The 57,671-nt window shown below is 46.3% G+C and carries 50 protein-coding genes (1 of these 50 running past the window's edge); 24 read left to right on the top strand and 26 right to left on the bottom strand.

The genetic code is table 11. The features are described 5' to 3' along the window. Positions 1-45, top strand: partial view of an AEC family transporter gene (locus L5L94_RS06400; protein ID WP_263162018.1) — the final stretch only. Its footprint begins 918 nt before the window's first position; 45 of the gene's 963 nt are visible here — the last part of the coding sequence; its start codon lies off the left edge, out of view; the stop codon is at positions 43-45. A 128-nt stretch (positions 46-173) separates the two neighbouring features. Further along, positions 174-1,832 (top strand): DNA repair protein RecN, encoded by a 1,659-nt coding sequence (gene recN, locus L5L94_RS06395; RefSeq protein WP_263162017.1) that lies wholly within the window; start codon positions 174-176, stop codon positions 1,830-1,832. A gap of 152 nt (positions 1,833-1,984) precedes the next feature. On the opposite strand, the gene L5L94_RS06390 is transcribed toward recN, so the two are convergent. From L5L94_RS06390 to glyA, 9 genes are all read right to left on the bottom strand, one after another. Then, positions 1,985-2,479, bottom strand: coding sequence for a phosphatidylglycerophosphatase A (locus tag L5L94_RS06390; RefSeq protein WP_263146996.1), 495 nt, complete (start codon positions 2,477-2,479; stop codon positions 1,985-1,987). A 15-nt stretch (positions 2,480-2,494) separates the two neighbouring features. Next, complete coding sequence (thiL, locus tag L5L94_RS06385) at positions 2,495-3,451, bottom strand: thiamine-phosphate kinase (RefSeq protein WP_037392620.1); 957 nt, start codon at positions 3,449-3,451, stop codon at positions 2,495-2,497. A gap of 78 nt (positions 3,452-3,529) precedes the next feature. After that, complete coding sequence (nusB, locus tag L5L94_RS06380; RefSeq protein WP_006082638.1) at positions 3,530-3,934, bottom strand: transcription antitermination factor NusB; 405 nt, start codon at positions 3,932-3,934, stop codon at positions 3,530-3,532. Positions 3,935-3,945: 11 nt separating this feature from the next. Continuing rightward, on the bottom strand, positions 3,946-4,425 hold the full coding sequence (gene ribE / locus L5L94_RS06375) for a 6,7-dimethyl-8-ribityllumazine synthase (protein ID WP_006082639.1): 480 nt from the start codon (positions 4,423-4,425) through the stop codon (positions 3,946-3,948). A gap of 130 nt (positions 4,426-4,555) precedes the next feature. Next, positions 4,556-5,659, bottom strand: coding sequence for a bifunctional 3,4-dihydroxy-2-butanone-4-phosphate synthase/GTP cyclohydrolase II (ribBA, locus tag L5L94_RS06370; protein WP_263162016.1), 1,104 nt, complete (start codon positions 5,657-5,659; stop codon positions 4,556-4,558). 95 nt (positions 5,660-5,754) lie between these two features. Continuing rightward, complete coding sequence (locus L5L94_RS06365) at positions 5,755-6,411, bottom strand: riboflavin synthase (RefSeq protein ID WP_219251244.1); 657 nt, start codon at positions 6,409-6,411, stop codon at positions 5,755-5,757. A gap of 50 nt (positions 6,412-6,461) precedes the next feature. Beyond that, positions 6,462-7,640 (bottom strand): bifunctional diaminohydroxyphosphoribosylaminopyrimidine deaminase/5-amino-6-(5-phosphoribosylamino)uracil reductase RibD, encoded by a 1,179-nt coding sequence (gene ribD, locus L5L94_RS06360; RefSeq protein ID WP_263162012.1) that lies wholly within the window; start codon positions 7,638-7,640, stop codon positions 6,462-6,464. Positions 7,641-7,746: 106 nt separating this feature from the next. Next, positions 7,747-8,196, bottom strand: coding sequence for a transcriptional regulator NrdR (gene nrdR / locus L5L94_RS06355; protein WP_006082643.1), 450 nt, complete (start codon positions 8,194-8,196; stop codon positions 7,747-7,749). A 288-nt stretch (positions 8,197-8,484) separates the two neighbouring features. Beyond that, a complete protein-coding gene (glyA, locus tag L5L94_RS06350) occupies positions 8,485-9,738 on the bottom strand; it encodes a serine hydroxymethyltransferase (protein WP_263162008.1) in 1,254 nt (417 codons plus the stop codon). Positions 9,739-9,927: 189 nt separating this feature from the next. Here glyA and ettA point away from each other — a divergent pair, with 189 nt between their 5' ends. Then, the gene (gene ettA / locus L5L94_RS06345) at positions 9,928-11,595 is read left to right on the top strand and encodes an energy-dependent translational throttle protein EttA (protein ID WP_028761391.1); all 1,668 of its coding nucleotides are present in this window, start codon (positions 9,928-9,930) and stop codon (positions 11,593-11,595) included. Positions 11,596-11,775: 180 nt separating this feature from the next. Here ettA and L5L94_RS06340 read toward each other — a convergent pair whose 3' ends face one another. Further along, on the bottom strand, positions 11,776-12,717 hold the full coding sequence (locus L5L94_RS06340) for a LysR family transcriptional regulator (RefSeq protein WP_131523578.1): 942 nt from the start codon (positions 12,715-12,717) through the stop codon (positions 11,776-11,778). Positions 12,718-12,998: 281 nt separating this feature from the next. Between L5L94_RS06340 and L5L94_RS06335 the strand changes: the two genes are divergently transcribed. The 7 genes from L5L94_RS06335 to L5L94_RS06305 all read left to right on the top strand — a co-directional run bounded on the left by L5L94_RS06335 (position 12,999) and on the right by L5L94_RS06305 (position 22,286). Beyond that, a complete protein-coding gene (locus L5L94_RS06335) occupies positions 12,999-13,922 on the top strand; it encodes an MBL fold metallo-hydrolase (protein WP_131523577.1) in 924 nt (307 codons plus the stop codon). 186 nt (positions 13,923-14,108) lie between these two features. Continuing rightward, positions 14,109-14,798, top strand: coding sequence for a DsbA family protein (locus L5L94_RS06330; RefSeq protein WP_263162004.1), 690 nt, complete (start codon positions 14,109-14,111; stop codon positions 14,796-14,798). A gap of 2 nt (positions 14,799-14,800) precedes the next feature. Then, positions 14,801-15,271: a nuclear transport factor 2 family protein gene (locus tag L5L94_RS06325; RefSeq protein WP_263162002.1), complete on the top strand. Its 471-nt coding sequence runs from the start codon at positions 14,801-14,803 to the stop codon at positions 15,269-15,271. A gap of 308 nt (positions 15,272-15,579) precedes the next feature. Continuing rightward, positions 15,580-16,782 carry a metallophosphoesterase gene (locus L5L94_RS06320; protein WP_263161999.1) on the top strand — a complete coding sequence of 401 codons (1,203 nt, stop codon included), beginning with the start codon at positions 15,580-15,582 and terminating at the stop codon, positions 16,780-16,782. 279 nt (positions 16,783-17,061) lie between these two features. Then, the gene (locus tag L5L94_RS06315; RefSeq protein WP_263161997.1) at positions 17,062-17,826 is read left to right on the top strand and encodes a substrate-binding periplasmic protein; all 765 of its coding nucleotides are present in this window, start codon (positions 17,062-17,064) and stop codon (positions 17,824-17,826) included. Positions 17,827-18,036: 210 nt separating this feature from the next. Continuing rightward, on the top strand, positions 18,037-19,146 hold the full coding sequence (locus L5L94_RS06310) for an efflux RND transporter periplasmic adaptor subunit (RefSeq protein WP_028761398.1): 1,110 nt from the start codon (positions 18,037-18,039) through the stop codon (positions 19,144-19,146). Next, positions 19,146-22,286: a multidrug efflux RND transporter permease subunit gene (locus L5L94_RS06305; RefSeq protein ID WP_263161993.1), complete on the top strand. Its 3,141-nt coding sequence runs from the start codon at positions 19,146-19,148 to the stop codon at positions 22,284-22,286. Before L5L94_RS06310 ends, L5L94_RS06305 begins: the two co-directional genes overlap by 1 nt. Before the next feature lie 79 nt (positions 22,287-22,365). Here the strand turns inward: L5L94_RS06305 and L5L94_RS06300 are convergent, their stop codons facing one another. Beyond that, positions 22,366-23,529, bottom strand: a complete 1,164-nt coding sequence (locus tag L5L94_RS06300; protein WP_263161990.1) for a multidrug effflux MFS transporter — start codon at positions 23,527-23,529, stop codon at positions 22,366-22,368. A gap of 145 nt (positions 23,530-23,674) precedes the next feature. Between L5L94_RS06300 and L5L94_RS06295 the strand changes: the two genes are divergently transcribed. After that, the gene (locus L5L94_RS06295) at positions 23,675-24,442 is read left to right on the top strand and encodes an AraC family transcriptional regulator (RefSeq protein WP_219254130.1); all 768 of its coding nucleotides are present in this window, start codon (positions 23,675-23,677) and stop codon (positions 24,440-24,442) included. A gap of 75 nt (positions 24,443-24,517) precedes the next feature. Here the strand turns inward: L5L94_RS06295 and L5L94_RS06290 are convergent, their stop codons facing one another. Continuing rightward, positions 24,518-25,429, bottom strand: coding sequence for a DMT family transporter (locus L5L94_RS06290; RefSeq protein ID WP_263161987.1), 912 nt, complete (start codon positions 25,427-25,429; stop codon positions 24,518-24,520). A gap of 193 nt (positions 25,430-25,622) precedes the next feature. On the opposite strand from L5L94_RS06290, the gene L5L94_RS06285 reads away from it, so the two are divergent. After that, entirely contained in the window at positions 25,623-26,483 is an 861-nt protein-coding gene (locus tag L5L94_RS06285) for an AraC family transcriptional regulator (RefSeq protein ID WP_263161984.1), read from the top strand. Positions 26,484-26,598: 115 nt separating this feature from the next. Further along, positions 26,599-27,072 carry an NYN domain-containing protein gene (locus L5L94_RS06280; protein ID WP_006082658.1) on the top strand — a complete coding sequence of 158 codons (474 nt, stop codon included), beginning with the start codon at positions 26,599-26,601 and terminating at the stop codon, positions 27,070-27,072. A 93-nt stretch (positions 27,073-27,165) separates the two neighbouring features. Here L5L94_RS06280 and L5L94_RS06275 read toward each other — a convergent pair whose 3' ends face one another. The 6 genes from L5L94_RS06275 to L5L94_RS06250 form a co-directional block, all read right to left on the bottom strand. Further along, positions 27,166-27,642, bottom strand: coding sequence for a group I truncated hemoglobin (locus L5L94_RS06275; protein ID WP_263161981.1), 477 nt, complete (start codon positions 27,640-27,642; stop codon positions 27,166-27,168). After that, the gene (locus L5L94_RS06270; RefSeq protein WP_263161978.1) at positions 27,639-28,520 is read right to left on the bottom strand and encodes a DUF3034 family protein; all 882 of its coding nucleotides are present in this window, start codon (positions 28,518-28,520) and stop codon (positions 27,639-27,641) included. Before L5L94_RS06270 ends, L5L94_RS06275 begins: the two co-directional genes overlap by 4 nt. Positions 28,521-28,596: 76 nt before the next feature. Further along, positions 28,597-30,903, bottom strand: a complete 2,307-nt coding sequence (locus L5L94_RS06265; RefSeq protein WP_263161976.1) for a GGDEF domain-containing phosphodiesterase — start codon at positions 30,901-30,903, stop codon at positions 28,597-28,599. After that, positions 30,893-31,570 (bottom strand): methylamine utilization protein, encoded by a 678-nt coding sequence (locus L5L94_RS06260; protein WP_263161974.1) that lies wholly within the window; start codon positions 31,568-31,570, stop codon positions 30,893-30,895. Before L5L94_RS06260 ends, L5L94_RS06265 begins: the two co-directional genes overlap by 11 nt. 443 nt (positions 31,571-32,013) lie before the next feature. Beyond that, a complete protein-coding gene (locus L5L94_RS06255; RefSeq protein WP_263161971.1) occupies positions 32,014-35,172 on the bottom strand; it encodes an efflux RND transporter permease subunit in 3,159 nt (1,052 codons plus the stop codon). A gap of 13 nt (positions 35,173-35,185) precedes the next feature. Beyond that, the gene (locus L5L94_RS06250) at positions 35,186-36,424 is read right to left on the bottom strand and encodes an efflux RND transporter periplasmic adaptor subunit (protein ID WP_263161968.1); all 1,239 of its coding nucleotides are present in this window, start codon (positions 36,422-36,424) and stop codon (positions 35,186-35,188) included. Positions 36,425-36,842: 418 nt separating this feature from the next. On the opposite strand from L5L94_RS06250, the gene L5L94_RS06245 reads away from it, so the two are divergent. Beyond that, positions 36,843-37,460, top strand: coding sequence for a TetR/AcrR family transcriptional regulator (locus L5L94_RS06245; RefSeq protein ID WP_263161965.1), 618 nt, complete (start codon positions 36,843-36,845; stop codon positions 37,458-37,460). Positions 37,461-37,559: 99 nt separating this feature from the next. Here the strand turns inward: L5L94_RS06245 and L5L94_RS06240 are convergent, their stop codons facing one another. After that, positions 37,560-38,447 (bottom strand): LysR family transcriptional regulator, encoded by an 888-nt coding sequence (locus L5L94_RS06240; protein ID WP_263161962.1) that lies wholly within the window; start codon positions 38,445-38,447, stop codon positions 37,560-37,562. A gap of 90 nt (positions 38,448-38,537) precedes the next feature. On the opposite strand from L5L94_RS06240, the gene L5L94_RS06235 reads away from it, so the two are divergent. After that, a complete protein-coding gene (locus L5L94_RS06235) occupies positions 38,538-38,972 on the top strand; it encodes a PACE efflux transporter (RefSeq protein WP_263161960.1) in 435 nt (144 codons plus the stop codon). Between the two features lie 327 nt (positions 38,973-39,299). Further along, on the top strand, positions 39,300-40,124 hold the full coding sequence (locus L5L94_RS06230; protein ID WP_263161958.1) for a substrate-binding periplasmic protein: 825 nt from the start codon (positions 39,300-39,302) through the stop codon (positions 40,122-40,124). Positions 40,125-40,152: 28 nt separating this feature from the next. Here the strand turns inward: L5L94_RS06230 and L5L94_RS06225 are convergent, their stop codons facing one another. Beyond that, positions 40,153-41,043 carry a LysR family transcriptional regulator gene (locus L5L94_RS06225; protein ID WP_028761417.1) on the bottom strand — a complete coding sequence of 297 codons (891 nt, stop codon included), beginning with the start codon at positions 41,041-41,043 and terminating at the stop codon, positions 40,153-40,155. Between the two features lie 140 nt (positions 41,044-41,183). On the opposite strand from L5L94_RS06225, the gene L5L94_RS06220 reads away from it, so the two are divergent. Further along, on the top strand, positions 41,184-42,440 hold the full coding sequence (locus tag L5L94_RS06220) for an adenylosuccinate synthase (protein ID WP_028761418.1): 1,257 nt from the start codon (positions 41,184-41,186) through the stop codon (positions 42,438-42,440). 152 nt (positions 42,441-42,592) lie between these two features. Here the strand turns inward: L5L94_RS06220 and L5L94_RS06215 are convergent, their stop codons facing one another. Further along, entirely contained in the window at positions 42,593-43,573 is a 981-nt protein-coding gene (locus L5L94_RS06215) for a chemotaxis protein (RefSeq protein ID WP_028761419.1), read from the bottom strand. Between the two features lie 352 nt (positions 43,574-43,925). Here L5L94_RS06215 and L5L94_RS06210 point away from each other — a divergent pair, with 352 nt between their 5' ends. Next, positions 43,926-44,351 (top strand): thioesterase family protein, encoded by a 426-nt coding sequence (locus L5L94_RS06210; protein ID WP_263161955.1) that lies wholly within the window; start codon positions 43,926-43,928, stop codon positions 44,349-44,351. Between the two features lie 196 nt (positions 44,352-44,547). On the opposite strand, the gene L5L94_RS06205 is transcribed toward L5L94_RS06210, so the two are convergent. Together L5L94_RS06205 and L5L94_RS06200 are read right to left on the bottom strand one after the other, a co-directional pair. Beyond that, positions 44,548-46,041: a putative bifunctional diguanylate cyclase/phosphodiesterase gene (locus tag L5L94_RS06205; protein WP_263162279.1), complete on the bottom strand. Its 1,494-nt coding sequence runs from the start codon at positions 46,039-46,041 to the stop codon at positions 44,548-44,550. A 90-nt stretch (positions 46,042-46,131) separates the two neighbouring features. Next, the gene (locus L5L94_RS06200; protein ID WP_028761421.1) at positions 46,132-46,974 is read right to left on the bottom strand and encodes an HDOD domain-containing protein; all 843 of its coding nucleotides are present in this window, start codon (positions 46,972-46,974) and stop codon (positions 46,132-46,134) included. Positions 46,975-47,302: 328 nt separating this feature from the next. On the opposite strand from L5L94_RS06200, the gene yegQ reads away from it, so the two are divergent. The 3 genes from yegQ (at position 47,303) to L5L94_RS06185 (ending at position 51,337) form a co-directional block, all read left to right on the top strand. Further along, on the top strand, positions 47,303-48,670 hold the full coding sequence (gene yegQ / locus L5L94_RS06195; RefSeq protein ID WP_105251727.1) for a tRNA 5-hydroxyuridine modification protein YegQ: 1,368 nt from the start codon (positions 47,303-47,305) through the stop codon (positions 48,668-48,670). Positions 48,671-48,674: 4 nt separating this feature from the next. Continuing rightward, on the top strand, positions 48,675-48,926 hold the full coding sequence (locus tag L5L94_RS06190) for a YfhL family 4Fe-4S dicluster ferredoxin (protein WP_006082676.1): 252 nt from the start codon (positions 48,675-48,677) through the stop codon (positions 48,924-48,926). Positions 48,927-49,447: 521 nt separating this feature from the next. Beyond that, positions 49,448-51,337: a S8 family peptidase gene (locus L5L94_RS06185; protein WP_263146936.1), complete on the top strand. Its 1,890-nt coding sequence runs from the start codon at positions 49,448-49,450 to the stop codon at positions 51,335-51,337. A 98-nt stretch (positions 51,338-51,435) separates the two neighbouring features. Here the strand turns inward: L5L94_RS06185 and L5L94_RS06180 are convergent, their stop codons facing one another. After that, on the bottom strand, positions 51,436-51,969 hold the full coding sequence (locus L5L94_RS06180; RefSeq protein ID WP_113939323.1) for an SCP2 domain-containing protein: 534 nt from the start codon (positions 51,967-51,969) through the stop codon (positions 51,436-51,438). Positions 51,970-52,107: 138 nt separating this feature from the next. Between L5L94_RS06180 and L5L94_RS06175 the strand changes: the two genes are divergently transcribed. Continuing rightward, complete coding sequence (locus tag L5L94_RS06175) at positions 52,108-53,118, top strand: peptidase U32 family protein (RefSeq protein ID WP_113939322.1); 1,011 nt, start codon at positions 52,108-52,110, stop codon at positions 53,116-53,118. Between the two features lie 37 nt (positions 53,119-53,155). Beyond that, positions 53,156-54,043: a U32 family peptidase gene (locus L5L94_RS06170; RefSeq protein WP_263161952.1), complete on the top strand. Its 888-nt coding sequence runs from the start codon at positions 53,156-53,158 to the stop codon at positions 54,041-54,043. A gap of 36 nt (positions 54,044-54,079) precedes the next feature. On the opposite strand, the gene L5L94_RS06165 is transcribed toward L5L94_RS06170, so the two are convergent. Then, a complete protein-coding gene (locus tag L5L94_RS06165) occupies positions 54,080-54,793 on the bottom strand; it encodes a hypothetical protein (protein WP_028761881.1) in 714 nt (237 codons plus the stop codon). 706 nt (positions 54,794-55,499) lie between these two features. Here L5L94_RS06165 and L5L94_RS06160 point away from each other — a divergent pair. Continuing rightward, entirely contained in the window at positions 55,500-56,858 is a 1,359-nt protein-coding gene (locus tag L5L94_RS06160) for a YjiH family protein (RefSeq protein ID WP_173497515.1), read from the top strand. Positions 56,859-57,418: 560 nt separating this feature from the next. On the opposite strand, the gene L5L94_RS06155 is transcribed toward L5L94_RS06160, so the two are convergent. Next, positions 57,419-57,671, bottom strand: a 253-nt coding sequence (locus tag L5L94_RS06155; protein WP_263161948.1) for a transposase, incomplete at its 5' end; no start/stop codon positions are given.

The following is a 57,671-nucleotide window of genomic DNA, read 5'->3' as shown; positions in this document are numbered from 1 at the left end:
TTCAGTTTACCTATCTTAGAAAGCTTAGTAAGAACCTATGGATAATCAGTTAATTAAAAATATTTACTGTCGATAATGTCGATTTTTCACCCAAGCCACTTTACTGTATATAAAATCAGTATATACTGTTTATCAATACAGTGGTTTGGTATGTTTTTCGACAGGAATTCACTATGCTTTGCCAACTCAGCATTAATAACTTCGCTATCGTCCGTTTTTTAGAACTGGATTTTCGCCCCGGTATGACCAGCATCACAGGTGAAACCGGTGCGGGTAAATCGATTGCCATCGATGCGCTAGGCCTATGCCTAGGCAATCGCGCCGATGCCAGCAGTGTTCGTCCCGGAGCCAATAAAACCGAGGTCAGCGCCCGCTTTTCCTTGGATGATATTCCACTGGCGAAACGTTGGTTAGAAGATAACGATCTTGAACTCGATGATGAGTGCATTCTACGTCGGACTATTGGTAGCGATGGCCGTTCACGCGCCTACATCAATGGGAATCCAGTGCCGCTGACGCAGCTAAAATTACTGGGTCAGTTGCTTATCGGTATTCACGGTCAACATGCGCACCATGCAATGTTAAAAAGTGAACATCAACTCACCCTGCTCGACAGTTATGCCAACCACAGATTGCTTATAGATACGGTTGCCGCTAGCTTTCAACGCTGCAAGCAAATTGAGGCCGATCTAAAACAACTCGAAGCCTCCCAGCATGAACGTATTGCCCGTAAGCAATTAGTGCAATATCAAGTAGAAGAACTCGATGAGTTTGATCTTAAAGTTGATGAGTTCGATGAGATTGAGCAAGAGCACAAACGTCTGGCTAATGGCACTGAGTTGATTGATACCTGTCAGGCGAGCTTAGATATACTCACAGAGGGCGAAGAGAACAATATAGAGTCGCTACTCAACCGAGTCGTTTCCCTCGCCGAAGATCTGCAAAGCTACGATCCCGCATTAAGCAATATCAACACTATGCTCAATGATGCCTTAATCCAAGTGCAAGAAAGTGCAGGCGAATTACAGCACTATTTGAGTAAACTTGAACTCGATCCAACCCACTTTGCCTATTTAGAAGAACGGCTATCAAAAGCCATGCAACTGGCGCGTAAGCATCATGTTAGCCCGAATAAACTGGCCGAGCATCATTTAGCATTAAAGGCTGAGCTAAGCACCTTAGACAGTGATGAAAGTAAACTTGAAGAAATTCAGATTCAAGTCGAGGCAAGTAGAGCCGCTTATCTTAGCAATGCGCAAAAGCTCAGCCAAAGCCGTGCCCGCTATGCTAAAGAACTCGACAAACTGGTGACTCAGTCAATCCACGAACTGAATATGCCTAAGGGTAAATTTACGATCGAAGTCAATTTCCACCCCGAGCAAATGTCAGCCAATGGCAGTGACAATATCGAATTTATGGTAACCACTAACCCTGGCCAACCTTTGCAACCGATTTCGAAAGTCGCGTCTGGCGGTGAGCTCTCACGGATAGGGCTAGGGATCCAAGTGATTACCGCGAAGAAAGTTGCCACACCGACATTAATTTTCGATGAGGTGGATGTCGGGATTTCCGGCCCCACCGCAGCAGTGGTGGGCCGCATGTTACGCAGCTTAGGGGAATCGACCCAAGTACTGTGCGTGACTCACTTGCCGCAAGTTGCGGGCAATGGTCATCAACACATGTTTGTCGATAAATTTAATAAGGCAGGCAGTACTGAGACCACAATGAAATCGCTCGATCGTGAGCAGCGTATCCAAGAGCTTGCAAGACTGTTAGGTGGCGATACTATCACCAGCAATACCCTCGCGAACGCAAGGGAACTGCTGCAATAGTAGTATGAATCAGATAACGAATGAGATCGCTAACCGCTTGAATCTACACACTCTATATCACAAGCTAAGGGGCTATATCAAAGCTAAGAATTAGTTGTTGGTCATGCTAACTAACATGTCAGGTTAACTATCATGTTAGGTTAGCGATAATGTTAGCTAACACACCAGACTAGCCCTTGCAGACAAATAAACGAAAACACGCCCGCTAAGACATCGTCAATCATAATGCCAAAGCCACCATGAACTTTGGCATCGAGCCATCGAATAGGCCAAGGCTTGATGATGTCGAAAAAGCGAAATAGACCAAAGCCGACTAACAACCAACCCCAACCTGCTGGTGCCGCTATCATAGTGATCAGTAGCCCAACCACTTCATCCCACACAATCGCACCGTGATCGTGAACACCCATATCTTGAGCGGCTTTACCGCAGATATAAAATCCCGCAAATGCGCTCAATAAGGTTAAGCCGATATACCAAGTGAGCGGTAATGGCGCCATCAATAAATAGAGGGGAACTGCGGCCAAAGTACCGAAGGTGCCAGGCGCTTTAGCGGCGAGCCCGCTACCGAAACCGAGTGCCAAAAAGTGGACAGGATTTTTTAATGACAGGCGCGTTAGCACCTGATCCTTTGACAACCATTTCATTAACATGCTCTTCGCTTAAAAGTGCTCGAAACCGTGATACGGCGGCGTAAACGGCTCACCATTAAGTTGCAACTTGAGCTTACTACCTGCACAAATTTGTCCAACGCGAACAAACTTTGCTCCTGCATGGCTCAACGCTGTCTCAAGCGCACCTTTTTGCGCTTCAGGAACGGTGAACAGCAGTTCATAATCTTCGCCCCCCGTAAGCGCATAACCTAAGGCATGCTCCTCGCTGACGGTATCTTGCATCGCGCGTGAAAGCGGGATGCAATTAACATCCACCACAGCACCAACTGCCGAAGCCTTAAGCACATGACCGATATCCGAGATAAACCCGTCGGAAAGATCGATTGCACTGGAGGCAAGCGAACGCAAAGCTTGACCCGCTAAGACTCTTGGTGTTGGACGATAATGGCGATTAATCAGGAATTCTTTATGCTCGGCTCTGGCCTGTTGCGCGCCGCGAATGATATCCAGACCTAAGGCCGAATCTCCGAGCGTGCCCGTGACATAAATCCAATCACCCGCTTTAGCACCATGACGCGTGAGTGCCTTACCCTGTGGGACTTGGCCGTGCACTGTGATGTTAATAGCCCGTGGACCACGAGTCGTATCGCCGCCAATTAAGGCGATGCCATAGTAATCGGCCGCTTCAAATAAACCTTCACTAAAACCACTTAGCCAAGTCTCATCGACTTCGGGTAGTGTTAAGGCAAGCGTCATCCACGCGGGTTCAGCGCCCATGGCAGCCAGATCAGATAAATTTACCGCTAAAGCTTTGTAACCTAAGGCAGCGGGAGGCATATCGGGGAAGAAATGGACATTTTCAACTAAGGTATCACAGGAGATAGCGATCGACTTGTTTTCTGCAGGTTGCACTAAAGCGCAATCGTCACCGATGCCAAGCTTCACATCACGGCGAGTGGGGCCGCGGTTGCTAAAATAACATTCAATTAATTGGAATTCTTTCACTGTACAGTTTGGCACGACTTACATCGGCCACCTTTGTTAGCAATGAAAAACGGTATCCTAAGATACCGTTTGTCTTTATTACTTGCGTGCAACCAGTTTGTCGAGCAGTCCGTTCACAAACTTATGACTCTCGTCCGCACCGAAAGCTTTTGCCAACTCAATCGCTTCGTTAATCGCGACCTTGTATGGCACATCTTTACGGAAAGTCAGCTCATAGGTCGCTAAACGAACTATGGCTTTCTCTACTGGAGACACTTCATCAATCGGGCGTTCCAGATGCGGGATGATCAGCTCATCCAATTGGGTTTTCTTCGTTGCAACGCCTGAAAATAGCTCACGAAAATAAGCTACATCAACACCGTCGAGACTTTGTTCAGTTAAAAACTCATGCTCGACATCGGCAATATTATTCCCGCTTAGTTGCCATGAATAGATGGCTTGAACGGCTAAACGGCGGGCCTTGCGGCGCTCAGAAGGCTTCATTATTTTTCCTACTATAACAACTGTTGTTCAAGTTCTTGCAGAACATTGACCATTTCAAGCAGGCTTAAAGCAGCTTCGCCGCCTTTGTTACCCGCTTTGGTACCTGAACGTTCAATCGCTTGTTCAATGGTATCAGTGGTCAAAACACCGAAAGCAACAGGCAGATCAAATTCTAAAGCAACTTGAGCTAGACCTTTATTACATTCGCCTGCAACAAAATCAAAATGAGGAGTACCACCACGGATCACCGCACCTAATGCGATAATACCGTCGAATTTACCACTGGCAGCTACGCGACGCGCAGCTAGCGGCAACTCAACCGCACCTGGTACACGGACAACAGTGATATTGTCGTCGCTGACTTGGCCAAAACGTTTCAGCGTGTCAAGTGCACCTTCAAGCAAGCTCTCAACTAAAAAGCTGTTGAAACGCGAAATTACAATCGCAACTTTGGCATTTTTCGCTTCGATATTACCTTGAACTACGTTCATTATCTTACCTAATTTAGCTAAAGCACCCAGCTCGGGGCGAAAAGTGGCGACATGATATCACAGCCAATTGCCCAGAGCCCTATGCAAATTATCAGAAATTGTTAATTTTACTTCAGTGTAACTTTGGGTTTCAGTCCGCCACATACTCAGTCACTTCAAGGCCAAAGCCTGAAAGTGAGTGGTAGCGTTTAGGCGAACTGAGCAGACGCATCTTAGTCACACCAAGGCTGGCGAGAATTTGCGAGCCAACACCCACACGGCGCGACGTCCCCTGCCATTTTGCAGAAGCAGGCGCTTGGCCTTGATCTTCAGCTTCAAAGGCTTTCACCCTAGAAAGGATTTCACAGGGATGTTCTTGATTCCCGAGTAAAACCAATACACCACCTTCTGCAGAAATACGCTCCATCGCCTTTTCGAGTGGCCAGCTGCGTTGCTGATCGCGCTCTGAGTGGAGTAAATCGTTGAAGGTATTTTGCAAATGCACGCGCACCAAACAATCTTCTTTCACCTCACCTTTGACTAAGGCAAAGTGCAGTTGATTGTCGATAGTGTCTCTGAAGGTCACCATGTCGAACTCGCCGAAACGGGTCGGTAGTTTGCATTTAGCTTCACGCACAACCGTGGTTTCTTTGGTGTTGCGATACTCGATTAAAGCCGCAATAGTGCCGATTTTGATGCCATGCAACTCGGAGAAGATCTCTAAATCTGGGCGACGTGCCATAGTGCCGTCTTCGTTCAAAATCTCAACGATAACGCCCGATGGCTCAAGTCCCGCAAGACGGGCTAAATCACAGCCAGCTTCAGTGTGGCCTGCGCGGGTTAATACGCCGCCGTCCTGTGCCATTAGCGGGAAGATGTGCCCTGGTTGCACTAAATCAGACGCTTTAGCCTCCTTAGCCACAGCCGCTTTCACCGTTACAGCGCGATCGTGGGCCGAAATACCGGTAGTCACACCTTCTGCCGCTTCAATAGAAACCGTAAAGTTAGTCGAGAACTGGGCGTTATTATTCGTCACCATTAAGGGGAGATTTAACTGCTGGCAACGGGCTTTAGTCATGGTCTGGCAAATAAGCCCACGGCCATATTTCGCCATAAAGTTAATCGCTTCTGGCGTGACCATTTCGGCCGCCATGATCAAATCACCTTCGTTTTCTCTGTCTTCGTCATCCATCAAAATAACCATTTTGCCTTGACGAATATCTTCGATGATCTCTTCTATACTGTGCAGCGCCATTGTAGGACCTTATGATTTTGCTGTTATTATGAAATTCTATACCTAAATAACCTAAGCTGCCGATAAGCTTAAGTTAAATAATCTGCTCCTGTGCACTAACGCACAAAGCCGGCACGGGCTAACATTTCCATGGTGACGCCACCGCTCTTGCTGTCTTTGCCATCATAATTCATCAAGCGTTCAAGATAACGGGCGATTAAATCCACTTCGATATTCACCTTATCGCCCGCTTGCAGGTCGATTAACGTGGTTTCCCCCGCGGTATGCGGCACTATGGTCAAGCGGAATCGACTGCCGTCCACTTCGTTAACCGTCAAACTCACGCCATCAATGGTGATGGAACCTTTATGGGCAATATAACGCCCAAGCTCTGCGGGTGCGGCTAACCAAAACTCGATGGCTTGACCACGCACTAAGCGTTGCTCAACCGTTGCAATACCGTCCACATGGCCACTGACCATGTGGCCGCCTAAGCGTGTGGTTGGGGTGACGGCCTTTTCAAGATTCACCTTAGTGCCCACTTTGTAGTGAGCAAAGCCGGTTAGACTCACGGTTTCGGCAGAGACATCAGCCACATAACCGTCGGCTAATTGCTGCACAACCGTTAAGCACACACCGTTAGTGGCAATGCTGTCGCCTAGACGTACATCGTTTAAATCCAGTTTGCCGCTCGCCACGGTAAGACGAATATCATCGCCTTTACGCTCCAGTTTGCGCAGGGTGCCAACGGCTTCAATAATCCCAGTAAACATGGTTAACTCACTTAATTAAATAAAGAAGTAATAAGGCATAAGACTCAAGGTTAAACGGTTATCTTGCTCCAATTCGATTTAGATAAAGAGGTATCAAGCATAACGCTCAAAGTTAAACGGGTATCTGGCCCTAATTTGCGCTCATCTACCAAAATTAGTGCAGGAATGTGTGCCATGGTTTGATAATCGGGCAATTGCAGCAGATTACGCCCATACCCACCGAGGATTTTCATCGCTTGGTACAGCACTAACTCATCGGCAAGCCCCTCTGCTAAAAATGCGCCCGCTAAGGTTGCACCCGCTTCCACCAACACGTGATTACAGCTTTGGCCTAAATAGCTTAATAGTTCAGGCAATGAGACGCGACCTGCAATTGCAGGTAACACGAGGCAACTCACATGGGAGGGCAATTGTGTTTGAAACTCTGCAGGATAAGCCACGGTCGAGACCAAGAGTATCGGCGATACGATAGCTAAGCAGGCGGCGGATAACGGCAAACGGGCGCGGCTGTCGAGTATCACCCTTAATGGCTGCAACAGTTGCGCTTCGGTTAGACTGTCTTTTAAGCCACCAAGCTCTTGATAACGCACATTGAGCGAAGGATCGTCTGCCAATATGGTTTCGATCCCCGTGACTAGCGCGCAGGAACGTAAACGTAATCGCTGCACGTCGCGACGAGATTCTGGACCGGTTATCCATTTAGACACACCGTTAGACAGCGCGGTTTTACCATCGAGACTCGCGGCTAATTTGACTGTGACTCTGGGTAAACCCGATTCCATGCGCTTCATAAAGCCTAAATTCAAGGCATAGGCTTCATCGCGATGTAATCCCACATCCACTTCAATACCGGCGTCACGCAGCATTTGAATACCGCGACCACCTACTTGCGGATTAGGATCTTCCACCGCCACGACTACGCGTTTAACGCCAATATTGATCAGCGCCAAGGCGCAGGGCGGCGTGCGGCCATAATGGCTGCAGGGCTCTAAAGTGACATAGGCCGTTGCGCCGCGGGCGCGTTCGCCAGCCATACGTAGCGCATGCACTTCGGCGTGGGGTTCACCCGCTTTTTGATGATAACCTTCACCAATGATTTGGTTATCTTTAACGATAACGCAGCCCACACTGGGATTGGGTCTCGTGGTGTAAAAGCCTTTGCGCGCCAATTGAATCGCGCGGCTCATCATTTGGGTATCGAGTACGGACCAACTTATGTTCAAGCTCATGTTCAACCCTGTTGTTAAAGGTTTCGGCTTTCACCAGTCTTATAAAATCTGTTTTTCATGCTGTTAGCAACTGCACGTCTGCCTTGTCGGCGACAAAACTCAATGACTACTTTTGCAGTTTGGCGATGGCTTCGCCAAATTCAGACACGTCTTCGAAGGCACGGTACACAGAAGCGAAACGAATGTAGGCGACTTTATCTAGGCTCATCAATTGCTCCATCATTAAGTTACCGACCATTTCTGACGGCACTTCCCGCTCTCCCGTGGCGCGCAGAGTCGACTTGATTTTGCTGAGTGCTTGCTCGATTTCATCCATAGATACGGGGCGTTTTTCAACGGCGCGCAACATGCCACCTTGGAGTTTTTCTTCATCGAAGGGTTGGCGTGAACCATCGCGCTTAATCACCCTAGGCATGACTAATTCGGCGCCTTCGAAGGTGGTAAATCTTTCATGACATTCGGTGCATTCTCGGCGACGGCGCACTTGGTGGCCTTCTGCCACTAATCGGGAATCGATGACTTTAGTATCTGTCGCGCTGCAAAATGGACAATGCATTGAGCCTCCTGCCAGTGAATGGTGGTAAAGCGTTAATGGCTTTACCTGTTAAATCTCAGTCAAACGCAATGGATTTAAGCCTAAGATGTTACCAATAAAAATGGCCGCAAGATGCGGCCATGGGATTTTATCCTATTTATGGGCTGAGGTTAACTACCTGAGCTTAACAACCTAATGTTAACTACTTGATGTTAAGTGCCTGATGCTAAGTACCTGATGTGATAAGTATCAAGTCAGTCGGCGATCAATCTCGGCCCTTCATCTACTAAGCGTAGATGCATAGGCAAATTAGCCGTAAACAGGGAAACGTGCGCAAAGTGCCAATACTTGGCCTTTCACACGTTCAATCACAGCAGGATTGTTCGCATCATCAAGGATGTCACAAATCCAGCCCGTCAGCTCTTTCGATTCCGCTTCTTTAAAGCCGCGACGCGTAATGGCTGGCGTACCGATACGCACACCTGAGGTCACAAAGGGTGAACGTGGGTCATTTGGCACTGAGTTTTTGTTCACAGTAATGTTAGCGCTACCTAAAGCGGCATCGGCTTCTTTACCCGTTAAGTCACGACCAATCAGGTCAACTAGCATTAAGTGGTTGCTGGTTCCGCCAGAGACGATTTTGTAACCGCGCTCAAGGAACACTTCAACCATAGCTTTAGCGTTATTAACCACTTGCTGTTGGTACACTTTAAATTCTGGCTCTAGGGCTTCTTTGAACGCAACCGCTTTACCTGCGATAACGTGCATCAATGGGCCACCTTGACCGCCTGGGAATACCGCAGAGTTCAACTTTTTGTACAAGTCTTCATCGTCAGCAGCAGATAGGATCACGCCACCACGGGGACCCGCTAAGGTTTTGTGGGTCGTAGATGTCACAACGTGCGCGTGTGGTACTGGGTTTGGATAAACGCCCGCAGCAATAAGACCGGCAACGTGCGCCATGTCGACAAATAAATAAGCACCGATTTTGTCTGCGATTTCACGCATTTTTGCCCAATCAACGATACCTGAATAGGCAGAGAAACCGCCGATCATCATCTTAGGCTTATGTTCTAAGGCAATACGCTCCATCTCGTCATAGTCAATTTTGCCAGACTCGTCGATACCATAAGGAATGATGTTGTACAGTTTGCCAGAGAAGTTAACCGGTGAACCGTGGGTCAAGTGACCACCGTGGGCTAAGTTCATGCCCAGTACGGTATCGCCAGGTTTTAACAATGCCATGTAAACCGCGCTGTTTGCCTGTGAACCTGAATGAGGTTGTACGTTAGCGTAAGTTGCGCCAAACAGTTCTTTCGCACGTTCAATCGCTAAGGTTTCAACTACGTCCACATACTCACAACCACCATAGTAACGCTTGCCTGGATAGCCTTCAGCGTACTTATTGGTTAACTGTGAACCTTGCGCTTCCATCACGCGTGGACTGGTGTAGTTTTCAGAAGCAATCAGCTCAATATGCTCTTCTTGACGCAGAGTTTCATTCTGAATTGCCTTAAACAGTTCCGGATCATAATCTGCGATATTCATATCTTTTTTCAGCATTGCTTACTCCAGCTGCCAATTCTTATAGGTAGGGTTGCGCGGTATTCTACTCGGAACGCGGTCACAATCCCAGTATTTGAAACATGAAATTCCTGCAGATAGTGCTTGAACTTGGCTCATTGTCGAGTTGAGTTCGGCGCGCAATCGAGTAGAATTAGCCGCATCATTAGTCACTTAAGATAGAGAAAAATGGCTCAGTTTGTTTACAGCATGCTGCGGGTGGGTAAAATTGTTCCGCCTAAGAAGCAGATCCTTAAAGATATTTCTTTAAGCTTTTTCCCCGGCGCCAAAATTGGCGTACTCGGCCTCAACGGTTCAGGTAAGTCGACACTACTGCGCATTATGGCGGGTATCGACACCGAAATTGAAGGTGAAGCGCGCCCAATGCCGGGATTGAAAATCGGTTACCTGCCGCAGGAACCTAAACTCGATCCGAATCAAACCGTGCGTGAAGCGATTGAAGAAGCGGTAGCAGAGGCAAAAAATGCCCTGACTCGCCTCGATGCCGTTTATGCCGCATACGCCGAGCCGGATGCCGATTTCGACGCCCTTGCGAAAGAGCAAGGCGAACTCGAAGCCATTATCCAAGCCCAAGATGCCCATAATTTAGAGTACGTCCTTGAGCGCGCCGCCAACGCCCTGCGTCTGCCAGATTGGGATGAAAAAATCGAAGTGTTATCCGGTGGTGAACGTCGCCGCGTAGCGATTTGTCGTTTGCTGCTTGAAAAGCCAGAAATGCTGTTACTGGACGAACCCACCAACCACTTGGATGCTGAATCTGTGGCGTGGCTTGAGCACTTCCTGCAGGAATATGCTGGTACTGTGGTCGCGATTACCCACGACAGATACTTCCTCGACAATGCCGCTGGCTGGATTTTAGAACTCGACCGCGGTGAAGGTATTCCGTGGGAAGGTAACTATTCTTCATGGCTTGAGCAGAAAGATGCCCGTCTGAAGCAAGAATCAGCCACCGAAAGCGCTCGCCAAAAGACCATTGCCAAAGAATTGGAATGGGTACGTCAAGGCGCCAAAGGCCGTCAGTCTAAGGGCAAAGCCCGTATGGCGCGCTTTGAAGAGCTGAACACTAACGATTACCAAAAACGTAACGAAACCAACGAGCTGTTCATTCCGCCCGGACCACGTTTAGGTGACAAGGTTATTGAAGTGAATAACCTGACCAAATCTTACGGTGACCGCGTATTGATCGACAACCTGTCGTTCTCTGTGCCTAAGGGCGCTATCGTCGGTATTATCGGTGCCAACGGCGCGGGTAAATCAACCCTGTTCCGCATGTTATCCGGCGCAGAAAAGCCAGACAGCGGCAGCATTGAGCTGGGTGATACAGTGCAACTGGCATCGGTTGAGCAGTTCCGCGATTCGATGAATGATAAGAACACCATTTGGGAAGAAATCTCCGGTGGTCAAGACATCATGCGTATCAACAACATGGAAATCCCGAGCCGCGCCTATGTAGGCCGCTTCAACTTCCGTGGTGGCGATCAGCAAAAAGTTATCGGCACTCTGTCGGGTGGTGAACGTAACCGAGTGCATTTAGCCAAACTGCTGCAAGCAGGCGGTAACGTATTATTACTCGACGAACCCACCAACGATTTAGACGTTGAAACCCTGCGCGCACTGGAAGAAGCGATTCTAGAATTCCCAGGTTGCGCTATGGTGATTTCGCATGACCGTTGGTTCCTCGACCGTATCGCGACCCACATTCTGGATTACCGCGACGAAGGTCAAGTGAACTTCTACGAAGGTAACTACACCGAATATTCGGCATGGTTGAAGAACACCTATGGCGCCGATGTGGTTGAGCCACACCGCTTGAAATACAAGCGCATGATAAAGTAAATCTAGAATCTAGAATCTAGAATCTAGAATCTAGAATCTAGAATCTAGAATCTAGAATCTAGAATCTAGACAAGTGTAAATCTGAGGAGTTTAGCTCGAAAGGGTTAAGCTCCTTTTTTATGGCATCCAGTTACGCTATGAGTGCCGTAGACTTTGGCGCTATTTCAAACTGGCACTATTTCAATTCAAGCTGGCAAAGTAGGCCACCAGCATGTCCATCATCACTCTAAGTGCAGGTTGCATGTGTTTGCGGGATTGATACACGCCATACACACCGAGGGACTGAGGTTTAAACTCAGTTAATAAAGGCACTAGCTGACCCGAGTCTAAATAGGGTTTCGCCGCCCATAGCGGTTGCATCGCAATCCCCTCGCCTTCCAGCGTAGCATTGAGCACCACCATGGAATCATTGGCGCTAAAATTCCCATTCACAGGCACATTAAACGCCTGGCCTTGGTTTAACGTAGGATCGGAGTTCAGCGCCTGAGCCTGTTTCGCCCCTACATCGGTTTTATAAAACCGCCACATCACATCACCAAAATAGGAATAGGTTAAACAGTTATGCTGAGTTAAATCCTCGGGATGCAGCACGGCGGCGCGCGCGGCAAGATAACTCGGTGCGGCGCATACCACAGACTCACACTCCCCTAAGCGCCTAGCGATAAGATTGGGATCGAGTTCATTGGTGATGCGAATAGCCAGATCAATTCGCTCGGCGACCAAGTCGACGGTTTGGCTACTCACGTGGAAATTCACGCTCGCCTGCGGATAACTGGCTAAATATTGCTGTACCACGGGCGCTAAAATCTGATGCGCCAAAAACTGGGAGCAACTAATACGTAGCAATCCCCGCGGAATCGCCACAGCGGCGTGGCTTACCGCAGGCACTTCGTTAGCCAGTTCGAGCAGCCGATGGCAATAGTCCAGCACTTGCTCACCCGCGGGCGTTAAGCTGAGGCTACGTGTCGAACGATGCAGCAACCTAGCACCAGACCATTCTTCCATTTCGCTCAAGTAACGGGTCACCATAGAACGCGACATATCTAAGGCATTGGCGGCGCTGATCATGCTGCCGCGCTCAACAATAGTCACAAACACCTTAGCCGCTTCAAGTCTATCCATGATTTATCTCCACTCACATTCAATCACTCACTTTCAATCATTCGAAGGCTCAATGACATACTCGCGTACCCACATAACTAATAACTAATAACTAATAACTGAGAGTGCAATAGTACAGGCAGCCATTCGTCCGATTAATGCAACAAATATGGGCAGATACTCGCATTTATCTATTGATTATTGCAACCTATACTTAACTCACTTTTTGCAGCAGCTGCAAATCAATGAATGCTAAATCGAACCTTTTACTCTTTCACCCTGTGACTATAAGTGAGCCCCAAATGAACACATCGACCTATGCAATACGTAACACAGTTAACGCCACATTGAAGGCCTCGTCTAAAATCAGCCTAGCCGCCACCTTGTTGCTGGCAGGGCTTAGCGCGGTCAATGCTGCGCCATTGCAAGTGAGCCATTTTAATCCGGGCGAAAACAGCATCTTTGCCGTGTCATCGAGCTTTATCAGCGGCGAACACGAAATGATGCTAGTCGATGCGCAATTTCAAAATAACGATGCCCAAACATTGGTCGACACCATTAAGGCCAGCGGTAAAAAGCTGACTCAGGTGTATATCAGCCATAGCGATCCTGATTTCTATTTCGGTTTAGCCGTGATTAAAAAGAATTTCCCCGATGCACAAATCATCGCGACTCAAACCACAGTCGATGCGATTAAAGCCTCAATGGAAGGCAAACTCGCCTACTGGGGACCGATTTTAAAAGATAATGCGCCAAGCGAATTAGTGTTACCTAAGGCGATTCACAGTGACACTTTTACTATCGACGGTGAGCAAGTGATTATCAAAGGTTTTAATGATAAACACCCTAAACACACTTTCCTGTGGGTGCCATCGGCAAAAACCATAACAGGTGGCGTGGAAGTATTTGATAACACGCATGTTTGGATGGCTGACACTCAAACTGCCTCTGAGCGTCAGGAATGGTTAACCCATTTAGATGCAATGGAAAAACTGCTGCCAACCACAGTGATCCCAGGGCACTATTTAGGCAAAGCGCGATTTAATACCCACGCCATCGGTTTTACCCGTGAATATGTAAAAGCCTTTGAAATCGCGGCAAAAGCCTCGAAAGATTCAGCCGAATTAATCCAAAAGATGCTGGCGCTATACCCACAAATGCCAGCCGATGCAGGGCTTGAGATCAGTGCCAAAGTTTACATGGGCGAAATGACCTGGCCTATGTAAGCCCAGCCATATCTATCTAGGCGATTAGATACAAGCAGTTAAGTGCAAATAGTTAAAGACAGGCACGTGAGCGATTGTGTGCCATTTTTTAGCTAAATAACGGTACCAACCTAACTATTTTAATCGATGTTCTCAAAGGGCTTAAGTCGCTAATGTCGCGACGAACTTTAGCCAAAAGGTTTAACTATGACTCAGCCAACAACTCATCCAACTAGCACAACCAGCAGCACAGCAACGGCCAAAGAGCGCACTCTGCACGCCATTATCGACCCTTTATGTGGTTGGTGTTATGCCGCAGCGCCTTTACTCGATGCCGCTGCAAAAGCAGGCTTTACCATTAAGCTCCACGGCGGCGGTATGCTCACGGGCCCAAGACGTAAACAAATCGATGCTAACTGGCGCGACTATGTTATGCCCCACGATCTGCGTATTGCCGAGCTAACTGGACAACCTTTTGGGGAAAACTATTTTGATGGTCTGCTGCGCGATACCACAATCGTACTCGACTCGGCGCCTCCTATTAAAGCCATGCTCGCAGTCGATGCTATGGGTGGCGACAGTTTGGCCTATCTACACTCAGTACAACTGGCCCATTACCGTGATGGTCACAGCGCCAGTGATGAAGGTAATCTCGCAAGGTTAGCCGCTGAACTTGGGCTCGACCCTATAGGCTTTGCGCAGCATTATGCCCAAGGTGAAGACAAGCTATATGAGCATATTGTTGAATCCAGAGCATTACTGAATCTGATGGGTGCCCAAGGCTTCCCTTCAATGGCTATAGAGGATGACAGCAACATCACCGCCATTAATATCAACCGCTTTTATGGCCAACCCGCCCAGTGGTTAAGCCATCTTGAAGCACTGTTTGAGTCGTAATCATGCCAACGCTTAATGGTGTTCCAACAAGCTCTTTAGTGAGTGAGCCTGCTCAGTTAAATCTTATCGAAACAGCAAGGCAAACTGATGCGAATCTTGCACTTGTCAAAAGTACTTACGAGGGACATAGCTCAGCCGAAAATGCTAAAAATCTTGAGCATGCACTGGCAAATGACGCACGCTGGACAGAGGCGGTAGGTTTTCCCTATGCGGGCACTTACATAGGTTTTAGCGCGATAGCCGCCAATGTGTTCGCCCGCCTCGAAAAAGAATGGGATAACTATCGCGTCGATATAGAAGACTATGTAGCCCAAGGCGATAAGGTTTTTGCCTTCGGCACTTATTCAGGAACCTATGTCAAAACAGGCAAACATTTTAGCACCCGAGTCGCCCATTTATGGAAGATACACAGCGGCAAAATCGTCAGTTTCGAGCAGTTTGTTGATAGTTATACCGTCGTCAATGCCATGTAACTGCCAATACCATGTAAAGACAGTCATGCACTATAGACATGCAATGATGGAATAACTGAATAATGAGGCGGGCAAGTTTAATTTAGCCCGCCTCACGACTTGCCGATGATAAGCCTTATCCGTATGATTTAGTATTTTCAATAGGTTGAGCACTTGACATTAAGTACTTAAGATTAAGCACTTGCGATTAAGCGTTTGGATTAAGCGCTTGAAATTGAATTCATCAAGCTGCACGTTCGAAGACTCATCAACTTAAGTGTCTAAAATGACAAAATAAATAACTAAAACAAGAACAAGGATGCGGTCTAATGCAAATCAATTCGATGCCAGTCGGGGCTCACCCAATCATGCTATCTATGACGCGACTTAGCCGAGCCAGCCAATGGATACTCAAGCAACAGAGAAAATTCACGCCCCTGTTATGGCTTGTCACCGCACTCCCCTTTACCTCACTTGCGTTAACCTCACTGACGGCCAATGCAAGTGAAACTGATACAGAGTTAAAAATTCAAGAAAGCAGCATCACCGATGGCCCTTATGTGTTTTTAGATGATGCTCAAAAAGACACAGCCTATTGGATTTGCCAAAGCGAGCTAAAACAAACACCGATTGCGAAGGCGCAGTTAACTCGCCCTGCCAGTTGCGGTGAATTACCCCAACCGCACCTTCATACACAAGCTGTCACGGTTGAGCCAGATACCTTCACCCATGTCAGCAAAATTGTCGCCCTTAGCGATGTACACGGCCAGTTTGATGTAATGATTAACTTGCTAAAAGCCCATCAGATTATCAACAAAGATAACCACTGGGCCTTTGGTGACGGTCATATGGTGATGACGGGCGACATGTTTGACCGTGGTCATCAAGTCAATGAAGTATTGTGGTTTTTATATTCCTTAGACCAAGAAGCCCAAGCTGCGGGCGGACGCTTACATCTACTCATGGGCAATCACGAGCAAATGGTGTTTCGCGGCGACTTACGCTACGTCAACGAACGCTATCAAGTCTCGGCAGATTTACTCAAACGCAGCTACGATGCTCTCTACAACAAAGACACCGAAATAGGCCAATGGCTTCGCAGCAAACATACCTTAGTCAAAATCAATAATATCTTGTTTATGCACGGCGGTATCAGCCCTGAATGGGTCGAGCGTAAATTACATATCAGCGATGCTAACCAACTATTTCGGCAGCATTTAGATGATAAAAAAGCCGATTTGAAGCAAGACGATTTACTCAACTTTTTGTTTTTTACCAATGGTCCAACTTGGTATCGTGGCTACTTTAAAGATGAACTGAAAGAGTCGGATATCGATAGCATACTGAGCTATTTCAAGGTCGATCATATCGTCGTAGGGCACACATCGCAGGAACAAGTTCTTGGGCTTTATCATAATAAAATCATTGCGATAGATAGCAGCATTAAGAATGGTAAATCCGGTGAGCTGTTACTTATCGACGCTGGAAAACTCCGCCGAGGTTTGTATCAGGGTGAGCAGGTTTCGCTATAACCTGCCTCACTACTATCTTTTGCCCCAATACGTGAATGAGCTAGCGCCTTAATCCATGAATGTGCTGGGGCAATAAGGCATGAATGAGCAAGGGTAAAACGGGCGCCCGCCATGGCTCTAAATCGGCATAACGCTCAATCGTATGGCGCTCAATATGCACTCATCTTTATATCCATAAGTTCGCCTGTTCTAATTAACTCTGACTATACTCAAGCCAAGTGCGACTCACCTAAGTGCTGGAGTAGAAATGGGGAAGAAATTACTCACATTATCTAGCTTTTGCTTGTTTCTATTCAGCTTCTATCCCCCTCTGCATTTGCGGGCAGGGAACTCCAATTAGTCGCCACTAACTATCCTCCTTTTTATGCCGATGCTTTACCTGAACAGGGCGGCGTTGCGCAAGTCGTCAAAGAAGCTTTTAAACGCAAAGGTTACACTGCCAGCCTCAAGTTTTATCCCTTCGCCCGCGCGGCTTTACTCGTTAAAACTGGCCAAGCTGATGGCATCATTGGGCTCTGGTATCGTAAAGAGCGCGAGCAATGGGCCCAATATTCTGCGCCTATCCAACCCGTACAAATTGTGTTTTATAAACGTAAAGATTCACCGCTGAGTTTCAGTCAACTTTCAGATCTTAAACCTTTCACTATCGGTATAGGTCGCGGTTACGCTAATCCGCCAGAAATCTTCGCCGCGGGGCTCACCACAGAGGAAGGAAATTCGGATGAGATGAATCTCAAAAAGCTATTTTTAAAGCGTATTGACTTAGTCTTGATTGGCCATAACTTAGCGAGGTATTTAATTAAAAAAGGACCAAGTGAATATGAGGGTGCCTTTGAGCAAATCGGCCAACCCATAGCGACTGAGGTATTTCATTTAGGGATCTCTTTGGCTGTGGCAGATCATCCGCAGTTAGTGACGGATTTTAATCAAGGTTTAGAGAGTATGCGCCGCGATGGACGATTAGCGGCAATTTTAAGCCAATATCCTCAGGTTGAAACGACTCAAGCGCCGATTGAAAAGACGCGAACTGAAGTCCATCCCTAAAGTCCGTCCAGCTTTTAAAAAGCAATAGCAGCACAAAAAAACAGCACAATTCTCGTTGAATTGTGCTCAATGCTCAAAAAACACAATTTCTTTCATTTTCGTTCGCTTACCTTTACAAACTTTTACCCAACTGGCGTACGTTATTCACTAGAATAGCGCCATTAGAGCGATTACCTTTTTAAACTGCCTTTGCGCGAGATAATAATTACAATGAAAAAAACCATTATTGCCATTGCCCTGCTTGCGATTATCGCCACAGCGGTGAGTTTTAGTGATGTCCTTCAAGCGGCTAAACCCGAGAACGCGCCACATCTTATGCGTACCGTTCCTGTGGTCACGGGTGAAGTGATTGAATATCCATTAGCGCAATCTATCTCTCTTATCGGCAAACTCGCGGCTGAACGTGCAGTGATCATTGCACCGCAAGTCACAGGTAAGATTAAACAAGTCGCAGTGACCTCAAACCAAGCGGTGAAAAAAGGCCAATTACTGATCGAACTCGATGATATGAAAGCCCAAGCCGCCGTCGCCGAGGCCAATGCTTTCCTCAATGATGAAAAACGTAAACTCAAAGAATTTGAAAAACTGATCAGCCGTAACGCTATTACCCAAACCGAGATTGACGCACAAAAAGCCAGTGTTGATATCGCCCAAGCACGCTTATCTTCCGCCCAAGCAGATTTACATTACCACTCGCTGATAGCGCCTTTTGCGGGTAATACTGGCCTGATTAATTTCAGCGAAGGCAAGATGGTCAGCATGGGCACTGAGTTGATGTCGCTAGATGATTTGTCCAGCATGCGCCTCGACTTACAAGTGCCTGAGCATTTCCTATCGCAACTGAGTATTGGCATGCAAGTATCAGCCACCAGTCGCGCTTGGCCGAATGAAATCTTTACTGGCAAAATGGTAGCTATCGATCCCCGCGTCAATGAGGAAACCTTAAACCTCAAAGTACGAGTGCTATTTGATAATCCGAAGAAACGCTTAAAACCGGGCATGATGATGTCGTCAACCATCACCTTCCCTGCGATTTCAGCACCTATGGTGCCAGTACAAGCTCTTGAATATTCAGGAACTAAACGTTACGTATACGTAGTTAGCGCCGACCACATTGCCCACCGCACAGAAGTGACACTCGGGGCACGTATCGATAACCAAGTCTTAATCGAAAGTGGTTTAAACATAGGTGACAAAGTCGTGGTACAGGGCTTAGTCAATATGCGCGATGGACTGCAAATCAATGAAGTCACGCTCGATGATAAAGCCTCAGCCCGTGCGACAGAGCTTTCAGGTCCTAAAGCAACGGAGACGAAATAATGTGGTTATCCGATGTTTCGGTTAAACGCCCTGTCGTTGCCATCGTTTTAAGCTTACTGCTATGTGTATTTGGCATAGTGTCGTTCACTAAACTGTCGATACGGGAAATGCCCGACGTCGAAAGCCCTGTGGTCACCATCAGCACCAGTTACTCGGGTGCATCGGCGGCGATTATGGAAAGCCAGATCACTAAGACTTTAGAAGATGAGCTAACAGGGATCAGTGGTATTGACGAAATCACCTCGACCACACGTAACGGTAGCTCACGTATCACAGTTAAATTCCTCCTCGGTTGGAACTTAACCGAAGGGGTCAGCGATGTGCGTGATGCAGTGGCCCGCGCCCAACGCAGGCTCCCAGAAGATGCAAAAGATCCCGTCGTCTCAAAAGACAACGGCTCCGGCGAACCCTCTGTCTATGTGAACTTAAGCTCGAGTGTGATGGACCGCACTCAATTAACGGACTACGCCCAGCGAGTACTCGAGGACAAATTCAGCTTAATCAGCGGCGTGAGTTCTATCAGCATTTCCGGCGGCTTGTATAAGGTCATGTACGTCAAGCTCAGACCCGAACAAATGGCAGGACGTAATGTCACCGCCACGGATATTATTAACGCCCTGCGTAAAGAGAACATAGAAACGCCCGGCGGCCAAGTGCGCAACGACACCACAGTGATGTCGGTGCGTACCAAACGCTTGTACTACACGCCGAAAGATTTTGACTATCTTGTGGTGCGTACCGCCAGCGATGGCACGGCTATCTACTTAAAAGATGTGGCGGATGTGGCTGTTGGCGCACAAAACGAAAACTCGACCTTCAAAAGCGACGGCATAGTTAACATCAGTTTAGGCATTATTGCCCAGTCCGATGCCAACCCTCTGCTCGTTGCCAAAGAAGTGCATAAAGAAGTTGATCGCGTACAAGACTTCCTGCCCGAAGGCACTAGCCTAGTGGTCGACTTCGACTCGACCGTATTTATCGACCGCTCGATTAACGAAGTGTATAGCACCCTTTATGTCACAGGCGCCTTGGTCGTACTCGTGCTGTATATCTTCATTGGACAAGCACGAGCAACGTTAATCCCAGCTGTGACTGTTCCTGTATCTTTGATCTCGGCATTTATCGCCGCCAACATGCTAGGTTATTCGATTAATCTACTGACATTGATGGCATTAATTCTCTCCATCGGTCTAGTGGTCGATGATGCGATTGTGGTGGTCGAAAACATTTTCCACCATATCGAAAAAGGTGAAGAGCCCTTACTCGCCGCCTATAAAGGTACTCGCGAAGTGGGATTTGCCGTTATCGCCACTACGGCGGTACTGGTGATGGTATTCCTCCCTATTTCCTTTATGGAGGGCATGGTCGGGCTACTATTTACCGAGTTCTCCGTGATGCTGGCGGTGTCAGTGCTGTTCTCCTCCTTAGTGGCACTCACACTTACGCCTGTACTGAGCAGTAAATTACTCAAAGCCAACGTCAAACCGAATCGCTTTAATCGTTGGGTCGACAGCGGCTTTGCTCGCATGGAAAGCGTTTATCGTGTCGCCGTGACACGAGCGATTAAATTTCGTCTACTCGCACCGCTAGTCATACTCGCTTGTATCGGCGGCAGCGCTTGGTTAATGCAACAAGTACCGTCACAGCTTGCGCCGCAGGAAGACCGCGGCGTGTTGTTCGCCTTTATTAAAGGCGCCGAAGGCACCAGTTATAACCGTATGACAGCCAACATGGACATAGTCGAAGACAGACTCATGCCCTTGCTAGGTAAAGGTGTGCTGCGATCCTTCAGCGTACAAGCTCCCGCCTTTGGTGGCCGTGCTGGCGATCAAACTGGCTTTGTCATCATGCAGCTAGAAGATTGGGAACACCGCGATGTGACTGCGCAACAAGCCCTTGGAATTATTAGCAATGCCTTAAAGGATATCCCAGATGTAATGGTTCGCCCTATGATGCCAGGCTTTAGAGGGCAATCGAGCGAACCCGTGCAATTTGTACTTGGTGGTTCGGACTATGCCGAACTGTTTAAGTGGGCGCAGATATTGAAAGAAGAGGCTAACGCTAGCCCTATGATGGAAGGGGCTGACTTAGACTACGCAGAAACAACACCAGAACTCATTGTTACTGTCGATAAAGAGCGCGCCGCAGAACTGGGGATCAGTGTCGACCAAGTATCGGAAACCTTAGAAGTCATGCTGGGTGGCCGCACCGAAACAACCTTTGTCGATAGAGGCGAAGAATACGATGTGTATTTACGCGGTGATGAAAACAGTTTCAACAATGTCGGTGATCTGAGCCAAATCTACATGCGGTCAGCTAAGGGCGAATTAGTCACTCTCGATACTGTCACCCATATAGAAGAAATTGCCTCGGCACAAAGATTAAGCCACACCAATAAGCAAAAATCGATCACCCTCAAGGCTAACGTCAGTGAAGGTTACACCTTAGGTGAAGGCTTAAAGTTCCTAGACGCTAAAGCCATTGAATTATTACCTAAGGATATTTCGATTGGTTACACGGGCGAATCCAAAGATTTTAAAGAAAACCAAAGCAGTATCTTTATCGTATTTGGTTTGGCTTTACTGGTTGCCTACTTAGTATTAGCCGCACAGTTTGAGAGCTTTATCAACCCGTTAGTGGTGATGTTTACTGTGCCTATGGGCGTATTCGGTGGTTTCTTAGGACTACTGATCACCAGCCAAGGGATCAACATCTACAGCCAGATAGGCATGATCATGTTAATTGGTATGGTGACTAAAAACGGTATCCTTATCGTCGAATTTGCCAACCAATTGCGCGACCGCGGCTTTGAACTCGATAAAGCCATTATCGATGCGTCATCCCGTCGTTTACGGCCAATCCTAATGACAGCCTTCACCACCTTAGTGGGTGCTGTACCGTTAATTTTCTCGACGGGCGCGGGCTCAGAAAGCCGTATCGCTGTAGGTACTGTAGTGTTCTTCGGAATGGCGTTTGCTACCTTTGTGACCTTACTGGTGATCCCCGCCATGTATCGATTAATCTCGGCCACAACGCACTCTCCTGGTTATGTTGAAGCTAAGCTCGAAGCGGCGATTAAAGCGCAAGAGTTAGCGGCCCAAGAGGTGGCCGCAAAGCAGGAACTCGCACCTAAAGCCTAACGCTTCACGCTTACACAAAATGTAGAAATTACATAAAAAAAGCCAAGGTACTTACTATCTTGGCTTTTTTATTTGCGTCTTAAGCGTTTTTTGCTTTATTGGCTAAGCCTAAAAGTAAACCTAAGCCAACGCAAAGCAGTGCACTTAACGTAATCACAATACCTAAATGGTGGATGATTCCCGCGCCGCCTAAACCTAGCCCCAACAGAATATAATAAAATAGTCCGAAGAGTGCGCCAGCAGAGCCCGCATAGGTGCGGTAGTTTGCCAGAGCCGAGCTTAGTATGTTCGGAATTGCGATACCGTAAGCCATTACAATCAATAGCATAGGGGCTAAAAAGTAAACATTATCCAGCCCTATAATGGTCGATTGGATCAGCCAAATGCCCAGTCCACCGACAAGTGCAATAGCACTGGCTAAGCGAACGAGTTGTGCGCTGGTGTGGCCTCGACCCAGCATTATTTTATTAACATAACTACCAAGGAAAGCACCAAAGCCTAACAGTAAGCCACTAGTACCAAACGCGAGTGTCGATAAGCCTTGCGCCTCAAACATAAATGGCGCCAGTGAAAAGTAGCTAAACCACATTAGGTTAAACGCCGCCACCAACAAGCTGCTCTTAATAATCTCGCTGTCGGTAAGCATCTTAATCGCTAACTCGCCTATCGCGATTTTCTGGGTATGTGTGGGTTTGGTTTCGGGTAAAGATTTTACCGACAAAAACAGCAGCACAATTGCAGAGACCATGAGTGCGGCAAACACACCTTGATATCCCCAATACGCACTGAGGATACTGCCCAATAGCAATCCGATGACAGGGCTTATCCCAAGTGACATTCCCATCACAGAAAAGACTTTGGCTAATTCTTCGCCGCTATAACTGTCACGCATCATAGTTTGGGTAATCACAGAACCCACTGCCGCGCCAAAAGCCGACAATATGCGGGCCAGCAACAACAGGCTAAAATCGCTCACCATCAAGGCTAACGCAGAGCCAATGGCATAACATACTAATCCCGCGAGCATAGCTTTACGGCGACCAATAATGTCGGCTAAGCGGCCCCAGCAAAATACGCCGATAGCAAAAGCAATAAAGTACACAGATAAGGTTTGCGATGCGCCAGCAATCGACACTGCAAAGTGTTCTGCAATATTAGGCAACGCTGGGCTATAGATTGTTTCCATAATTTGCGGAAACATCATTAGCAGCACAGCGAGCCCTAAAGGGAGTTTTATATTCATGATTTTTAGTCCATTTCAGCACTCCAACAAATGAGTTGGTTTACCGAAATGTCACTCCATACTTGTAAAAGATGGCGCAGTATAGATAAAATCCAAATGTGACAACTAACAACACTTAGACAAAAAACATCAAAAATAGGACAAGATGGCCTTTATTCAACCCGAACAACTATTTAATCCAGATCTGCTGGATAATCTGGTTATTGGCATTGCCGCCGATATGGGCGAACACGACTCGGGAATGCATCACCACAGGAAGGCGCAACTGCTGTACGCCCCCACAGGCGTGATGAGATTCACCCTAGCCGATACTCAAATGGTGTTACCGCCAACGCGTGCGGCTTGGTTGCCAGCTGGCGTTAAGCACAGCGTCACCATGCGTAATGTGGTTGCCTATCGCTCACTCTACTTTGAACCAGAAACCGTCACTTTATTGCCCGATAAAGTCACTATTTTCCATGTAAATCCGCTACTCAAAGCCTTAATCGACACTATGTCGTTTTGGCCTTGGGACAAACCAAGAAGCACTCAATACAATGCCTTTTTGCTGCTCTGCGAAGAATTGGGCAATGCCACGGAAGAAAATCTGGCTTTACCCCTCCCACAGGATAAACGTTTAACAACCTGGCTAGCGCAACTACAGCAAGATCAAAAACCGCCAGCCAATCTTAAGGATATGGCAGTAGAAATCGGTGCCAGTGAACGCACAATTAGCCGCATTTTTAGCGCGCAGACGGGCATGGCTTATCAAGCCTGGCGCCAGCAATGGCGCTTACTCGCGGCCATAGAACAATTAGCAACGGGAATCTCGGTGGCGCAGGTGGGCTTTAATTTACAATTTTCCAGCGACAGTGCCTTTATCAGCTTTTTTAAGCAATATACTGGCACCACACCGGCACAATATTTCAAATAAGTACTGGCTCGACTGACTTACAATCGTCGAATCGAGCCTTGTCTCATATGCACTTTCATGACGCTAGCTGCGACGTTAAGCTTTCACCGCTGGCGTGGCAGAAGACTTAAACCAAACAAGCGGTTTTTGACGGCGCGTTAACATGTTTCCGAGCGCGACCAGCAAGAGTCCCACGCTTGAATACCAAGTCCACTGATAATCCTCAAACACGCTCGATACACTTAACGCCACCACAGGGGTAATCACCAACAGATACGCAGCGGCATTAGCGCCAATTCGCTCAACCAAGATCAAATAAGCGGTAAAGCCAACCACAGAGGCGATAACGGCTAAGTAGAACAAGCTGCCAAGATAGCTGGTTGTCAGCGGTAAACTAAAGCTTAAATCTTTAAACCAGATGATCAGCAGTAACGCCGCACTGCCATAGCACATGGCATACGCTGTTGAAGTAAAGGGCGACACATTATCGCGCGAGTTGCGCATACTGATCATGTTACCAATCGAGAAAAACCACGTACCTAGCAGCGAAAACAATAAGCCCCACACTAAATTTTGTGACCACTGAGTCGCGAGCAAGTCAGCACCAAAGAGTAAGCTAATGCCCCCCAGACCGACACCGACGCCTAACCAAAAATTACGACTGGTGGGCGTACCGTAAAAAATGCGGCCATGTATCGCATTAAAAATGGGGGCAGTGGCCATAATTACTGCCGTTAAACCGCTCGCAATATAATGGGTTGCGGTATAAAACGCGATAAAGTTCAAACAAAATAGACACACGCCTTGTAGCGCAAACCAAGGATGCTGCCTAAGCTTTACCGCTTGCAGCTTGTTAAAGGCAAAGCCAATGGCGAACATCAAGAGACTCGCAATCGCAAACCGATAGAAAATCGAGACTTCCGTCGCCACCTCACCGTGCTGCCACTTAATGGCAATCCACGAAAAACCCCACACAAAAATCATCAGCAAATACATCACAGCAGCCATAATGAGTCCCCTACATCTTCATAAAATGCTTAATGAGGCAAACTATACAGCGATGGCTTTCGTCCTTATGTCACCATCTTGTTGGCCATAACACGATATTGCGGTTTTAATCGCGAGCGGACGTTGAGCCACGCCCATAAGTGCGATAATTTGGAAAGACAAAATGCTTAGCCAGTGAGATCACTAGGAACCCATGGAGCCCAAATACATCAGTTTTGATAAATCCGCCAAGACCTGTATTCGTAAACAAGCGATTACGGAGGATTTATCTTGGGCCCATTATCAAAATGCGGGCGAACGTCTGTATTACCAAAATGATGCACAACATACGCTGAGCATGTATCTGGATGGCGGCTACGAAACCCACAGAACCGATATCAAGGCCGACTATGGCGCGCCCAGTAAGTTTTGCCTTATGCCCCAAGGCTGCCAAAGCCATTGGCAACTGGGACAACCGCAGCAGTTTATGCATTTGTATTTTAGCGATGAACATCTTAAAAAATTGGCGGTGCGAGTCTTTGATAAAGATCCACGCCAAGTGCGTTTACCTGAGTTGACCTTTGTCGATAATCCGAGATTAGAGGCGCTGTTTCGGCACCAAGTTGCTGGACTCGATTGGCAGACGAGTGATCACCATCTGATGATGGAACAGGTAACCGACACTGTGCTGGTGACTTTGCTGCAAAGTTCAGGCTTTAATTTGTCGGTTGGGCCAATTAAGGGCGGACTCGCACCTAAAGTGGCCAAAGCGATCAAAGAATTTATTCATTGCCATTCCCATCGGCAAATTTACTTGTCTGAGTTGGCCGAGCTCGCCCAACTTAGCGAGTACCATTTTTGTCGCATGTTTAAATGCCAATTTGCGATGACGCCGCAGGAGTATTTGCTACAAGTGCGCATCGAAAAGGTCAAACAAAGCTTGAGTCATTCAACGCAATCCTTGACCGATATCGCCCTCAATAATGGCTTCGCTAATCAAAGCCACATGGGCCGCTACTTTAAAAAGCTCAGCGGCATGTCACCGGGCGAATATCAAAAATACCATAGAAGCTAACATACGCTTTGGGTTCACCATCTCGACGGCTGAACCCAACACTCTAACATCCTTGAAAACCCCATTGCCTCGATATGCTATAGTGCCCTTAATCCCCTAGCCGCTGGAAAACGCCTTGAAAAAAATCGCTTTATTTGTCGATGTACAAAACATCTATTACACCTGCCGCGAAGCCTATGGTCGCCAATTTAATTATCGTAAACTGTGGCAGCACTTAGGTTATGAAGGTGATATAGCATTGGCCGTGGCTTATGCCATCCATAAGGGCGACGATGGGCAATTGAAATTTCAAGATGCACTAAAGCACATAGGTTTTGAGGTGAAGTTAAAACCGTTTATTCAGCGTAGCGATGGCTCAGCCAAAGGCGATTGGGACGTGGGGATCACCATAGATATTATGGAAGCGGCGAGTGAAGTGGATACAGTGATCTTGCTGTCTGGGGATGGCGATTTCGATTTATTACTGCAAAAAATTCATCAAAAGTATGGGGTTGAAACCCAAGTGTATGGCGTCCCTACCCTAACGGCTAAATCCTTAAGGGATGCAGCGAGCCAGTTCCATCCCATAGATGAGGCGTTATTGCTCTAGTCACAAGACAAAAATGCGGCTACTCATCACACTAACAGCATCAAACACCTTCGCCATATTTAAAGGCCACTTTTTGATAATACAAACAACACACTAGTGATAGGTAATATCCGTATACATAGGGGCGAAGCGTTTTAGAAAGGCATTACGGGTCGATAGCGGAATATGTTGCTCTTTCATCGATTCAATCAAATGGCCGACTAAGGCATCGAAATCCGCTTGAGTAATATTCAATCCTCTATGACTGTGCTGCATACTTTCGCCGTGATACACGCAGCCGCCATCGGCAACCAGACAGAAATGTTCAATGGCACGCTCACGAAATAGCGCAATATCTGTCTCTTGAAAGTGATGCACTATGCGTGGATCAGTGGCAATACGTGCCAGCAAACCATCGACTATCGCCGATACGCCTGCGTTACCACCTAAATCTTGGTATAAGGTTTGATGGCTTGCGGTTTGATGACTAGAGTGAGTTTGTGATGCTGAGGTTTCGATCGTTTGCACCGCACAGCCAGTGAAAACAAACGAAGCGGCAAGAGGTAATAGTTTCAACAATAAACGCCTCATAACGCTCCCTCCACCGACAGATACCAACCCCGTTGCTCTTCAAATCCTGCAATACTGCCCAAATTCGCATAGGCCGTCACCACGGAAAGATGCTTATTGATAAACCACGCTAAAAACACATCTTGCCAATCATCCTCACAGGCAAAAGCTAACTCATCGGGTTTCTGGCGATATTCGATACCCAGTGCCACATTATCCGTCAGCAATACCGCGGCAGAGGCTTCGAGCACAAACTGGTAATCATGATTGGCTTGAGTACCAAAACCCAATAAACCCGTTTGATTCGCCTTGGTCACACGCACGGTCCCATTAAGTAACACATTCCGTCCCGCTATCGCATCAAAAAATACTTTGCTGGCAGCAACATACACATCTAAACCCCAATCATCCCGCGCCCCAACCGCCTGAGGAATCGTAAAGTCATCGACTCTTTTATACTGGGCACCTAAGGTAATTTGCGGCATAGCCGTATAAAGCAGCTCTCCGGCAAGCTTGTATTTTACGCCGAAGATATCTTGGCCTAACTCGCCGCCCATAGTATCCAAATCAAAGGTTTGCCGCGCAACGCTCAGCTCGAATCGATTATCAAAACTCAAAGAAGCACCGATCACTTTCAGCGTAAAATCATCGACATAGACACCCGTCGCCATCGCCGTTGCCGACCATTCACCGCTACTGCCATAACCGTTGATCACGGCCCATGGCACTATGCCACCGCCAGCACTGCCTTCAATCATCGTCCCGCCGCCAGTCGCGACCACACGGCTACCTTCAGCAAACGTAGGAACAGTGCCCAATAGTAAAAATAGGCAAGACAAAGCCTTAACATAAGTCCAAGTTAATGAATTCAACTTCAATGCATTTATGGAAATGTTCACTGGATGCTCCGCTCTCATTCTTTCGACGATGAATCGTTAGTCTAGCGTCTTTGCATATTGACTTGAGTAAACGCGCTTATGTATCAGAGGTATTTGGATGGTTAAACGCCTCGAACCACAGATCAAATTCAGCCGCTTTTAAGGGTTTCGAAAACACGTAACCTTGAATGATATCGCAATCAAGATTGCGCAATATCTCAACACCTTCTTGTTCTTCAACGCCTTCGGCTACTACGGTAAAACCTAAGCCATGGATCAATTTAATACTCGTATCGACTATCATCACATCTTGGCTATCCGTGAGCATGTCTTTGATAAAGCTGCGATCAATTTTCACTTCATTAACAGGTAAAATTTTCAAATAGGCTAATGATGAATGACCTGTACCAAAATCATCAATGGCAACAGACACGCCCATGTCACGGAATCGCTGTAATACACTCACCACTGTCAGTGCATCTTTCATCACGGCGCCTTCAGTGACTTCGATACAGAGTGCACCGCTTGGCAGATTATTATCTTTCAGTAAAATGGCGATTTGATTTGGTAAGCGAGTATCGACTAAATCATGGGCCGACAGGTTAATAGCCAGTTTTAGCACTATACCCCGCCGCTGCCATGTCACTAATTGCTGAATTGCCTGCTTCAATACCCACTGGCTAACAATATCAATGTTGCCTGAATTTTCAGCCAGTTGAATAAATTCATCGGGCGGAATAAACCCTAGCGTAGGATGTTGCCAGCGGATCAATGCTTCGGCGCCAGTGCACTGGTTTAGGTGTAAATCCACTTTAGGTTGGAACACTAAATACAATTGGTTTTGCGCTAAACCTATAGGCAAATCACGGATAATCGTCAGCTCACGCTGATACTTTTCATCGGCGCCTTGACGATAACTGACAATACGTTGCTCTTCGAGACAGGCTTGATTGAGGGCAATTTCGGCGCGGCGCACTAACACATCGATATCAGCACCATTACCATCGATTTCAAGTAATCCCGCACGCACGGTAAGAGAGATGTTTGAGCCTTGGATTGGAAATGGCGACTCCAACATATCCAATGATTTCAGCAAATGCTCGGGGCGGATCCCTTGACTGTAAAGGAGTAAAAATGAGTCACCATCTAAACGCGCCAGTAAATCCGGTGTCGGTGCTAATTGCTCTAGGCGACGAGCAAAAAGCAGTAATAAAGTATCGGCGTTGGCAAAACCAATAATATCGTTGATATGGCGGAAATGTTTAATATCTAACAACACCATAGCACCGGATAATTTATCGTTAAGATCCGCCAAATGCTGTTTTGCGGCAAAACGATTGAGTAAACCTGTCAAGCTATCGTGGCGAGATTGGTAGACTAAATCCTTTTCCCGCGCTTCAATATCATCGCGCATTAAGGATAAACTCTTAGCCAACACCCTCAGCTCTGCTGGCGCACCTTGAATATTGGCAGGCTGCTTACCTTGACCGATTTTACGGGCATAATTCACAAGTTGATGCACGGGTTCAGTCAAACTGCCCGACAACCAAATCGCAATCGCAATCGCCAGTGCTAAGGTCAAAGCAAAAATTAGCAGCATATTATTGCGTAGTTGCTGATAACTTTGCTGCCACTTAAGGTTTGATTGATGTAGTAGCGCTAATTGGCTGCCGTTGTGATCATAAAGTTTGATGCCCATAGACAGATGATCTACGGGAATACTTTCACTAGGCATTTTCAGCAAGCTAGGCAATAAGCTCGCCTGCTCAATTACGCTTAACTTTTCATTATCTGATAAGGTTGAAGCGATTTCAGTGCGGCCCGTTGCCTGATTGACAAAACTCACATCGATGCCCGTAATAGCTTTAGCTTGTTGGGCGACCTTCTCATCTAATAGAAACCCCATGCCAACCCAAGCGATTAAGGTCGGTGCCTTCACCGGCTGCAGCACAAACTGATAGCTAGCGTGATCAAAATTAAGGATAGCTAACGCATTATGATTGCTGGTGGTCATATTAAATAAGGATTGAATATCATCCTGAGTGAGTCCGGGCAAACTCGAGGTCAAGAGCTCCCCTTTAGGTGATAACAATACAGCGGCGTCGGCACCAATACGAGAGCCGTGATTAGATAACACTGACTCAATGGTTTCTTGCTCACCAGTAGCAATCGCGCGCTTAAAACCAAAATCGGCACTGAGTACGGACAAACTTTGACTGAGCTGAATACCGCGATTCGATAACACTTCGAGAAACACATTCGCGCCAATATCGAGGCTTTTCTGTTGCTGTAAAAAGTTATCTTTTTCGGTCGCTGTCAACACAGAAAATGCTGTGGCAAATTGCACTAACGTCAGCACAATAAAGAAAACTAAAATCAGCCGAGCGCGAAAACTATTTAGCATGTAATGGCTTACCTTCAGAATCGTAGTGACCAAATCCCGACGGCGGAGCCGACGGTTTAGCTTGACGCTCAATGTCTAAGGGCAGGCTGAGTTGATTAGGACCATTAACTATCAGTAAATCCGTTGGCTCTGATGCCGCCTTCTGCCATGGATGCCAGCGCTTAACTTTATATTGACCGGCGGTAAGTCCCTTAAACTGGATCTCACCTTTTTCGTCCGTCACAGCGACAATAGGGCTATCTGCCACATAGATAAATGCCTGCATATAATCGTGAATATTACAGCCAAGCGCGACCAAACCGGGTTTATCGAACTGAATCGGCGCTTCGGCCTGACCCACATACAATTTAAGTTCGAAAGGTTTAGCTTCTGAAAAAGAATACACATGGTGGCGAGTACGATCTAAGTTGGGAAAATCCACCTTTGCACCTTTAGGCACCGCCAGCACAAAGGGGATAAAGGTTCGATTTTTTTGCGACATTTCATAATGCCCGATAGGTATTGCATTATCGGGCATCACTGCAGGGATCAGCTCCACAACAGTATCGGCAATGGCCTGTTGTTGCAGATCTACTACATTAATATTGAGTTCAGCAGCCATGACTTGAGGCGTGAAATAGATCAAAACGCAAAGTACTAACGCATATAAAACGCGATATAGGATCATCCGTTACCTCGGGCATAGTGATGCAAGGTCAACAAGTACCTTAGCTGAGTTCTGCGTAAAAAAACGATCTAGATTCATCTAGCATTGTACATTACTAATATATTGAATAATCATCAAATTATATAGAAAAGTCGTAAAACAGTAACCATTCTAATCATACTGTGATAATGACGCGCTCAAGTGGCAATAAGTTATAAGCTAACAGAATGGTTTGGTAATAGTTATTCATTGTTTCTTATTGATGATCCAGAAAATACCAACGATATTCCTCATTTCTGGTTTTAGTTTTAATCTGGCGAGCAATACCATCACTAAGCATCAATTGACCTAATGTTAATTAACCCCAGCTAAAGATAGTCAAATCTAATCGCTCTCGCCGTGAATAAACAAAAAAGGCCTACTCAATGTAGACCTTTCATGTGTTTTTCAACTAGAAAACAAGCTTAACCGACTGTTATCTCTTTATGCTCATCGGCTTTTTTACCGCCCCTCTTCGCTAAGGCATAGTAAAACAGTGGCGTTAGGATAAGACCAAATACAGTCACCCCAATCATACCAGCGAATACTGCCACGCCCATGGCTTGGCGCATCTCGGCGCCCGCACCAGTGGAGAACACCATAGGCACTACTCCCATAATAAAGGCGATAGATGTCATCAAGATAGGACGTAAACGTAATCTTGCTGCCTCTAATATCGCCTCCATAGGTGCCATACCATGGTCTTGTTTCTCTTTCGCGAACTCGACAATCAAGATAGCGTTTTTAGTCGCCAGCCCCACCAGCACTATCAGGCCAATTTGGGTGAAGATATTATTATCACCACCATAAATCAGCACACCACTGAGGGCTGAAAGTAAGGTCATTGGGATGATTAAGATAATCGCCAATGGCAAGCTTAAGCTCTCGTACTGGGCGGCTAGCACCATAAACACTAAGATGATCACCAGCGGGAAAACCAAAAGACCCGTATTGCCCGCGAGAATTTGCTGATAAGTCAGCTCGGTCCACTCATAAGTCATACCATTAGGTAACGTTTCAGCCAAAATTTTCTCAATCGCCGCCTGCGCTTGGCCTGTACTCACTCCTAGCGCTGGACCACCGTTAATTTCAGCGGTCGTGAAACCGTTATAGTGCATCACTCTGTCTGGGCCTGAACTTTGGCTGACGTTGATGAACGAACCCAGCGGGATCATGTCACCATTCAGATTCGGCACCTTTAGCTGACTTATCTGTTGCGGACTTTGGCGGAACGCCTCGTCGGCTTGCATATTCACCTGATAGGTTCGACCGAACCGATTGAAGTCGTTGACATAGGTCGAGCCCATATAGGTTTGTAATGTCTGGAAGATTTGATCGAGCGACACTGCCTGCTGTTTCGCTTTAGTCCGATCGATATCCAGTTCAAGTTGCGGCACATTCACTTGATAGCTAGAGAAAACTCCAGCTAACTGAGGATCGGTCCACGCCTTGTACATCACTTGTTGGGTCACCTGATACAAGGCCTCATAACCAAGGTTGGCTCTGTCTTGAATTTGCAGACGGAACCCTCCTATGGTACCGAGGCCTTGCACAGGTGGCGGCGGGAAGATGGCAATAAACGCGTCTTGAATAGCAGCAAATTGCTGATTCAATTGTCCTGCAATGGCATTCGCCGACAGTTCAGGACTGGTACGCGAGTCAAAATCATCGAGCGCAACAAACACCACGCCTGAGTTAGGACTATTGGTAAAACCGTTGATGCTAAGGCCAGGGAAGGCAATCGAGTGCGCTACTCCGGGGTGATTTAGCGCAATCTCAGACATCTTCTTGATCACACTATCCGTACGTTCAAGGGATGCCGCATCGGGCAACTGGGCAAAGGCCACTAAATACTGTTTATCTTGGCCGGGCACATAACCCGTTGGTGTATTGGCAAATTGCACTCCCGTTAACGCCACCATGCCTAAATACACTAGGCCGATAATGCCGCCAAAACGGATCACCTTACGCACTAACCAGCCATAACCATCGGATGCACGGTTAAATAAACGATTAAAAGGCACAAATAACCAAGCACCAAACAACTTATCCATTAGACGGGTTAAGCCGTCCTTAGGTGCATCATGACTCTTGAGTAACAGCGCCGATAATGCCGGACTTAAGGTCAGTGAGTTAATCGCCGAGATAAAGGTCGAGATAGTAATAGTCAAGGCAAACTGTTTATAGAACTGCCCGGTTAAACCGCTCATAAAGGCCGTTGGAATAAACACCGCCGCCAGCACTAAGGTGGTTGCCACAATAGGGCCAGTCACTTCCTTCATCGCCTTTTGCGTTGCCTCTACTGGGCTTAATCCTGCGGCAATATTACGCTCGACGTTTTCGACCACGACGATGGCATCGTCAACCACTATACCGATGGCGAGCACTAGCCCAAATAGCGACAAGGCGTTTAACGAGAAACCGAGCAAATGCATAAAGGCAAAGGTACCGACCAAAGACACAGGCACGGCCACCAGCGGAATAATCGATGCGCGCCAAGTTTGTAGGAATAGCACCACCACTAACACCACCAGCAACACGGCTTCGAGCAGGGTTTTTACCACAGCTTCAATCGAGCCACGCACGAACACTGTTGGGTCGTAAACGATTTCGTATTCGAGTCCTTCAGGGAATCCTTTAGACAGCTCAGCCATTTTGGCGCGCACATCGTCGGAAATCTGAATCGCGTTAGAACCCGATGCTTGGAATACAGGAATAGCGACCGCATCCTTATTATCGAGTAAAGAGCGCAGCGCATAACTCGTTGCACCGAGTTCCACCCGCGCGACATCTTTAAGGCGGATCACTTCAGCATTCTGACCAACTTTGATGATGATATCTTCAAATTCAGACAGTTCAGTTAAACGACCTTTAACGTTAATTAAAAGTTGAAAGTCAGCACTGCCACTGGGCTGCGCGCCTAAACTGCCCGCTGCTGCCTGTTGGTTTTGCTCGCGCACGGCAGCAATAATGTCTGCGGGTGATAAACCCAGCGCCGAGACTTTATTGGGATCGAGCCAAATTCTCAGGCTGTATTCGCCGGCGCCAAACAAACGTACCGCGCCGACACCGTTAATCCGTGCGAGCTCGTCTTTAACGTTTAACGCCGCATAGTTAGACAGATACAACATGTCGTAACGGTTATCCGGCGATAACAAATGCACCACCATGGTCAAGTCTGGCGATGATTTTTCGGTGACTATACCTAAGCGCTGTACTTCCTGCGGCAGACGGGGCATAGCGCGATCCACTCGGCTCTGCACTTGGGTTTGTGCCTTATCCACATCCGTGCCAATCGCAAAGGTGATAGTCAAGGTCATGCGTCCATCGGACGTCGCCTGCGATGACATATACAACATGTCTTCGACGCCGTTAATTTCCTGCTCCAGCGGTGAAGCCACTGTTTCGGCAATCACTTTAGGATTTGCGCCAGGATAATTAGCAGTGACCACTACCGTTGGTGGCACTACCTCTGGATATTCGGTAATAGGCAACTGCCAAACGGCAATCGCCCCAGTGATAAGAAACAGCAATGACAGTACGGCTGCAAATATCGGTCTTTTAATGAAAAATTGCGACAACATAGTGTGTTATTCCTTAACCGCGGCTCGCCGTTTCGACCGCTTGCGCCGTCAAATGCTCTTGATTTTTATCGAGTATTAACTGGGCTTGGCGCAGTGCCTCGAGCTTGTCGCTGTCGACCATGTCCACTATGTTTGGCTCAATTTGCATCTTAGGACGTACGCGTTGCATACCATTAACGACGATCTTGTCATCGGCCATCAAGCCTTGGGTTACAATGCGCAGTCCTTGGACTTTTTCGCCTAAGGTCACACCGCGATATTCGACCGTGCCATCATGAGCGACGACCAGCACAAACTTATTATTGAGATCTGTGCCAACCGCTTTATCGTCAATCAAGATCCCCTCATAGGCGCCACTGCCCGCAGTACGAAGACGCGCAAACAAGCCTGGCAATAGGTTATTGTCTTCATTGTTAAAAGTCGCACGAACTCGAATAGTACCCGTCTGCTTATCCATCGCATTATCCACAAAGTCGACCATGCCAATATGGTGATAATCGCGCTCATTGGCTAAAGCCATGTAAACAGGATTATCGCCAGCACGGGGATCGTTACGTTTGTTCTGCGCGGTTAACTTCACGTATTTAAGGTAGGTTTGCTCGTCCACATCAAAATAGGCATACATGCTGGCGGTAGAGACTAAGCTGGTCAGCACACTCTGCCCTGCGGTGACATAGTTACCCGCAGTGACGTTAGCGTAGGATACGCGGCCATCAATCGGCGCTTGCACTTGGGTATAAGCTAAATCAAGCTCGGCGCGCATGAGTGCTGCTTTCACCGAAGCGACTGCGGCTGCAGTCTGACGTTTATTCGACTCACGGGTATCGAGTAATTCGGCCGAGACCGCCTTTTGGTCAAATAACTTATATGCCCGTTCAAAATCATTAGTGGCCAGTTGCTCAGCAGAGAGTGCGCTAGCAAGATCTGCTTTTAACCGGGCCACTTCCACTTCAAACACGCTTGGATCGATGCGAAATAACACTTCGCCTTTTTTCACTAAGGCGCCTTCTTTAAAATTTACTGAGTCGATATAGCCCGACACCCGCGGGATAAGGGTGACACTTTCTGGCGCCTGTAAACGACCGGTAAACTCATCCCATTCGGTGACTCGCTCATGCAATACCTGAGCGACATCCACCTTAAGCGCACTCGGTGCAGGTCCCTGCTGCGCTATTTGCTCACCACAAGCTGAAAGGACGAAAGCAGCCACAGCCGTTAACATCATTATTCGTAAAGGTTTGTTACTCATCATATTACTATCCTCAAAGTGGCGGGCATTTCACGCTGTTCGAACCACACACATGCAGCTGTGTTACAAACCAAACCAATTAAATACCGACTGGTAAAAAATATTCTGTACTGAACGGTAATATATAGCGTAAAATGATGCTGTCAACAAATTTATGTACCGAACGGTATTTAATTAAAAGTGTGCACTTACCCTAGGCAGGCAATGCGTCCAGAGGCAAAAGGCTACGAGTTTGAACTGCAAAGCATTTTGATGAATATTGAAGCAAACACTGACTAACGCAGATAACATGCTGAACTTAGGTGACACCTTGAATGACTAAGTAGACATATCCCCCTAAGTCCGTCATCAGTGGCAAGTGTGGCTGGACAGGGACTAAACCCATGTCTATCCTAGGGGCAATTGAGAATTGAGGAGCCTAATGATGTCAACCGTCACCCAGACGCCCTGTGTTGGTCGCCCACGAGCTTTTGACACAGACGATGCATTAGCAAAAGCCTTAGAAGTCTTCTGGCTTAAAGGTTTTGAAGGTACATCGTTAACCGATCTCACCCAAGCTATGGGCATTAATAAACCTAGCCTTTATGCCGCCTTCGGCAATAAAGAACAGTTATTTCTCAAAGCGATAGAATTGTATGAACAGCGCCCCTGTGCGTTTTTCTATCCCGCGCTTGAGCAGAAAACCGCCTATCTGGTGGTCGAGTCAATGCTACTCGGTGCGGCAAGCTCTTTGGTGGATAAAAGCCATCCACAGGGATGTTTGATTGTTCAAGGGGCACTGACCTGTAGTGAAGCAGGACAAGCGATTAAAGATACTTTGATTAATCGTCGCCGCGACGGTGAAATAGCCCTGTGCGAACGACTGCAACGCGCCAAAGATGAAGGTGATTTGCCCGCTGACGCCGATCCCTTGCTGCTTGCCCGCTATATAGGCACTGTCTTGCAAGGTATGGCCGTTCAAGCGACCAGTGGAATTTGCCCGAATGAACTGCGCAAAGTGGCCGAACTAGTGCTGGATAACTTTCCGCGTAATAATTAATCCTGATTCACTAATCCTGATCCACAAAAACTAAACCCCAGTAGAGTACTCACTTAACTGGGGTTTTATTTATGCTTTGCTTTATTTCTGTCCAACCATTTACTTCTGTCCAACCAAGAGTTCTCTAAACAGTTGTCTGAGTCGTTTCAATAATGGCAGGCTGCTTTTATCTTGATGCTGGATCACATCGACGTTTGCATGCCAGCCTATCTGCTCAAATTCTATGGGGACGCGAGTTAAGTTACCCGATGAAACTAAATTGGACACCATATGCTCGGGCAATAGACACCAACCATGGCCCTGTAATGCGAGCTCCAATAACACGTAATAGTTATCGGCATACCAAACATCAGGACTGAACGCCTGCTGAAAACTACTGGTTTTAGTATTCCGTGAGCGGATGAGTAATTGTCGATACAGTCGCAATAAGTCCATGTTCGGTGCAACTGATTTTGCTAAGGGATGCGAACTCGCCACATAAAGATCGAATTGAATCACCCCAATACTCTCAAAATCTATACTACTTGGCATAGATAATTCACTAAAAATCAATCCTGTAGATGCTCTTCCCGAATGCACCATGTCGATAATATCTATGCTTGAGGCACTGAGAAACTCGAGTTCGATATTAGGGAAATCACCTTCTAACAACCGAATAATTTCAGATATTCTCTGTATCGGAATGCCTTCATCCATCGCAAGGCACACTTCTGAAGATTGACTACTGAAGAGCGATAAGGCGGTATGTTTGAGCCTACGATGTTGAAGAATCGTCGCTCTTGCGTAGGGCAGTAATTTACTACCTTCGGCCGTTAATACCGGATAACGACCCGAACGGTCAAATAACTCAACCCCACAGTCAATTTCAAGATTCATCACATGCTGGCTAATCACGGATTGTGCTTTCTTAAGTTGCCTTGCAGCATTCGAAAATGAACCCGATTCTACGGTTTCCATAAAGGCTTCGAGTTGTTCGAGACTAAACATATCGCTTTTACCGATACTATCTAACTATAACTTATCCCTATACTAGATAAAATTATGGCCATAGTCACATTAAATGAATGGGAAATAGCCATGAAAACGACAGAACGTATCTTTAACGCCTTACTCTTTGAAGCGATTGCACTCGCTATTATTATCCCCTTTTCTGCCCTTATATCAGGCAAGGGAACCAGTGAACTTGTCATAGTTGGTATCGCTTTGAGTCTTTATACCGTGGTATGGAACTACTTCTACAACCTAGGATTCGACAGGGTATTTGGGGCAAATCGAGAGCAACGCACTTTGAAAACCAGAATACTGCATACCTTTGGATTTGAAGGGGGACTTATTTTCATTAGCATACCGACCATCGCCTGGTTTCTACAGATAGGTTGGTTGGCAGCCATGGGCTTAGAAGCGGTTTTTTTGATCTTTTTCTTCTTCTACAGCACCCTATTCCATTGGTGCTATGACAAGTATCAGCCCTATAAGACTTGGTTTACTATGCAAGCCACTAAGGTCAAATAGCGCAGCTAAGATCAACACACATCACCATCAAACGAACCTCACTAAGCAATTTAGCGATTCGTTTGATGGCAACATTGAAACTTATCCATTTCAATTTCTTCTACTTAGCAAGAAAGCTAAGCCAGTTCATGTGTTGCCCAGCGTAAAATTCCCCTTAAACACAGTACATAAAAATAATAGACCCGCACACAGTAAACTGAGGTTGTTGAAATATCCTATAAACGTCACAAAAGGACTAACTATCAGTAATTAATATTCAAATCATTAGTCTAGATATAATTCTTTATGCTATAAAAGCCATATATTAAGCGGGGAGATGGAAGCAAAATGCGCGCAGGGAACAGAATGAGGCTCAGGATGCAGCAGGCATTAAATTTGCCGTCAGCATTGATACTTAGCATCGTTTTATTGCTCGTATCCATTATTTGTAACATAGCACTCGCTAAAGAAAGCAATGCAATACAAGCAGAATCGCAACCTCAAGCCATAACCTTAGCCGCAGAAGACAGTTGGCCACCTTTCGCCAATCAGTTTGGTCAAGGTATTTCCCATCGTTTAATCCAAGCCGCATTTAAACAGTCGCATATTGAAGTGAATAGCTTAGTTGTACCCTACTCCCGCGCCTTAATGATGGCGGAAAAAGGTGCAGTTGATGGGGTGTTTAACGTCACCCGCGAGAACAGTACTGAGCAACGCTTCATCTTTGGAAACACCCCATTATTTATCGCCACGGCTTCTTTTTATCAAAAGAAACAAAAACCTATTCTGGCAGACAATAAATGGGCGCTACCTAAAGGCACCGTTATCGGCGTGATTAAAAGCTATGAATATGGCGATGAGTTTCCCAAATTAGTTAAACAGCAACAGCTCAATATCGTCACCGTCGCCAACCAACAACAGCTCATCAATTTATTATTGATTGGTCGCATAGATGCCGCCTTGATGTTCGACTTAGTCGCGAAGGAAAACCTGAAAAAAATGGGGGTAGATGATGAGATTATTCCTGCATTTGCTAACCACAGCAGCGATATTTTTTTGGCCTTCTCGAAAGGAAATCCACAAGCACAAACCTTAGCAAGCCAACTCGACGCTGGCTTATCACAGCTAAAAGCCACAGGCCAATACGACAAACTGCTCTTAGTCGCTGACTAATCCACTATCGCTACAAGCGAATGATAGATTACCGCTGCGAGCGAATGATCTCTTGATTCACCCAATATAACAGTTGCTTAATAGCCTTCGACAGGATCTGATTCTGGCGCACAATATAACCTAAACTCGTAGTAGGGAATTGCGGTAGAGGAGTGACTTTAGTGGTGAGATTCGCCTTAGTGTAAACCGAAAATTCCGGTACGATAGCCACACCAAATCCCGCCTCAGCCCAATCGATTTGCGCGTCAACACTGCCGACTTCCATTATTCTGTAATTCGATAAGTTCAGCGACGGCAATGCGGGATCTAACAATTCGCGGGTTCGCGTATCGTGTCCTAATAAAATCAACGTCGGTTGCTCGGCTAAGGGCGTATCCACAGAGGGTTTTGCCTGCTGCCATTGCTGTAAATTATCTCCGATTGCACACCATTTAATCTGTTGTAGCTCAGTAAAATGCAGTGGCTGACTTTCCTTCTGCGCAATCACAAACCCTAAATCGGCCTCGGCATTTTTCACCAATTCAGAGGCTTGTGATGAGGTTGTGTTGAGCAGTGAGAAATCTATTCCCGGAAACTCCGCCTTAAAGAGCTGAAACGGCTGGATCAACAATAACCGCGAGATAATGTCGCTGGCGGCAATGGTCAAGGTGCCTTGGCTAAGGTCATTAATCGCATTGAGATCCGCCTGACAAATTTGCAGCTCCATTAACGTCTTCTGACTGCTCTCTAACAGGCGAAATCCCGCTTGCGTTAATCGAAAGGGATTACGGTCAATCAACTTGACTCGAGTGCTTTGCTCTAACTGCTTAATATGCAAGCTAACATTGGGCTGCGTCATGTGCAGCGCTGTGGCCGCTTTCCCAAAATGCTTGTATTCAGCCAAAGTCACGAAGGTCTTTAACCAATGGATATCGAGCATCACGTCACCTTTTGCAAAGTATTAGAGTTAATGATAGCCAATGATATATGAAATTCTTATTGGGATGATAACCATAATTAATTTCTCTTATTCAAATGACGGGTCTAGCATAGCGTCTTAATCAATGAGGAGATGTTGTTATGCCGTCGATCGTGGTTGTGGGTGCAAATTGGGGTGATGAAGGCAAAGGCCGCATCGTAGATTATTTAGCCGCGGATGCCGCTGCCAGTATTCGCTTTCAAGGTGGTAACAACGCTGGCCATACCGTCGTCAACGACTATGGCACCTTTAAATTACACCAATTACCAAGTGGCATTTTCAACCCTAACTGCGTTGCAGTTTTAGGCCCTGGCATGGTGATCAGTCCTGAAAAACTCAGTGTAGAAATTGCTGAAGTGCAAGCGGCTGGCATTGAAGTCAAATTATGCATTTCTGACCGTGCTACCTTGTGCTTACCTCTACATGCATTAGAAGATACCTTAGAAGAACAACGTCTTGGCGACCTCGCCTATGGTTCAACCCGTCAAGGGATTGCACCAGCCTATGGCGATCGCGTGATGAAAAAAGGCATTTTAGTCGGCTGGTTAAACCAACCTGAAGTGCTGCAAGAGCGTATTCAATTTATGCTCGACTGGAAATTACCGCAGTTAAAAGCACTTTATCCAAGTTGCGATTTTAATCAAACCGCCGCCGAAATGACCGCATGGTTATTAGAAGTGACGGCACCTTGGCGTCCGTTTATTTGTAACGTGACAGAGCCATTAAAAGCATTACAAAAACAAGATGCGAGCTTACTGTTTGAAGCGCAATTAGGTGCTGGCCGCGACTTAGTCTACGGCGAATATCCTTATACCACATCTTCAAACGTGACTGCGGCTTACGCGGGTATCGGCAGCGGTTTACCAGCTCTGCGTCCAGAGCGCGTAATTGCTGTCGCGAAAGCCTTTAGCTCATCAGTCGGCACAGGTACGTTAGTGACCGCAATGGAAGAGCAAGACGCCTTCCGCGAAAATGCCAACGAGTTTGGTGCAACGACAGGCCGTCCACGTGACATGGGTTACTTCGACGCTGTTGCCACCCGTAATGGTGTTGAGCTACAAGCAGCAACCGAAATTGCCCTGACTAAGATTGATTGTCTTTCTGGTATGAAAGATCTGAAAATCTGTGTTGCCTATGCTGGTGAACACACTGAGAACCCAATTTGGCCACAAACTGCTGCGTTAAGCCCAGTGTATGAGCAAATGCCAAGCTGGAGCGAAGATATTACCGGTTGTCGCACCTTCGAAAGCCTGCCAGTCGCCGCACAACAATATGTTGAACGTATTGAAGACTTAATGGGTGTGCGCGTTAGCATGGTTTCTGTTGGGCCAGAGCGCGATCAAATGATCATTCGCTAGTAAACAACGTTTACCCTACAAAAAAGCCATATTCGCCTCGGTGAATATGGCTTTTTACTTTGATATGGTTTGTCATTGAAGAATCACTCAAGACGTTGATAGCGATGACTCGAATACCCCATATTCAAATATCACCACTAAATGAAATGGCATTACTCTTCGAATACGTATTTATCTATCATACCGACCATACGACCAATTTCTGGTTTAGTAATGGTATCGTTAGCACCTAATGCCATCGCCTTTGCGCGGTTATCTTCACTCATTAAAGAGGAAAACATCACAATGGGCATTTGTCGATACGCCTTGGATTCTCTTAAGCGTTTCACCAAATGCATGCCATCCATGCGAGGCATCTCAACATCCGTAATAATGGCGCTGACAAAATCAGAGATCGAAGCATTATCTTGGTCAGCAAGATTCTCAAATTCCATTAGCATTTCAAGGGCATCACCACCATCTTTGGCTGTGATAATGTTGTAACCTGCGCTGCGAAGGGTATTTTCGATCATCTTACGAATAAAAGCGGAATCATCGACAATTAAAATCGTTTTCGCTTCACGTTTCGCCAGCATTTTATCATTGATCAGTACACTTCTATCGAGCGTGACATCGTACTTATCCATACTCAGTTCAGGATTGATATCGGCAATAATCTTCTCAAAATCCAATATCATAATGAGCATGCCATCACGGCGCACTACGGCAACGACACAATCATTTTCACCCGCTTCTAAAAATTGACTCGGCGATTCAACTTGCTCCCACGACACTCTATGGATGCTACGAACACTATCGATTAAAAATCCATTAATCATCTTATTAAAATCAGTCACTATGACCACTTTGTGGGTTAAATCCTCTGGTGTCGATATTCCGAGCCAACCGGCAAGATCGACCAAAGGAATCAACTTTTCTCGCAGCGAGAACACCCCAACCATGTGCCGCTGGGCATTGGGATAATCTGACGTTTCTGGCACCCTAATTACTTCTCTCACTTTGGCGACATTAATACCGTAATGGCACACTTTATGGCCACCATTGGGAAGTGTCTTATGTAGATGAAACTCAATAATTTCGAGTTCATTTGTGCCACTCTCTGTCAATATTTCTGATTTTTTAATTTCGCTCATATAAAGCTCTCAACCTAGCAAATCAACGTAAGAAAGGGATTGCAGTTATCAGTATAGGAAGGGATTAATGAATTAGGCACGATAGTGTGATTTTACTGCCTGATTAGCGTGATATTTTTTGGGTAACAAGCATTTTATCTATAAGCAGAAAAGCGTCCCATAATCGAATCTAATGACGATTTCAGTCGTCACATTGTCAATCATGTCCAGATTAAGCATCGCCGTTGCCGACCTAAAGTAGTCTGCAGATTTCCCTTAACAGCGCTTTTGCCTCTCCGCATTAGAGGTTTTGTTTTAAGAGATAAGCCGCTAAACTATCGCGCAATAAAACTATCTAGCATAGCCGTAGCCCATGCCGCAATTTAGCCCGACCTTTTCTTTCCCAGTGCAAATCTACTATGAAGATACTGATTTTTCTGGCGTGGTGTATCACCCCAACTTTTTGAAATACTTCGAGCGAGCCCGTGAGCATGTGATTGGTGCTGAGCGTTTAAGTGCATTATGGCAACAAAACCAACTGGGTTTTGCTGTGTATCGTAGCGATATGCTATGCCATGAGGGGGTGGAATTTGCCGATATTATCGATGTACGGACTAAATTTTACTTTGAGAGCAAGTATCGCACTGTGTGGCTACAGGAGATTTGGCGCCCGCAGGGCAAAAAGCCTGCTGTCACTGCAACCATTGAAATGGTGTGTATGAATCAAGCCCGTCAATTAGCGCCTATGCCGGCAGAGTTAATCGCCATATTAAGTCTTGGTTTCACATCAAGCGAATAAAGCTAATACTCTTACATACAAGTACACGCGCGATTTCCCGAGCTTATTTCGACATAAGCAAAGGCAACAAAAATCACTCAAGCGATAACTGGACAGTATTAAGGCTCAACTGCAAGCCTTAATACTCTTGATTTAACGAGCATTTGATTTGACGAGCATTTGATTTAACGAGCGCTTACTTTAATGAGCACAAAGTTTAGATTGTATTATGTAGTTGGGCCCAGTTCATTTCGAGTTCGGCGGCACTCATGGGCTTCGCGTAATACATGCCTTGTATAGTATCAACCCCCATAGCCACTAACCTATCTCTAATCTCAAGCGTTTCAATTCCTTCAACAGTTACCTCATAACCGAGTTTTTTGGCGATATTAATACTGGCTTCGAGGATGTATTCCGACGGTTTATCCTGCTCTAGATCCTTTAAAAAAGCTTTATCGATTTTGACTTCATTGACGGGTAAATGCTTTAAATAAGCTAAGGAAGAATGACCCGTACCAAAATCATCAATTGCAAGTCTAACCCCTAAGGCACGTATCTTTCCTAACGTCTCGACAGCCTTAGTCAAATCCGCCATTAAAGTGCTTTCAGTAATTTCTATCATCAAGGATTCGGGTGGGAGCTGGTAATAGGCTAATCTTGCAGCAATTTCTTGGGGTAAGGTTTCACTGTCAAGATCCCGTGTCGACAGGTTAACTGCAACACACAATTGTATCCCCGCCGCGCGCCATTTTGCCTGCTGTGCTAAAACCTGATCGAGTGCCCATTGGCTGACTAAATCAATCATGCCAGCATATTCAGCTAAGGGAATAAATTCTCCAGGAGAAATAATCCCGAGTTCGTCATGCTCCCAACGCATTAAGGCTTCAACCTGAAAACATCGACCCGTTACAATGTCCTGTTTAGCTTGATACACCATATATACTTGATTACGTTGCAAACCTTTAGGCAAACTATCGATAATTTTCAGTTCTCTTAACTGACGAATATCATCATTTTGGGCATAGTATGCAATCGCGCTACGAGAATGGCGGGCTTTCTTCAGCGCCAAATCGACTCGACGTAGCATCTGACTCGTGTCGGCATGGTGTTCTTGTAAATGCAGACAACCGATTTGAAGCTTAACGCTGACGGGTGTGTTCTTAATGTTAAAAGGCACTTGCAACCGCCCTCTTAAGTGGACTAATTGCTCCTCAGTCAACGCTTGCTCGTAATATAAACAGAATTCATCACCATTGAGGCGTGCGATTAATCTCGGGGATAAACTTAAGCAGTTTAAGCGTTCGGCAAATTGCTTCAGCAGGATATCGCCAAACACAAAACCAAAGAGATCATTCACATAGCGAAATCGATAAATATCAATTAGCACTAATGTCCCTTGAGTCAGCGGCATCATGCCAGTAAGAGTACGTTTCAAGCCGACACGATTAACTAGTCCTGTTAGCTTATCCTTACCCACACTTGCCGGTAACGCCTTTAATAATTCATCTAAGGTATGGTAGAGAGGAGCAAACGCTTGGGGGACGATGCCAATGTCTAAAGCTTGGCGTTCAACCTTTTGCTGCTCTAGCTGGGTACAAAGCTGTGCTAAGAATTTTTGCTGCGACCGTAAAGATCTGTATTTTGCCTGCAGGATATACAATGAGAATATCAATAAAGCGAGAGAAGCGACAACTAACCCGATTACGAACATACCTTGGCCTCTGCCATACCACGTAAGCTTTTTCTCAAATGACACGATAAAAGATATCAGCGCCATTTGAATTCCATTTAGGCCTAACGATTATTGGTAACTTTCTCTAATTGAATGGAATTTTTCCATAAACTCATCACTGGCTAAATCATCGGTCGTCACAGGTAATCCACGGGCGACAAACACACCGAGACGTTGCTCTAGTTCAGTGCCCGCTCGCAATTCACCAGTATAAAAGGCCGCTGCACGGATAAAGTCGAGATAGGTGACATGATCGGGTAGATAAGGTAAATCAGCCCAACGCTCAACCACTTCCATCACTTCGGTAGAGAAATCCCAACTTTTTAAAACAGCACGACCCAAAGGCCCCTGCATTTTACGTACGAGTGCGCGTAATTGATCAATGCTAGTGAATAAATGGGGATGTGCCTCTGCTTCTGTCAATACAGGTAAGGCGCCAATGTTATGCACGAGTCCAGCTAAGGTTAAGGTATCAAAATTTAACCGGCTGGTTGAATGACGCTTATTGTACATCTGCAGCATGGCACAAGACGCAGCGGTTACATCGATTGAGGTACGCCACACTTCGTCCATGACTTCCCACACCATTTCATTGGTGGAAATGAACAATTGCTCCATCGCCACCGAAGTGGCAATGCTTTTAATCTGGATTAACCCAATACGAGAAACCGCACTGTTGATACTTTCAGCTGGCACGCCTCGGCTATATAGCGCGCTGTTGGCGACCTTAATAATACGCGCAGAAATCGCGGCATCTTGGCCGATCACTTCTGCCACTTGTTTAAGGCTCGCATCGGAGCGTCCAACCACTTCTTGCACCCGCATCGCCACTTCAGGCAAGGTCGGTAGTACTAAGGCATCGTCTTTTAGTTTTTTTAATAAACTGACTAACAGTAGATGTTCGGTAGACATCTTAACTCCCATCAATCTGTAAACATCAACATTGGATTGTTGGAGTATATCAGTTGGCTGTCATTAGATGCGTAGAAAAAACAGCAGACGTTAATAATTTGTATGATTGCGTTATCAATTTTGCCTTACTTATCTGTCTTGATCATCGACCTCAATCATCACTCAAGTTGAAATACTCCGCTCCAGTTGATCTAAGCCAAACTCACTATATTCGTAAAATGTGAAGTACTGCTAAAGTTAACTAAGGCAATTTGCATACCCCTACTTTCATTGTGTAAAATGCCGCCCCCGCGCACCGCGTCATTTATTAACCCATTTGAGAGTGATTATGTTTAAACCTGAGCTGCTGTCTCCAGCTGGAACCTTAAAGAACATGCGCTACGCCTTTGCCTATGGCGCAGATGCCGTGTATGCCGGTCAGCCAAGATATAGTCTAAGGGTACGTAACAATGACTTTAAAATGGAAAACCTTGCCACTGGGATTGAAGAAGCCCATGCACTCGGTAAAAAGCTGTATGTGGTGAGCAATATCGCGCCCCACAATGCCAAGCTAAAAACCTATATCAAGGACATGGAACCCGTAGTGGCGATGAAGCCTGACGCACTGATCATGTCCGATCCAGGTTTAATCATGATGGTGCGTGAAGCGTTTCCTGATCAAGTGGTGCATTTATCCGTGCAAGCGAATGCCATCAACTGGGCCTCGGTAAAGTTTTGGCAAACCCAAGGCATCAAACGCGTGATCCTGTCACGCGAATTGTCCTTAGATGAAATCGAAGAAATTCGTCAGCGCTGCCCCGATATCGAGCTTGAAGTGTTTGTGCATGGCGCCCTGTGTATGGCGTATTCAGGCCGTTGTTTACTCTCGGGTTATATCAACAAACGCGATCCTAACCAAGGCACCTGCACTAATGCTTGTCGCTGGAAATACGATGTACACGAAGCGCAGCAAAATGACAGCGGTGACATCATTGCCATGCCAAATGCGGTGCAAATTGAAACGCCAACGACCTTAGGCGCAGGCGCTCCCACAGATCAAATTTACCTACTACAGGAAGCCAATCGCCCCGGCGAATACATGCCCGCCTTCGAAGATGAGCACGGCACTTATATCATGAACTCTAAAGACTTACGGGCCATTCAGCACGTTGAGCGCCTGACTAAAATGGGCATAGACTCACTCAAAATTGAAGGCCGCACTAAGTCCTTCTATTACGTTGCCCGTACCGCACAACTGTATCGCCGCGCGATTGAAGATGCTTCATCGGGTAAAGATTTCGACCGCAGTCTAATGAATCAATTAGAAGGCCTAGCCCACCGTGGTTATACCGAAGGCTTTTTACGTCGCCATGTGCATGATGAATACCAAAATTATGACTATGGCTACTCAGTTAGTGACACCCAACAATTTGTAGGTGAACTGACGGGCAAACGTAATCTTGCAGGATTGGCCGAAATTGAAGTAAAAAACAAGTTCTCCGTTGGCGACAGTGTTGAACTGATGACACCGCAAGGCAATATCAGTTTGACGATTGAACAACTCGAAAATCGCAAAGCTGAAGCAGTTGAAGCCGGTTTAGGTTCTGGGCACACTGTGTATCTACCCGTGCCGAAAGAAGTCGATTTGAGCCACGGTATTTTGCTGCGTAACTTGCCCCAAGGTCAAGATACTCGCAACCCACATGAACTAGGTTAAGATCATGGCACTACTGATCGACGATAGCTGCATCAATTGCGACATGTGTGAACCTGAATGTCCTAATCAGGCCATCACTATGGGCGAAGAGATCTATGAAATCGATCCAGACCGTTGCACCGAATGTGTGGGTCACTACGACAAACCGACTTGCGTGTCTGTCTGCCCCATTGATTGCATCGACCCAGATCCAAACCGTGTCGAATCTAACGACGAATTGTTAGTGAAATTTGCCGTGTTAACGCAAAAAGCTTAATCACGTCACCTGACCGAGTGGCTATAATGCCTCTCGGTCAAATCTGCTCTAATACCTGCCATAACCTGCGCAAAACAATCCGCATAAAAAATCACAATAAAGATGCATTTAACGGTATGAGAAACCTTTAAATCGCTTAAATCCAAGCCTTTACTTCAGCATTAGTCAAAATACTACTTTAGACTGACTTCTTTTCAGCGGTGAATGTCAAAAAAGTAGCAGACTGAATTTATCGCTGCTTCACAGTTTGTGGTTCGGACAAAATGTCGCTTGATAAATCACCACTTTTACAAACTCGGTTGTTTTAATAGACTAATAGTTATTATTTTGACGCTTATTTGTACACCTCACTCTTTAGCTAAGTAAAAAGCCATCCACGGTCAAATTGTAAATCAAGTGTTACATTTTAACCTTGTAAATTAGATACGCCTTAAGCACCGAACTGGGCAGGTTGAAAATACCTTCTACATTAAATTATGTCTCGAAGTCCGTGGAGACATAAAAAGAAAATGGAGTTCAACATGCATAAGAAACATTTAATTGCAGTCGCGGTCGCAACTGGACTTGCTTACTTCCCTGTTAACGCTAATGAATACCAAGCGAGTATGGTAAGTGTCCCGCAATCTAAAGCCATCAAAGATACTTACATTGTTGTATTCAATACCCCAAGCGTTCTTAATCTAAGTAATAACAACACCATAGCTGAATTCGCGACGAAACAAGCCGAGAGTTTAGTCAACCAATATGATGTCACTGTGATGAAAAACTTTGGCAATGTGCTCAATGGTGTACTCATCAAGGCCAGCGCCCAACAGATTAAAGCACTGCGTAAAGATCCAAATGTGAAATACATAGAACAAGATCAAATCATGTCAGTAACGCCTATGGTTGAAGCCAATGCCAATCAACCGAGTCCGACCTGGGGCATAGACAGAATCGATCAACGAAACTTGCCATTGGATAGTAACTATCACACGGATTTCGACGGCTCTGGTGTAACCGCCTTTGTGATCGATACTGGCGTGCTTAATACTCACAATGAGTTTGGTGGTCGCGCCAGCAGTGGCTATGATTTTGTGGATAATGATTACGATGCGACTGACTGTAACGGCCATGGTACCCATGTGGCAGGAACTGTTGGCGGTGCTACCTACGGTGTGGCTAAAAACGTCAATCTTGTGGGAGTCAGAGTACTCAACTGTTCAGGTTCAGGTAGTAACTCTGGCGTGATTGCAGGGATAAACTGGGTGAAAAACAATGCTTCCGGCCCCGCCGTCGCAAACATGAGTTTAGGAGGCGGCGCCTCCCAAGCAACTGATGATGCAGTCAATGCCGCAGTTGCCGCAGGGGTCACTTTCGTAGTGGCGGCGGGTAACGACAACAGCAACGCCTGTAATTACTCACCCGCACGGGCGATAAATGCCATCACAGTTGGTTCAACCACCAGTAACGATTCCCGCTCGAGTTTTTCTAACTTCGGGACTTGCCTTGATATCTATGCGCCTGGTTCGAGCATTACGTCCGCTTGGTATAACTCGAATTCAGCGACTAATACCATAAGTGGTACCTCAATGGCTGCCCCACATGTGGCAGGCGTTGCCGCATTATACTTAGATGAAAATCCAAATCTCTCTCCCGCACAGGTGACAAACTTACTCACGACGCGCGCCACGTCAAATAAAGTTACAGACGCTAAAACAGGTTCACCCAATAAATTACTCTTTTCACTCGCAGGCGATGATGGTGGCTGTGGCAATAATTGCCCCGTCGATGAAACACCGCTGCAAAATAATGTGGGTGTCGCAATCAGTGGTGCCACAGGTTCTGCGACGTATTACTACATTGATGTCCCAGTCAATGCGGCAAGTTTAGGGATCAATCTAGCGGGTGGTTCTGGTGATGCGGATATTTATGTCAGCCAAGGGCAAAAACCGACGACAACAAGCTACCAATGCCGCCCCTATCAAAATGGCAACAACGAGAGCTGTAATTTCACCACACCTACGACGGGTCGGTGGTATGTGATGGTGCAAGGCTATAATAATTACGCCAATGCCCAACTGACAGCCAGCTATAACCTGAATGGTGGCGGAAGCTGCACCGATGCAAACTGCTTAACCAATGGCGTACCTGTCACGAATTTAAGCGGGGCAACTGCAACAGAGAAACTTTATAAGATAGTGGTTCCAGCCAATAGCCAACTCAACATTGCCACCAGTGGCGGAACTGGAGATGTAGACCTGTATGTCAAAGCAGGCACTACCCCAACGACCACCAGCTATGATTGCCGTCCCTATAAAAATGGGAACAATGAAAGCTGTTCGATTACCGTGACTCAAGCGGGAACTTACCATGTGATGTTACGCGCTTATTCGAGCTACTCGGGACTACAACTGAGTGCAAGCTACTAACTCATTGACCAAAAGTTTAAATAAAAATAAGCCCACTAAGATAACAACTTAGCGGGCTTCTTTATGGAATTAGCAGTGTGTAGTCTCACTACATAAAGTTAAAAGCTTGGGGATTTGGCGAGAATAATTGTCGGTTTCGCTTCAATTTGCAGACGCTCAATCACAGCGGCAAGCTTTTCAACACTAAGACGAATTGGGGCTGGCATACTGGCAAATTCGATACTTAGCAGCAGGTTTTTCACTTCGAGTCCTAATTCAGTATCACCTTGAATACTCAGCTTACGCTGGAAGAATAGCGTGTCGGGATCTTCCTTCGCCGCTGCCACTAACACTAGCTCAGCAGAGTTGGCACTGAAGGTCACCTGCGCATCGGTGAGCTCTCTGACTTGCCACTTGCCATTAAAACTGACTTCGAAGGCTAAGTTTATATCTTCCACTCGAATCGCGACCCATTTATCCATCAAAAATCCAAGCTCATCGTCAGCAGCTTGCTCGGCAAGTAAGAGTTCAAGCAATTGGCTGATGGCTTTTGCTTTGAGGCTAAACGGCATCTTAGCAAGGGGAAAGCCGATGGCTTTTGGGGTGAACTCTAAAAGTTGCTGAGCAAATTTTGCGAAAAAAACAGCGGACATAGCGGGAACCCTACAAGAATAAAACATGATATATCCCAGTTTATCGGGATTTTATGATCTTAAACCTGTTTTAAATCAATTCATCGCCATTCAATCTTACCTACACTCAGCGGCTATCATTTTATCGGGAGCATCACTATGGAGCTGTTGTGTCCAGCAGGAAATCTGGCCTCGCTAAAGTCGGCATTACATGCCGGAGCCGACGCTGTGTATCTAGGGTTAAAAGACGACACCAACGCACGCTCGTTTGCAGGATTAAACTTCACCCCCGCAAAATTGCAAGAAGCCACTGAGCTGACGCAAAAGCACGGCAAAAAAATCTTTTTGACCTTAAATACTTTTCCAAAGCCCGGTGAAGAGCATCGTTGGTATCAGGCTATCGATTTAGCGGCAAAACTGGGTATGGATGCATTAATTGTCGCCGATCTTTCTTTGCTCGATTATGCCCATAGGCACTATCCAAACCTGCCACTGCATTTATCGGTGCAGGCCAGTGCAACCAATCTGGGGGCGCTGAGCTTTTATAAGGAAGCCTTTAACATCGCCAGAGTAGTATTGCCACGGGTGTTATCCATGAAACAAGTACGGGATCTTGCTAAAGTCAGCCCAGTGGATTTGGAAGTATTCGCCTTTGGTAGTCTGTGCATTATGGCCGAAGGGCGTTGCCAGCTGTCATCCTATGTAACGGGCCAATCACCCAACACTGGTGGATCTTGTTCACCAGCAAAACACGTACGCTGGCAAGAAGAAGGACAGAACAGATTAACCCGGCTCAACGATGTGTTAATTGATAAATCGGCCCTCGACGAACAAATGGGTTATCCCGTGGTATGCAAAGGCCGTTACATCACAGCAGATCAAGATTCGCCGCAATATTTACTCGAATCACCAACCAGTTTGAATACCTTAAGCTTACTTCCAGAGCTAGCCAAAGCTGGCATAGTGTCGCTGAAAATCGAAGGACGTCAACGCAGCCCCGCCTATGTTGAACAAGTCACTCGAGTATGGCGTCAAGCCATAGACACCTATCTAAATAATCCAGCGCTGTACTCACAAAGCCAAAATCAACCCCATTGGGAACAAGCCCTAGCGAAAGTATCCGAGGGTCAGATCACTACGCTTGGCGCCTACGAGCGCGATTGGCAATAAAAGGTAAATAGAGAGCAAGATTGACAAAGGACACCTTATGAAGATTTCCCTAGGACCACTGTTGTATTGCTGGCAGAAACAGCAAGTCGCTGACTTTTACCAGCAAGTCGCCGCCAGTCAAATTCCCTTAGTGTATTTAGGTGAGGCGGTTTGTAGCCGCAGACGCGAACTCAAGTGGGGCGATTATCTAGAGCTGGCGCAAATGCTCAAGCAGGCGGGTAAAGAAGTCGTGCTTTCGACGCTGGCCTTAATCGAAGCGCCATCTGAATATACTGAGCTCAAACGCCAGGTCGATAACGGTGAATTTATCGTCGAAGCAAACGATATGGCGGCAGTGTATCTTGCCAAAGAGCGTAATTTGCCCTTTGTCTGCGGCGCGAGTATCAATAACTACAATCGCGCCAGTTTAGACATTTTACAGCAGTTTGGAATGCAAAGATTTGTGATGCCAGTGGAGCTATCTAAGGCTTGGTTACAACAAGTAATTCAAGAGCAGCCATCATTTGAGGTGGAAGTGCTCGGCCACGGCTATTTACCACTCGCCCATTCGGCGCGCTGCTTTACCGCTAGACACAAACAGCTCACGAAAGATCATTGCGAAACGGTATGCCGTGAATACAGTAAAGGACTACTCGCGCAAACCCAAGAGCAGCAACCTTTACTCAGGCTCAATGGAATTCAAACCCAATCCGCTAGCTGTTTAGATTTACGCAGTGAAATAGCGGCAATGACACAAATAGGGGTCGATGTGTTTCGAGTATCACCCAGTAGTCTTGACTGCATCACTAAAGCCAATGCTTTGGTCGATACGATTCAAGCGACTAAAAATACTCAGGATTTTTCGATGAATAGCAACCTTGGTATAACCCAGTGCAACGGTTATTGGTTTGGTGAAGCGGGCCTTGCTGTGCATGTGAATCCATAGCCTAAAGCTGAAGATAAGCCTAGATTTAAAGATAACTCAGCCAATGATTTTGGGATCTTGGCTGAAGCTTAACTGGCTAAAAAGCAGCACACTTGTCCAACACAATAAACTTCCCAGTCCAATCCATTCTAGTAGGGCTGGCCACCACAAAGTAGGACGCGGCAGTTGCAATACCATCTCCTGATAAAACGGTCTATCGCCTTCGGTCAAACCTAAATTGAGCTGTGGCGCATACAGAAACGTCAACATGCTACATAAGACTATTAACGCCAACAACCCAGTCCAACGGCCAAAGTTAGACTTGCCGAAACAGACCAAGGCTAAGTAGAAGATCGCACTCAAACTCCCCAGATAGAAAAACCATTTCAGCCCAAGAACATGCAAGTGATACACGTTCACCGGAAATAATCCCACGCTCGCTAAAGCCAGAAAAGTGAGAGCCAAACTGATAAAGAAAGGGTATCCCCAGCAAGAAGTTACCTGCTGCAAAGAAGACAAACAATAGAAAACGAGGCTTAAACTGCCAAAAAACAATCCACCGTTGAGAATGACAGCGAAAGACGAATGACCATAAGTCCCTAATTCACTTAGGGTGTGATTCAAAAAATTGAAGCGATGGAATTCAGAATCATCGAACCCCAAAACAGTAATGACAATGCCAATTAAAAGCCCAAAGATCCCCAAAAAACCAAACTTAATGGCCAGTGTTGAGCCGCCTTTAATCGTAACCTTCTGTACTTTTGCGATCATGAATACTAGAGCTGGATGGGAGTAATACTAACTTACATGGAAATGAGAAGATTTAAAGCGGCAGGTATCCGCTTTATGAATAATATTTTTACTTTCATCGTTATTTGCGACTTTTTAGTCAATCACAAAAGCATCAAGATAATGGAGAAGGTCACTTATAGAGATAAGTCGATTTAAAGGCTTATCGCATAAAAATGTGTCCTAGTGCCCAAGGCTCCTTAACATTACCGCGATATGCACAACAGGTTCTCGCCAACGCTATATAGCCAGAGTTATCTCTATTGCACTTTAAAATCGAACAGAAAACCAGCCAACATGGCGGTAGCGCTAAAGTTGTTGATGCATTTTTGTGCAGAAATAACATCTAGATAGTTTCACACACATCAGTAAACAAGTAATTAACCAGTCGTTAACCAACCTCAAGCGAGTGATGATAACGCCATGTTTAATAATGTTTTTATAGTAATGCAAGCCAATATAGCCACTCTTAATTTATCGACAACTGAAGTAAAATAACTATGCTGTTTTGCTGCTTATATCAAACTAACTAGCGAATCGTTTTACATAGAGAAGCTAAGCGAGTAATCTTCCCCATTCTCGTTTTTGAGTTGAATTTAAATGCACCTTAATTAGCGTCGACAGCTTCTTACGTGCGGCTATTTATTCAAATTTACCATGTACGACTCGTACTTTAAGGTGTACAACATTGGCTACTGAAAATAAAAACCGAAACATTAAGACGATACTCACCTTTATCGTCCCTTCGCTGATTGGTCTGCTGTTATTTATGACCCCTATCAGCTACAACGATGCGATCACAATTCCTATCGCTATCATATCTAAAGCACTGCAAGGCGCATTGAGCGGTGTGCTAACCCTCATAGTGACTATTATTGTTGTGACTACGGCGCTGTCCTCTTTGCTGTCAAAAGTGTTTAAGCCCACATTCGTTACGCAAAATCACTTCCTTAATGGTTTATTGAATGTCAGCCCTATGTGGTTGACGACTCGGATCTTAGGTGCAGTGTTTATCGTACTGACTTACTTAGGTTTAGGTCCAGAGATCATCAACTCCTCGAGCACTGGCGCATTAGTCTTAAACGACTTATTACCTGTGTTATTCTCGGTATTTATCTTTGCGGGTATGTTACTGCCGCTGCTGCTGAACTTCGGCCTACTCGAGCTCTTTGGCACACTCTTAACGAAAGTCATGCGTCCCGTGTTCAATCTACCGGGCCGTAGTGCTATCGATTGTATGGCCTCATGGTTAGGTGATGGCAGTGTCGGCATTTTGCTGACCAGCAAACAATACGAAGCCCGTTTTTATACCCAGAGAGAAGCCGCAGTTATTGGTACAACCTTCTCGGCGGTATCGATTACCTTCAGCTTAGTGGTGATCTCTCAAGTTAAGTTAGAGCATATGTTTGTGCCCTTTTATTTGACTGTGTGCCTCGCGGGTTTTGCCGCCGCTGTGATTGTGCCTAAGTTGCCACCATTATCGTGGAAGAAAGACAACTACATAGATGACACACCACGCATGCCAGATGATGAGCTAATCCCTGCAGGACATGGCGCCTTATCTTGGGGCTTTGATAAAGCCTTAGAAAAAGCCGCCAGTGCCGGTGGCATAAAAGCGGTCTTAAATGAAGGCATTAAAAACGTTGTCGATATGGTATTTGGCATTATCCCTGTGGTAATGGCCATTGGTACGCTGGCACTGATTATTGCCGAGCACACGCCCATATTTAACTATTTGGGTATGCCGTTTATTCCATTACTCGAATTACTGCATATTCCAGAAGCCACTGAAGCCTCTAAAACAATCGTGGTCGGTTTTGCGGATATGTTTATTCCGTCAATCCTTGCCAGCTCAATTGAATCAGATATGACCCGCTTTGTAATTGCAGCCTTATCTGTGACTCAGTTGATCTATATGAGTGAAGTCGGTGCACTGCTTATCGGCAGTAAAATTCCCGTCAACTTCGTTGAGCTTTTCGTGGTGTTTATTCTACGCACCTTAGTGACACTGCCTGTTATCGCAGGTGTAGCGCATTTATTGTTCTAACATTACGCTAGTTTGGGCCTAACGTAGGTTTTAATGTAAGTCCAACAAGCGTTCCAAAAAAGGGGAGTCAGATTAACTGACTCCCCTTTTTGCACTAACTCATACACGAACTGGCTGTTGTGATTATATAGCGTGACTTAATCGTACAATCTCCACTCGACACCACACAACTCACTTTTGGACAGAAGTACTTTAAAAATTTCTGGATAGCACTGCTGAAGGATCAAACTTGGTCATTTAATTCTTTAAGTGCTGGCTTATGATGAGCCATGGTATTCGCTCACCGACACGCAGCAAGTCCTATATGGACACCTCGAATAGATCAACCACTTTTTGAGTAACAGAAAGTAATACTGCGTACGTATATCCGACCTGTTTGTGAGAATCTTTGTTCTCTGGCCTTAATGAGAACCGCGCCTTTGCTGCTTATCGTCCTTTCGGAGTCATATGCTCCTTGTACTCTCTCAGCATCTGCAAAGGCCGGTATTACCTGTTACTTCATTATCTGTAGTATCTGTAGTCGTGTTTTTGGGGTGAGTTTAATACTCGATTTTTACATATTAACAAGGCCGATATTCGCTGCGATGAAACAGCATAGCCCAGATGATCCGCGCCAATTTGTTTGCAATTGCTACTGCCGCTTTCTGTTTACCTCGCCGCTCAATCACCTTTAAGGCCCATACGGAGATCCTGTCATTACTCTTACTTGCATAGCGAATAATCGACCAAGCTCCCTGGATCAGTTGCCGCCGCAGATAGCTGTTACCTCGTTTGGTTATGCCGCCCAATTTCTGTTTCCCCCCACTGGAAAAC

The organism is Shewanella sp. SM21 (assembly GCF_025654335.1).
In the GTDB taxonomy this organism is placed as follows: Bacteria; Pseudomonadota; Gammaproteobacteria; order Enterobacterales; family Shewanellaceae; genus Shewanella; species Shewanella oncorhynchi.
Note: the sequence above shows the minus strand (reverse complement) of the source record. Positions and strands in the feature narration are given on the sequence as shown.

Excerpts from the sequence above, each read along its gene's own strand:
- recN (WP_263162017.1), top strand. The coding sequence starts at position 174 with ATGCTTTGCCAACTCAGCATTAATAACTTCGCTATCGTCCGTTTTTTA.
- L5L94_RS06390 (WP_263146996.1), bottom strand. The coding sequence starts at position 2,479 with ATGAAATGGTTGTCAAAGGATCAGGTGCTAACGCGCCTGTCATTAAAA.
- nusB (WP_006082638.1), bottom strand. The coding sequence starts at position 3,934 with ATGAAGCCTTCTGAGCGCCGCAAGGCCCGCCGTTTAGCCGTTCAAGCC.
- ribE (WP_006082639.1), bottom strand. The coding sequence starts at position 4,425 with ATGAACGTAGTTCAAGGTAATATCGAAGCGAAAAATGCCAAAGTTGCG.
- ribBA (WP_263162016.1), bottom strand. The coding sequence starts at position 5,659 with ATGGCGCTGCACAGTATAGAAGAGATCATCGAAGATATTCGTCAAGGC.
- L5L94_RS06365 (WP_219251244.1), bottom strand. The coding sequence starts at position 6,411 with ATGTTTACTGGGATTATTGAAGCCGTTGGCACCCTGCGCAAACTGGAG.
- ribD (WP_263162012.1), bottom strand. The coding sequence starts at position 7,640 with ATGAGCTTGAACATAAGTTGGTCCGTACTCGATACCCAAATGATGAGC.
- nrdR (WP_006082643.1), bottom strand. The coding sequence starts at position 8,196 with ATGCATTGTCCATTTTGCAGCGCGACAGATACTAAAGTCATCGATTCC.
- glyA (WP_263162008.1), bottom strand. The coding sequence starts at position 9,738 with ATGCTGAAAAAAGATATGAATATCGCAGATTATGATCCGGAACTGTTT.
- ettA (WP_028761391.1), top strand. The coding sequence starts at position 9,928 with ATGGCTCAGTTTGTTTACAGCATGCTGCGGGTGGGTAAAATTGTTCCG.
- L5L94_RS06340 (WP_131523578.1), bottom strand. The coding sequence starts at position 12,717 with ATGGATAGACTTGAAGCGGCTAAGGTGTTTGTGACTATTGTTGAGCGC.
- L5L94_RS06335 (WP_131523577.1), top strand. The coding sequence starts at position 12,999 with ATGAACACATCGACCTATGCAATACGTAACACAGTTAACGCCACATTG.
- L5L94_RS06330 (WP_263162004.1), top strand. The coding sequence starts at position 14,109 with ATGACTCAGCCAACAACTCATCCAACTAGCACAACCAGCAGCACAGCA.
- L5L94_RS06325 (WP_263162002.1), top strand. The coding sequence starts at position 14,801 with ATGCCAACGCTTAATGGTGTTCCAACAAGCTCTTTAGTGAGTGAGCCT.
- L5L94_RS06320 (WP_263161999.1), top strand. The coding sequence starts at position 15,580 with ATGCAAATCAATTCGATGCCAGTCGGGGCTCACCCAATCATGCTATCT.
- L5L94_RS06310 (WP_028761398.1), top strand. The coding sequence starts at position 18,037 with ATGAAAAAAACCATTATTGCCATTGCCCTGCTTGCGATTATCGCCACA.
- L5L94_RS06305 (WP_263161993.1), top strand. The coding sequence starts at position 19,146 with ATGTGGTTATCCGATGTTTCGGTTAAACGCCCTGTCGTTGCCATCGTT.
- L5L94_RS06300 (WP_263161990.1), bottom strand. The coding sequence starts at position 23,529 with ATGAATATAAAACTCCCTTTAGGGCTCGCTGTGCTGCTAATGATGTTT.
- L5L94_RS06295 (WP_219254130.1), top strand. The coding sequence starts at position 23,675 with ATGGCCTTTATTCAACCCGAACAACTATTTAATCCAGATCTGCTGGAT.
- L5L94_RS06290 (WP_263161987.1), bottom strand. The coding sequence starts at position 25,429 with ATGGCTGCTGTGATGTATTTGCTGATGATTTTTGTGTGGGGTTTTTCG.
- L5L94_RS06285 (WP_263161984.1), top strand. The coding sequence starts at position 25,623 with ATGGAGCCCAAATACATCAGTTTTGATAAATCCGCCAAGACCTGTATT.
- L5L94_RS06275 (WP_263161981.1), bottom strand. The coding sequence starts at position 27,642 with ATGAGGCGTTTATTGTTGAAACTATTACCTCTTGCCGCTTCGTTTGTT.
- L5L94_RS06265 (WP_263161976.1), bottom strand. The coding sequence starts at position 30,903 with ATGCTAAATAGTTTTCGCGCTCGGCTGATTTTAGTTTTCTTTATTGTG.
- L5L94_RS06260 (WP_263161974.1), bottom strand. The coding sequence starts at position 31,570 with ATGATCCTATATCGCGTTTTATATGCGTTAGTACTTTGCGTTTTGATC.
- L5L94_RS06255 (WP_263161971.1), bottom strand. The coding sequence starts at position 35,172 with ATGTTGTCGCAATTTTTCATTAAAAGACCGATATTTGCAGCCGTACTG.
- L5L94_RS06250 (WP_263161968.1), bottom strand. The coding sequence starts at position 36,424 with ATGATGAGTAACAAACCTTTACGAATAATGATGTTAACGGCTGTGGCT.
- L5L94_RS06245 (WP_263161965.1), top strand. The coding sequence starts at position 36,843 with ATGATGTCAACCGTCACCCAGACGCCCTGTGTTGGTCGCCCACGAGCT.
- L5L94_RS06240 (WP_263161962.1), bottom strand. The coding sequence starts at position 38,447 with ATGTTTAGTCTCGAACAACTCGAAGCCTTTATGGAAACCGTAGAATCG.
- L5L94_RS06235 (WP_263161960.1), top strand. The coding sequence starts at position 38,538 with ATGAAAACGACAGAACGTATCTTTAACGCCTTACTCTTTGAAGCGATT.
- L5L94_RS06230 (WP_263161958.1), top strand. The coding sequence starts at position 39,300 with ATGCGCGCAGGGAACAGAATGAGGCTCAGGATGCAGCAGGCATTAAAT.
- L5L94_RS06225 (WP_028761417.1), bottom strand. The coding sequence starts at position 41,043 with ATGCTCGATATCCATTGGTTAAAGACCTTCGTGACTTTGGCTGAATAC.
- L5L94_RS06220 (WP_028761418.1), top strand. The coding sequence starts at position 41,184 with ATGCCGTCGATCGTGGTTGTGGGTGCAAATTGGGGTGATGAAGGCAAA.
- L5L94_RS06215 (WP_028761419.1), bottom strand. The coding sequence starts at position 43,573 with ATGAGCGAAATTAAAAAATCAGAAATATTGACAGAGAGTGGCACAAAT.
- L5L94_RS06210 (WP_263161955.1), top strand. The coding sequence starts at position 43,926 with ATGCCGCAATTTAGCCCGACCTTTTCTTTCCCAGTGCAAATCTACTAT.
- L5L94_RS06205 (WP_263162279.1), bottom strand. The coding sequence starts at position 46,041 with ATGTTCGTAATCGGGTTAGTTGTCGCTTCTCTCGCTTTATTGATATTC.
- L5L94_RS06200 (WP_028761421.1), bottom strand. The coding sequence starts at position 46,974 with ATGTCTACCGAACATCTACTGTTAGTCAGTTTATTAAAAAAACTAAAA.
- yegQ (WP_105251727.1), top strand. The coding sequence starts at position 47,303 with ATGTTTAAACCTGAGCTGCTGTCTCCAGCTGGAACCTTAAAGAACATG.
- L5L94_RS06190 (WP_006082676.1), top strand. The coding sequence starts at position 48,675 with ATGGCACTACTGATCGACGATAGCTGCATCAATTGCGACATGTGTGAA.
- L5L94_RS06185 (WP_263146936.1), top strand. The coding sequence starts at position 49,448 with ATGCATAAGAAACATTTAATTGCAGTCGCGGTCGCAACTGGACTTGCT.
- L5L94_RS06180 (WP_113939323.1), bottom strand. The coding sequence starts at position 51,969 with ATGTCCGCTGTTTTTTTCGCAAAATTTGCTCAGCAACTTTTAGAGTTC.
- L5L94_RS06175 (WP_113939322.1), top strand. The coding sequence starts at position 52,108 with ATGGAGCTGTTGTGTCCAGCAGGAAATCTGGCCTCGCTAAAGTCGGCA.
- L5L94_RS06170 (WP_263161952.1), top strand. The coding sequence starts at position 53,156 with ATGAAGATTTCCCTAGGACCACTGTTGTATTGCTGGCAGAAACAGCAA.
- L5L94_RS06165 (WP_028761881.1), bottom strand. The coding sequence starts at position 54,793 with ATGATCGCAAAAGTACAGAAGGTTACGATTAAAGGCGGCTCAACACTG.